Annotated in this window: 10 protein-coding genes (2 of these 10 only partly in view); 4 read left to right on the top strand and 6 right to left on the bottom strand. The window is 54.3% G+C overall.

The window, feature by feature from the left end; genetic code table 11:
* The 5 genes from JMJ04_RS31040 to JMJ04_RS31020 all read right to left on the bottom strand — a co-directional run.
* Positions 1 to 1466 carry the beginning of an amino acid adenylation domain-containing protein gene (locus tag JMJ04_RS31040; RefSeq protein ID WP_268887390.1) on the bottom strand. It extends 7171 nt beyond the left edge of the window, so the window shows 1466 of its 8637 coding nt (coding positions 1–1466); it begins with the start codon at positions 1464 to 1466; its stop codon lies off the left edge, out of view.
* A 32-nt stretch (positions 1467 to 1498) separates the two neighbouring features.
* The gene (locus tag JMJ04_RS31035; RefSeq protein WP_201374216.1) at positions 1499 to 6982 is read right to left on the bottom strand and encodes a non-ribosomal peptide synthetase; all 5484 of its coding nucleotides are present in this window, start codon (positions 6980 to 6982) and stop codon (positions 1499 to 1501) included.
* An 86-nt stretch (positions 6983 to 7068) separates the two neighbouring features.
* Complete coding sequence (locus JMJ04_RS31030; protein ID WP_201374215.1) at positions 7069 to 18069, bottom strand: non-ribosomal peptide synthetase; 11001 nt, start codon at positions 18067 to 18069, stop codon at positions 7069 to 7071.
* A gap of 88 nt (positions 18070 to 18157) precedes the next feature.
* Positions 18158 to 38956, bottom strand: coding sequence for a non-ribosomal peptide synthetase (locus JMJ04_RS31025; RefSeq protein WP_201374214.1), 20799 nt, complete (start codon positions 38954 to 38956; stop codon positions 18158 to 18160).
* Between the two features lie 30 nt (positions 38957 to 38986).
* Positions 38987 to 40036, bottom strand: coding sequence for a TauD/TfdA family dioxygenase (locus tag JMJ04_RS31020; RefSeq protein ID WP_201374213.1), 1050 nt, complete (start codon positions 40034 to 40036; stop codon positions 38987 to 38989).
* A 399-nt stretch (positions 40037 to 40435) separates the two neighbouring features.
* Between JMJ04_RS31020 and JMJ04_RS31015 the strand changes: the two genes are divergently transcribed.
* Positions 40436 to 40654 (top strand): MbtH family protein, encoded by a 219-nt coding sequence (locus JMJ04_RS31015; RefSeq protein ID WP_236038545.1) that lies wholly within the window; start codon positions 40436 to 40438, stop codon positions 40652 to 40654.
* A 62-nt stretch (positions 40655 to 40716) separates the two neighbouring features.
* On the opposite strand, the gene JMJ04_RS31010 is transcribed toward JMJ04_RS31015, so the two are convergent.
* Positions 40717 to 41916, bottom strand: a complete 1200-nt coding sequence (locus JMJ04_RS31010; RefSeq protein ID WP_201374211.1) for a cytochrome P450 — start codon at positions 41914 to 41916, stop codon at positions 40717 to 40719.
* 423 nt (positions 41917 to 42339) lie between these two features.
* On the opposite strand from JMJ04_RS31010, the gene JMJ04_RS31005 reads away from it, so the two are divergent.
* The 3 genes in view from JMJ04_RS31005 to JMJ04_RS30995 are tightly spaced (at most 11 nt apart) and all read left to right on the top strand, a layout consistent with a single transcriptional unit that may run on beyond the window.
* Positions 42340 to 47070 (top strand): MupA/Atu3671 family FMN-dependent luciferase-like monooxygenase, encoded by a 4731-nt coding sequence (locus tag JMJ04_RS31005; RefSeq protein WP_201374210.1) that lies wholly within the window; start codon positions 42340 to 42342, stop codon positions 47068 to 47070.
* An 11-nt stretch (positions 47071 to 47081) separates the two neighbouring features.
* Positions 47082 to 49004: a non-ribosomal peptide synthetase gene (locus JMJ04_RS31000; protein WP_201374209.1), complete on the top strand. Its 1923-nt coding sequence runs from the start codon at positions 47082 to 47084 to the stop codon at positions 49002 to 49004.
* Between the two features lie 4 nt (positions 49005 to 49008).
* Positions 49009 to 57671 carry the 5' portion of a non-ribosomal peptide synthetase/type I polyketide synthase gene (locus JMJ04_RS30995; protein WP_201374208.1) on the top strand. The gene runs 5218 nt beyond the window's last position, so only the first 8663 of its 13881 coding nucleotides appear in the window; it begins with the start codon at positions 49009 to 49011; the stop codon falls past the right edge of the window.

Below are 57671 nucleotides of genomic sequence, written 5' to 3'. Positions count from 1 at the left end.
AAGGTTTGCCTTGGCGGGCGGGGATAGTCAGTCGGCAAATCCAGAGGAGATAGATCTTGGAGCTGCCGCTTCCAATAGGCTAGATGTCGTTCAAGTACCTCGCCTTGAAGCCAGGAGCGCTGCCAGGCTGCATAGTCCGCGTATTGAAGCGTCAATTCACTTAATGGCGATGGCTGACCTTTCTGAAAGGCCATATAAAGCGTCGTGATTTCTCGCTGTAAAAGCCCCATAGACCAGCCATCAGCAATAATATGATGCATAGTCAGCAAGAGTACATGTTCGTGAGTGTGCAGGCAGAGCAGTGAGACGCGCAACAGGGGGCCCCGAGCCAGGTCAAATGGAGTGGAGTCCTCTGCGAGGATCGCCTGTTGCACTCGGCTTTCCTGTTCTTCATGACTCAGATCACGCCAATCCTCATACTGAATGGCAAAATCCTCCCAGGCATTGATGACCTGGACAGCTTGCCCATTTTTTTCTTTGAAAGTGGTACGCAACGCCTCGTGCCGTCGCACTACTTCGCGCAAACTTTTTTCTAACACAGCCTTATTCAACGGGCCATGCAGACGTGTCGCGGTGGGAATATTGTAGGCAGCACTCCCCGGCTCAATCTGATCCAGTAGCCAGAGTCGCTGCTGTGTGAATGAGAGGGGGAGATCCTGCTTGCGCTCTACTACAACCAGTGACGGGCGTTCTCCCGGATTAGCTCCTTCTAAAGCCTCGCGCACTCTGATAGCCAATCCCTCTATCGTTGGTGCCTCGAACAATGCGCCTACTCCCACCTCTACACCGAAGACACTGCGCACCCGTGCCATTACCTGAGTTGCCAGCAGAGAATGTCCACCTAATTCAAAGAAGGACTCCTGCCTACCAATCCTCTTTCTCTTCAGAACGCTGGCCCAGATCTCCACCATCACTTCTTCTATTACTCCAGAGGGCGCGCCTTCTACTACCTTAACCTCTTCTTCGATTTCTACCTGGACCAGAGCTACACGGTCAATTTTGCCGTTGGCCGTCCGTGGCAGGGCTGGCAGCCAGACAAAGCGACCTGGCACCATATATCCTGGCAGTTTCTCGGACAGGTAGGCTCGTATCTCCGCCTCTGCCTCTTCCATCTGTTCAACTACCACATACGCAATCAGTAGCCCATCCTCAACCAGTATTATGCACTCGCTCACACAAGGGTGCTGTGCCAGAACCGTCTCGATCTCTCCCAGTTCGATGCGATAACCTCGCACCTTCACTTGCTGATCCACCCTCCCTACATACTCCAGACTCCCGTCTTCCCGATAACGACCCAGGTCTCCTGTCCGATAGACACGCCCTCCCACCTCTCCACTCCACGCATCTGGGACAAACCGCTCCGCCGTCAGACTCGCTCTCCCCAGGTACCCTCGTGCTACTCCCGCTCCTCCCAGATAGATCTCTCCCACCACTCCGATCGGCACTGGCTCTCCTTCTCCATCCACCACATACACCTTCACCCCTGCTATCGGATGTCCTATCCCCGGCAGTCTCCCCTTGCCTCCCCTTCAGTCACGACCTCACTTGTTGTCGCTATCACGGTTCCTTCTGTTGGCCCATAAAAGTTATGGAGCCGATATGCTGTCCCCTCGGGCGCATATCTCCGCAACTGCTCTCCTCCCGCGCCCAGGTGTCGCAACACTCCCATCGACGGTTCATTGAGAGCCAGCAGCCCTTCCGTCAGGGGCGTGGGCGCGTTACACATCGTGATCTCGTGTTCACGAAGCCACTCCTGCAACCGTTCAGACTCCAACCGGGTCTCCTCGTCCACGATCCAGATACTGGCTCCCCTGACCAGCGTTGGCCATACATCCTGTGCCACCGGGTCAAAGCCCTGGCTAAATAGCTGGGTGACCCGGTCGGCTGTGGTAACCTGGTAACATTGGGTATACCAGGCTACCAGGTTCCCCAGATTGGCATGCGTCACCCCCACTCCCTTGGGGGCTCCCGTCGAGCCCGAGGTATAGATCACGTAGGCCAACTGCTCTGGCTGGATCGTGATCTCTCCCCGCTCCAAAGGAGCAGGCTCCTCGTGCTCAGCGAGCGCATCCTCAAGGCAGACAAGAGAGGTTTGTAGCCCTTGCGCCTGCTCCTGCTGCGCGCTTCCCGTAATGACCAGATGCGCTCCCGCATCCTTGAGTTGGTAGCGCAAGCGCTCTAACGGCTGCCCCGGCTCCAGCGGCAGATACGCCCCTCCCGCCAGCCACACCCCTAGCAGGCTTACTACCAGGTCCACCGAGCGTTCCATGTATACGCCTACCACCTGCTCTGCTCCCACTCCCAACTGCTTCAGATGCGCCGCGAGCCGTCGAGCCTGGCGCAACAGCTCCTGGTAGTTCAATGCTCGCGTTGCCTCCCACACCGCCAACGCCTGGGGCGTGGCGAGTGCCTGGCGTACGAGCAGTTGCGGTACCATCTCCACCGGAACAGGCCGGCTGGCCTGGTTCCAGGTATACAGGGCTTGCTCACGTTCCTGGGCACTGAGCAGGGGTAGGTGCTCGATTTGCTCCTCTGGCGTACGAACCATGGCTTCGAGGATGCGCTGCCAGTGGAAAAGCAATCGTTCGATGCTTGTCTCGGCAAAGAGGTCCGTGCGATATTCTAGAACGCAGGTTAATTCCTGTTCCCACTCCTGCACAGTAAGTGCCAGGTCAAACTTCACCTGCCGATGTTTAACCTCAACGTCGTCTATTACGATGTCCTGAAGCGCTCCTGCCTGCTGACGCACGTGCTGGACCATAAACATAACCTGAAAGAACGCATGCCGACTGCGATCACGTTCGGGCTGCAAACGCTCCACCAGGTATTCAAAGGGCAGGTCCTGGTGGGCATAGGCTCCCAGGCTCACCTCGCGCACCCGCCGCACCACTTCGCGCACCGTGGGCGATCCCGAGAGGTCCGTGCGCAACACCAGCGTATTGACAAAGAAGCCGATCAAGTCCTCCACCTCTGCCTGGGTACGATTCGCGATCGGCGTGCCCACCACGATATCGTCCTGCCCGCTGTAGCGTCCCAGCAGAATCTGGAAACCAGCAAGCAAGAGCATGAACAGCGTCACCCCTTCCTGCTGGCTCAGCGCTCGTAAGCCCTGGCTCAGTTCTTCCGAGAGGCGTAGAGTTTGTACCGTTCCACGGGTGGTTTGTTCTGGTGGACGTGGAAAATCGGTGGGAAGGGCGAGAGGAGTGATGTCTGCGAGCTGGTTGCGCCAGTAGTCCTCCTGTTGCTGGAGAATGGCACCTTGCAGCCATTGACGTTGCCAGACCGCATAGTCCGCATATTGCACAGAGAGTTCAGATAAGGGTGTTGGCTCTCCCTGTGCGAAGGCAGCATAAAGGGTAAGCAATTCTCGAACCAGAATGTTACTGGACCAACCATCCGAAATGATATGATGCAGCGTTAACAGCAAAACATATTCATGCTTGCCCAGATGCAGCAGTGTTACACGCAGCAACGGTCCTCCCCCAAGATCAAAGGGGCGTTGTGCTTCCTCATTTGCCTGTCGTAGCACCTCTTGCTCACGCTGCTCTGGGTTCTGCTGTTCCAGATGGATGTGTCGCACGACTGGCCCGTTCGGTGGATGGATTCGCTGCACAGGCTGTCCCTCGTGCAGGGGAAAAGTCGTACGGAGAGACTCGTGACGGCGTACCAGTTCGTGAAAACTGGCTTCCAGGACGTCTACTTGCAATGGGCCGTGCAGCCGTAGCGCGTGGGGCAAGTTATAGGCTGCGGACTGCGGATCCAATTGCGCCAGGAACCAGAGCCGTTGCTGCGCAAACGAGAGTTGCACCTCCTCTCCACGCTCCTGTGGGACCAGTGGTGCTACTTGTAGTTCCTGTTCACCTCGTAAGGCTTGCGCGACACGTGTAGCCAGACCGACAATTGTCGGTTCCTCAAAGAATTGACGAATAGAGATACTGGCATCAAAAGCCTGGCGTACACGCGAAATAACCTGGGTTGCCAGCAGAGAATGTCCATCAAGATAAAAGAAGTTATCATAAATACTTATGGACTGGATGCCAAGTACTTCTCGCCAGATTTGCACCAGGAGTTCTTCTATCGGCGTGCGCGCTATTACTATGACTCGCTCTTCTTCATCTTCTGGTTCTGGTAAATTATACAGGTCAATTTTTCCGTTTGTCGTTAGTGGCCAGGCTAGCAAACGCACAAACGCTGCTGGTACCATATATTCTGGCAGGTATGCGTTCACCCATTCCCGTAACTCTTGCCGTTCCGGTAACGGCTGCTGGCTCCGGACATAGCCTATCAGACGCCCTTCACGCATTTGGACAATTGCATCAAGAACACGTTCATGTTTCCGCAGAGTGGCTTCAATCTCACCTGGCTCTACTCGATATCCCCGTATTTTCACCTGACGATCTGCACGCCCTATAAATTCAAGCTCTCCATGCTCCCCATACCTGGCGAGGTCGCCTGTACGATACATGCGTGCTCCAGGTTCCTGCGCATAAGGATCAGGAACAAAGCGCTCTGCTGTTTCTCTGGCACGCCCTAGATATCCTCTTGCCAGGCCATCTCCCGCTATGCACAGTTCCCCTATGACACCGACTGGTGCTACTTGCTGCCATGCATCGACAATCGAAATCGCATTGCCCCCAAGCGGCCTGCCTAGAGGTACGCCCTGCCCTGTTTTCTCGATCTCGTGTGCGCTTCCCAAGGCCTGCAAAAGGACACCCACCGTCGTCTCAGTTGGACCATAGTGGTTCCACACCATACATTGCGCACCCATTTGTTGTATCTCTGCCAAAAGATCCCATGTGAGCACCTCTCCACCTAGCAGCAAATGCCGATTTGGCAGGAGTGCTTGCTTCTCTGGACTATCAGCCAGGAGAGCCTGGAGATGCGATGGTACTATTTTGAGCACATCGATAGCATAGTGTTGCATATAGGTTGTTAAATCTGTGCTCTGCGTTAGCGTTTCATACCGCAAGATATGGAGACAGCCACCACTAGTCAATGCGCCATAGATTACGGTATTGCCTAGATCCGCAGCCAGGGTAGAGACCAACGCATACTGCCATCCATCCTGTGGTTGCAATACTTCTCTCAGTGCAGCTACATAGTGTCGCAGCCCACCTCGCCTCACTTCCACGCCTTTAGGCTTTCCCGTAGAACCTGAAGTATAAAGCACATAGGCCAGGGTTTGCTCGTCGTCTGCCTCTTCTAGATTGCTTTCCAGTTCACCATCCAACCAGGAGCACTCATCCAGATACTTGACCTGCCAGGGTCCTGTTGGCAATTGTGTTGACACCGTCTCCTGTGTCAACACAATTGGAGCAGTTAGTTCTTCAAGCACTCCATGCAACCGTTCCTGTGGCCAAGCTGGATCTAGTGGCACATATGCGCCTCCAGATTTGAGCACCCCCAATACACCAATAAGCATGGCCTCGCCACGTTCCAGGTAGAGCCCTACCAGAGCATCAGTACGTACACCTGCGCGTCGCAGCCAGTGAGCCAATTGATTAGCACGCATATTGAGTTGTTGGTAGCTCATCTGAACTTCGCCACAGCGCAAAGCAGGCTGATCAGGGTGTCTAGCAACATGGCTCTCAAAACACTGAAGGATTGAACGCGTGTCTGCTGGTGGCGTACCGCGAAAGCGCTGCAACAGTTCCTGCTGCTCCTCATCCTCTACAAGAGGCCACCCGGCCAGCATGCGCTGGGGTTGAGCCAGGGCCAGGTGTAATATATGAAGAAATGAACGGATCAGACGCTGAACCTGCGATTGCGTAAAGGTTTGTGGATCATAGACAAGCGCGCAGGAAAAAGCCTCTGCGTGCTGAATTATCCTCAGATGGAGCAGAGAATGATCAAAGAGATGATAGCTACGCAGAAGTTGCCAGTGAAACACCTCTTCTGATGTTGGGGCAGGCCATGCATCAAAGGAGAAGCCTAGAGGTAAGATATGTTCATTCGATTGATTAAGTAGAGACCACGAAAAATAATCTTGATGTTCCTGAACGGCTTCCAGCGAGCGCTGACACTGTTGCGCAAGATAGGCAAAGGTACGCTGAGGATGGAATGTAGAACATAGGGGAACGACACGACTATAGGCCCCCAGGGCATCAGAGAGGTCTTCGTAAGCACGTCCATTACTGAGATATCCAAGCACAATCTGCGGATTATTCGTAAAGCGCCATTGCAGAAGTTGCCAGCAGGCAAGCAACAACGCCTCACACGAGAGATTATGTTCGCGTGCGCCCGTCAGGAGATGGACGCTGAGGCCAGCATCTAGCGTGAAGCTTTGCTCCTGTGGATGGATGGATGTAGGAGGCGCTGTCACGTCAGTATCCTGGGAAGAATATGGCAAGGATACACAAGAAAAATCAGCAGTGGCAAATCGTTTCCAGAAAAGCATATGCTCTTCTGCGTCCTCTTGTTGCAGCAATTCCCGTTGCCAGGCAGCAACGTCAACATACTGCAAAGGTTCGTCATCAAGTTCTTGCTGCTGAATGAGCGCCTTATAGGTTCGTAGCAAGAGCGTCGTTAGAAGACGAAGCGAGACAGCATCGGCACACAGAGCTGGCAGAGAAAGCAGCAAAACATGGCGGGTTGTATGTAGACGCACCAGAGAGACGCGCAGCAAAGAACTCTGGGAGAAGTCAAAAGGAGCCTCTCGCTCTTGCATGAAAAGGCGATCCAGTGCTTCCTGTTGCGCTTGCTCCCCTAACTCCTCCAATGCATACTCCTTGTAGGTAGCTTCCGCCTGTTCGGCAATCACCTGGATGGGCATGTCCACGCCCGGAATCTGGCGAAAAGCTGTGCGCAGTATCTCGTGTCGAGCAACAATCTCGCGCAGTGCTCTTTGCATTACACCTGAATTGAAAGAACCTCCTAGCAGAATAGAGCACTGCACGCGGAAAATTTGCGGCTCTGGCTGTAAAGACCACAAGCGCGTTTGCTGAAGTGAAAGGCGTGATCCTTTTAAATCTGCCATCTGCATCTCGTAACTGACTCCTTTATCTACTCTGTGTCTATCCTCAAACCGGCAGAAACCTGTCGTATAACGCTCATACTTGCCCTGAGTTTTCAGGATTGCTCAAAGTCTGAAAGGCTGGCCCTTTCTCCTCTCGAACGTTTTATTCCTTGCCTGATCGATACTTTGCGTTGCTGCTCCCGCTGCCTCTTCTGTTCTTTCTCTTCCTCGCTAAGCAGATCCAGTTCATCGATAGAGACATCTGGATGAGCGAGGACATTGCGCAACAACATTTCATATTGCCGGGCTAGAGCGGCAATTGTTGACTGATCAAAGAGCTCAACGCTATAGTTGATGGCGCCAGTGAAACCATCCGCGCTCTCGTTGAGAAAAAGCGCCAGGTCGAACTTGGCCCCAAGCGCCACCGGTGCTCCAAAGGTGTTTACCGTCAACTCTGGCAAATCAATAGTCGTTTCCTTATCAGCAGGGATATTTTGTAAAACAAATAAAACATTTACCAGGGGGGTCATGCCTCCGCCACGCTCCAGGTGTAGCTTTTCCACCAGTAGATCAAAAGGAACGTCTTGATGGGCATAGGCGTTTAATACCACTTCACGGACCTGGAGCAACACCTCGCGGAACAAAGCCTGGCTCACAATGCGTGTGCGTAAAACCAGGAGATTAACAAAGAACCCTAGCAGGTGCTCAGTCTCTTCATAGGTCCGGTTCGCAATATCAGTGCCCACAACAAGATCCTGAATGTCTGTCACACGGTAGAGCAGCACCTGGAAGGCTGCTAGCAGGACCATAAACAGGGTAACGTTCTGGTTCTGACTATACTGATTGAGTTGCTGGGAAAGCTCTGCCGATATACGGAAACCATAGCTAGCCGCCTGATAGCTTTGCTGTGCTGAGCGTGGACGGTCAGTCGGCAAGACAAGCGCGCGTGCACCCTGGAGTTGCTGTTGCCAATACTCCAGGTGTGTTATGAATGGCTCACTTTGTACATACTGGCGCTGCCACCAGGCAAAGTCAGCGTATTGTATTGTCAGGGGCGGTAAAGAGTACTTTTTCTGCTGTACTTTTGCACTATAAATCGTGATGATCTCGCGCGTCAGAATATTGCTCGACCAGCCATCAAAGACAATATGGTGCATCGTTAGGAGTAATATGTACTCATGCTCCTCCAGACGTAGCAACCGGGCGCGGAATAATGGCCCCTGGTTAAGATTGAAGGGGAGTGCAGCCTCCTTGGAAGCCAGGCGAGTTGCCTCAGCCTCTCTCTCATCCGCAGGTATATGGCAAAGGTCATCAAGCTGCAGAGCACAGGTAGATATCGCATGTATCAGTTGTGTGGGACGCTGATGCTCATCAATGTCGAAAGTCGTTCGCAGGATCTCATGTCTACCGATAATTTCCTGCAAGGTATATTCTAGAGCAGCAATTTCTAATGTTCCCGTCAAACGGACAGCTAGCGGGATAGTATATGCATTATTCGAGGAGTCCATCTGATCCAGTATCCAGAGTCGCTGCTGCGCAAATGAGAGAGGTAGTGGTTGATCTCTCCCAATAGGAACCAGAGCTAGATGTGTGTCCTTACTTCCTCCTTCCAATAACGCTCTAATCTGTCTTCCCTGTCCAGTAATTGTAGGCTCTTCAAATAGGCCACGAAGAGGAAGCTCGATCCCAAAGACGCTACGTACACGCGCAATTGCCTGAGTAGCCAGTAACGAATGTCCCCCTAGTGCGAAAAAAGATTCCTGCCTTCCAATCTTCCTTCTCCCCAGTAACGCAGTCCAAATCGCTGCTACTGCCTCCTCCTCCATCCCTTGCGGTTGTTCCACCTCCACAAGTTCCTCTTCCTCGGGTCTTGGCAACGCCTGTACATCGATTTTTCCGCTGACTGTCAATGGTAGTGTGTGTAAGCGTACAAAAAATGTGGGCACCATATACTCAGGCAAACGCTGCTTGATGAACTGGCGTAGCGCTGCACTATCAGGAAGTTGCTCACCAGCCAGATAAGCAACCAGTTGCTTCTCTCCAGGCACATCCTCGCGGACAATCACAGTACACTCTTGCACCCCTTGACATTGGTAAAGTACAGTGACAATCTCAGCTAGTTCGATACGATAGCCACGAAGTTTCACTTGCTGATCCACACGCCCAACATATTCCAGAACGCCATCAGGAAGATAGCGTACCAGGTCGCCACTACGATAGAGCCGTGCTCCAGGCTGAGAAGCAAAAGGATCAGGAAGATAGCGCTCAGCAGTGAGATCCGCATGCTTCAGGTAACCGCGAGCAACCCCTGCGCCTCCGATAAAGAGCTCGCCAACCACACCAATCGGGACAAGCTGGAGATGTTGATCTAGAATATACACATGGGTATTGGCAATGGGACGTCCAATGGGGAGTTTGCCATTCTGCAATGCTGGCTCATTTGCTTCAGGAGTGAGTAAATAGAGAAGCGAAGTAACTGTAGTCTCGGTTGGTCCATAGGTATTCATCCAAAGGACTCTTTCTTTAGTCAAAGTCCGCCAGAGTTGATAGCGCTCAAAGAGCGCCTGTTCGCCACCAACGATCACCAGTCGTAAACACATTGGTAGTGGCAATGGATTCTGAGCAAGGTTAATCGCCCATTGATGCCAATATGCAGTAGGCAGATTCAACACACTGATCCGTATACGTTCTATCCATTGATGCCACTCCTCTACTGTGATAGCGAGATCGGGTGGGCGAAGAACTAAGGCTGCACCACTCAACCAGGTTGGATAAAGTTCTTCAACTGCTGCGTCAAAGGCCAGATTTGCAAACTGCGCGACCCTATCAGTGCTCTTCAGATTGCATTGACGAATAATCTCATAACAATGGTTAACAACTGAACGATGCTCAACCGATACTCCCTTTGGCTTGCCAGTTGATCCCGAGGTATAAATCATATAAGCCATATTCTCTGGATACACCAGCACATCGAGGTTAGTGGATGGCTGCATTGACAGTAAAGAGCGTTCCCTGTCTATGCGCAGAAGCGGAGACACGGCATCGGGTAGGTTGTTCAGTAAATCTGAGCGAGTAATTATTATCGTAGGATTGGCATCCTGAAGTATCCATCCCAACCGCTCGCGAGGAGAGGCAATGTCCAGGGGAACATAAGCGCCACCCGCTTTCAGTACCCCTAGCACACATACTATCAAATCCACTGAACGCTCCAGATAGAGCGCAACCAGTGCCTCGCGCTCAACATTATGTGCTTGCAGATAATGCGCAACTTGGTTAGCGCGTGCGTTGAGCTCCTGGAATGTTAAATACTCACTCTCGCTAATTAGGGCAAGAGAGTCAGGTGTCAGGCTAGCTTGAGTTTCAAATAACCGATGTAAACACATATCTAATGGAAGAGGTACGTCCGTTTGATTCCACTCAATAAGTTGAAGCTGTCTCTCCGCTGCGCTTAAAATATCTATCGCTCCCACGCGAATCTCGGGATTGGTCACAATCCCGGTGAGAAGACGTTGAAATGCTTGTGCCATCCGCTCTATAGTTTCGTGGTCAAATAGATCGGCATTGTACTCTAAATTGCCATCGATGTATCTGTCTCTCGCTACCATAGTCAGCGAGAGATCAAACTTTACCTCCCGTTGCTCTAGCTCTATCGCTTCGGCCTCAATCCCTACCAGCGGCTTGGGCAGCTTCCCCTCTTGCTGCAGAGAGAACATCACCTGGAACAATGGATGCCGACTACCATCTCTCTCCGGATGCAGGATTTCTACCAGGTATTCAAATGGCAGATCCTGATGCATATACGCACCTAATGCGCTTTCACGTACCCGTGCCAACACATCCAGGAAATTCGGTTGCCCAGATAGACGTGTGCGTAACACCAACGTGTTAACAAAAAAGCCGATTAGACCTTCAACTTCTCTCTGCGTCCGATTAGCAATCGGCGTGCCCACCACAATATCCTCCTGCCCGCTGTAGCGCCCCAGCAGAATCTGGAAACCAGCGAGCAAGAGCATAAACAAGGTTACCCCTTCCTGTTGGCTCAGCTGCCGCAAGCCCTGGCTCAACTCTTCCGAGAGGTGCAATGTATGCACCGCTCCACGAGTAGTTTGCTCCGGGGGATGAGGAAAGTCGGTGGGGAGAGCAAGAGGCGTGATGCCAGCGAGTTGGTTACGCCAGTAGTCCTCCTGTCGCTGGAGGGTGGCGCCTTGCAGCCATTGGCGTTGCCAGATCGCGTAGTCCGCATATTGCACAGGAAGGTCTGCTAAGGGGATTAACGCTCCTTGCGTGCTGTATCTCGCATACATGGTTGCCATTTCACGAATCAACACTTCCATGGACCAGGCGTCAGCGATGATATGATGCAACGTCAGCAGCAGGATATGCTCGTATTTACCCAAGTGCAGCAGTGTGACGCGTAGCAGTGGTCCCTCAATCAAATCGAAGGGGCGCCGTGCCTCCTCATTCGCCAACCGCAGGACCTCCTGTCCTCGCTGCTCTGGGTTCTGCTGCTCCAGGTAGATATGGTGCACAATTGGCCCGCTTAGGGAATGAATTCGCTGCACCGGCTGTCCCTCGCTCAGGGCAAAGGTCGTGCGGAGAGACTCATGACGACGGAGTAGTTCGAGAAAGCTGGCTTCCAATGCCTCAATGTGCAAGGGGCCACGTAACCGTAGCGCGTGGGGCATATTATAGGCTGCGGACTGGGGGTCCAGTTGCGCCAGAAACCAGAGCCGTTGTTGCGCGAACGAAAGTGGCACCTCATCCCCACGCTCTTGTGGCACAAGCGTAAATGTAGACAACTCTTCACGGTTTCGTAGCATCCGCTCAACATACGTAGCCAGTCCTGCTATGGTTGGCTCCTCAAAGAGCTTGCGCAAGGGAATCTCAACCCCAAAAATAGCGCGTAGCCGCGCGATTACCCGTGTCGCCAGCAACGAATGTCCTCCCAACGCAAAGAAAGATTCCTGGCGCCCAATGTTCGTTCTTTCTAGCAAAGCGACCCAGATCTCTGCTATAGCTTCCTCCACAATCCCTCGTGGTAGTTCTTCTACGCTTACACTGCTCTCATCTTCTTCCGCTGGCTTTGGCAGCGCGTCCCGGTCAATTTTGCCATTGGGCGTCCTTGGCAAATCGGTTAATACAACAAAGCGGCCAGGCACCATATATCCCGGCAATTTCTTGGCCAGATGTGCTTGTAGGTCTCCAGACTTGACTTCCAAGTCTGGAGAATTGAGCACAACATACCCAACCAGGTGCAAATCCCCCGTCTTTCCCACTAGCGTCATCACAATGCACTCTTTTACGCTAGTGTGCTGTGCCAGAACTGTCTCAATCTCTCCCAGTTCGATGCGATGGCCTCGCACCTTCACCTGCTGATCCACCCTCCCCACATACTCCAGACTTCCGTCCTCCCGATAACGTCCCAGGTCTCCTGTGCGGTAGACACGCCCTCCTGCCGCTCCACTCCAGGCATCTGGGACAAACCGCTCCGCCGTCAGACTCGCTCTCCCCAGGTACCCTCGTGCTATACCTGCCCCTCCCAGATAGATCTCCCCCACCACTCCGATCGGCACGGGCTCGCCCTCTCCATCCACTACATAAGCCTCGGTTCCCCCTATCGCGCGCCCAATCCCGGGCAGCCTTCCCTTTGCCTCCTCCTCTGTCTCCACCTCCCTCGTGGTCGCAATCACGGTTCCTTCTGTTGGCCCATAAAAGTTATGGAGCCGATATGCTGCCCCCTCGGGCGCATATCTCCGCAACTGCTCTCCTCCCGCTCCCAGGTGTCGTAAGGCTCCGATGGGCATCTCATTCAGCGCCAGCAATCCTTCCAACAGGGGCGTGGCCGTATTGCACATCGTGATCTCGTGTTCACAAAGCCACTCCTGCAGTCGTTCAGACTCCAACCGGGTCTCCTCGTCCACGATCCATACACTGGCTCCGCTGACCAGCGTTGGCCACAAGTCCAGCGCCATCGGGTCAAAGCCCTGGCTAAACAACTGAGTGACCCGGTCGGCTGTGGTAACCTGGTAACATCGGATATACCATGCCACCAGGTTCCCCAGGTTGGCATGCGTCACTCCCACCCCTTTGGGAACTCCCGTCGAGCCTGAGGTATAGATCACGTAGGCCAGTTGCTCTGGATGGATCGTGATCTCTCCAATCTCTAGATTGACAGACTCTTCCTGCTCAGCAAGCACATCTTCAAGGCAGACGAGAGAGGCTTGTAGCTCACGCGCCTGCTCCTGCCGCGCGCTCCTCGTCACGACCAGGCACGCTCCCGCATCCTTGAGTTGGTAGCACAGCCGCTCTAACGGCTGCCCCGGCTCCAGCGGCAGATACGCCCCTCCCGCCATCCACACGCCTAGCAGGCTGACCACCAGGTCCACCGAGCGCTCTATGTACACGCCCACTACCTGCTCTGTTCCCACTCCCAACCGCCGCAGTTGCGCCGCGAGTCGGCGGGCCTGGCGCAACAACTCCTGGTAGCTCAATGCTCGCGTGGCCTCCTGCACCGCCAGCGCCTGGGGTGTAGCGAGGGCCTGGCGCACGAGTAGTTGAGGTACCATCTCCACCGGAACAGGCTGTCGGGTCTGGTTCCAGGTATGCAGGGCTTGCTCACGCTCCTGGGCACTGAGCAAAGGCAGGCGCTCAATCCGCTCCTCTGGCGTTTGAACCATGGCTTCGAGCACACGCTGCCAATGCTGCAGCATTCGTTCAATGCTCAACTCGGTAAACAGGTCCGTACAATACTCCAGTTGAACGCGCATATCTCGCGCTCCTGCTTCGACCGTGAGCGCCAGGTCAAACTTTACCTGCTGTACCTCCAGCGCAAGTTCTTCTACCTCTACCTGCCGTAGCCCCTCAGATGGCTGGCTCTCCTGCTGCAGGGTGAAAAGCACCTGAAAAAGTGGGTGCCGACTGCGATCACGTTCGGGCTGCAAACGCTCCACCAGGTATTCAAAGGGCAAGTCCTGGTGGGCATAGGCTCCCAGGCTCACCTCGCGCACCCGCCGCACCACTTCGCGCACTGTGGGCGATCCCGACAGATCCGTACGCAACACCAGCGTATTGACAAAGAAGCCAATCAAGTCCTCTACCTCGGCCTGCGTCCGATTAGCAATCGGCGTGCCCACCACAATATCCTCCTGCCCGCTGTAGCGCCCCAACAAGATCTGGAAGCTAGCTAGCAAGAGCATGAACAGCGTCACCCCTTCCTGCTGGCTCAGTGCCCGCAAGGCCTGGCTCAGCTCTTCCGAGAGGTGCAGGGTATGTGCTGCCCCACACATGGTTTGCTCCGGGGGACGTGGAGAATCGGTGGGGAGGGCAAGCGGGGTAATGCCAGCGAGCTGGTCGCGCCAGTAGTCCTCCTGTTGCTGGAGGGTGGCACCTTGCAACCATTGGCGTTGCCAGACCGCATAGTCCGCATATTGCAGCACCAACGCTGGTAAAGATACAGCATCTCCCTGCGTGAAGGCATTATAGAGATAACTGACCTCGCGTAATAATATATTTCTGGACCAGCCATCAGAGACAATATGATGCATGGTCCAAAGCAGAATATGCTCGTTTGCCGCAAGGATAAGGAGGTGCGCACGGAAGAGTGGTCCTGTGGATAGATCGAAATCCCACTCGACCTCCTGTAACATCCACTGTCGTACCCGGCTGTCTCGCTCGGCTGGCGTGAGTGCACTGAGGTCAATCACAGGCAAGGCAAAAACATGCTCTGTTGCGTGAATATGCTGTGTGGGTAATTCTCCCTGTATAGAAAAGGTTGTTCGTAGAATTTCATGGCGTTGCACGACGGAGCGCAGGCTATATTCTAGCGCGTCCCTCTGCAAAGGACCACGCATATGCACAGCTAGAGGAATGTTATATGCGCTCCCGCCTGGCGTCATCTGATCGATGATCCATAGGCGTTGCTGTGCAAATGAGAGGGGTAACGCTTGCTCACGCAGTACTGGCACAAGGGCAGGGTGGTTCACGTTCATGCTCTGATGCGTTATTTTTTCCACAAGTTGCGCCAGGCCTGCGACAGTAGGAGCTTCAAAGATCGCACGCAGCGGAAGCTCGATCTGCAATCTTGAGCGAATACGCGAAATAACCTGGGTCGCTAAGAGCGAGTGCCCACCAAGTTCAACGAAGTTGTCATGCACGCTCCTGACAGAGATTCCAAGCACCTCTTGCCAGATTTGAACCAGCAATTCTTCAATCGGCGTGCGCGCCGCGACAACGGCTCGCACCTCTATTTCTTCCTCATCAGGCAGCCCTTGCACGTCAATTTTCCCGTTTTCAGTTAACGGCCAGGTACGCAATCTTACCAGGATAGCTGGCACCATATATTCGGGCAAGCGTTCGCGCAGCCACTCACGTATCGTTTTGACGTTCTCCAGTGGTTGCCTGCCTATTACATATCCCGCTAAATTTTCTCCCCGCTTGATGACCAGCGCCTCTCGCACTTGTTCATGCTCTTGTAAAACTGCTTCTATCTCCCCTGGCTCTACCCGGTAGCCGCGTATTTTTATCTGTCTATCTTTGCGGCCAATAAATTCGATCTCGCCTCTCGCCCCGTATCTGGCCAGATCTCCGGTTCGATATACACGTTCGCCACCCACGTTTCCATAGGGATCAGGCACAAATTTCTCCGCAGTCTGCCCCAATTGTTTCAGGTATCCTCTGGCCAGACCCATACCTCCCACACATAACTCCCCAATCACACCTACTGGCACAATGCGTTGATACTCGTCCGCTATATAGACTCTATTCGCCCCAATCACTTCACTAAAAGCCGTTTTTTCTGCGCTTGAGCTCGCTTCAAACACATCTACTTTGCGCAAAAGTACGCCTATGGTCGTCTCTGTTGGCCCGTAATGGTTCCAGATATCGCATTCGCCAGTGATCTGGATGAATTGATGTAGTAAATCCTCACTTAGCGCCTCACCGCCAAGGATCAGGTGGCGCCGGGGGAAAAGACATGTGCGCGAATCTGTATCCTGCAATAAGGTTCGTAAATGGGAAGGCACAATCTTCAACACATCAATCATGTGCTCTTGCATATACTGGGCAAGTAATGCACTCTGGGTCACAGTCTCATAGGGCAATACATGCAGGCAACCGCCACTACTCAAGGCGGTATAGATCACTGTATTCCCCAGGTCTGCCGCCAGGGTTGAAACCGTTGCGTATTGCCAGCCTTCCACCACATTCAAGGTCTTGCGTAGAGCCGCGGCGTAGTGATTCAAACTAGCACGTCGTACTGCCACGCCCTTTGGAGCTCCGGTCGATCCAGAAGTATAGAGCACATAGGCCAGTCCCTCTTCTTCTTCCATCAACCTTAGATCCTGCTCCTCTTCATCCTTTAGTGTGGACCATTCGTCCAACTCTATGGTTAGACCTGACCCTGGCGGAATACGCTCATGAAGGCTGCGTTGCGTTAATATAACAGGAGCGTTTACTTCTGCGAGTACCCGTCGCAGGCGCTCTCCAGGCAGGGCGGCATCGATTGGTACGTATGCGCCACCTGCTTTGAAGATTCCCAATACGCCAATAAGCATCGCCGCCCCGCGCTCAAGATACAGTCCTACCGGTACATCGCACCTTATGCCAGCCTTTCGTAACCAGTGAGCCAGTTGATTGGCCTGCCGATTCAACTGGCCATAACTCAACCGAGTCTCACCAGCACATAGCGCCGGTCGCTCAGGATAAGTAGCCGCGTAATGCTCAAAACGAGCCAGTAGCGAAAGATCTTCTACTGGTATCCCACCTGAAAACCGCTCCAGCAACTCCTGCTGCTTTGCTTCGCTCATAACAGGCAAATATGCAACGCGCTGTTGAGGCTGGGTAACTATGGCTTGTAAGAGGCAGAGTAACCCGTGGCTTAGGCTCACGATCTGCTCCTGGGAGAACATGCATGGATCATAAGCGAGATGTACGCGCAACTGCTGTCCCATTTGATCAACAGCCAGGTGCAGCAGGAAGCGTTCCAGACAACTCCACTGGCGCATAATACTCCAATGGAGTGAACCCGCCTCCCACGATTGAGGCCATTCTTCATAGGCAAAGCTCAAAGGCAGGAAAGGCATAGCCGGGCGCTCTCCGGATGGTAGCCAGCTAAAGTAATACTGGTTTTCCAACGCAGCTGCGACATCGGTTCTGACCTGGTGTAAAAGTTGCGCAAAAGTCTGATCCATTGGGGCAATATCAGGCAGGGGAACGACACGGCTATACAGGCCCAAAGCCTGGTCCAGATCGTCGAAATAGCGTCCATCACAGAGATAACCCATCACAATTGGTGAGCCAGCGCAGAAGCGTGAAAGGAGAATCTGCCAGCACAGCAACAAGACTTCTCGGCACGATACCTGGTGGAGGTGCGCCAGTTCATGCAGACGGTTGATCAGCTCATCTCCCAGGTCTATCGTGACCTCTTGAGGCGCAAATTTTTCGCCAATGCCCTGTGGGTCAAAATGTCCATGGCGTACAAATGGAACCGATAAATTGGCTGGATGCAGGTGTTCACGCCTCCAAAAGGCTATGTTTTCTTGCGCATCCTCATCTTGTAATAGTTCTTGTTGCCAGGCTGCTGCATCTGCATACTGTAAAGGATCCTCAGTGATTTCTTGTCGCTGGAGCAAGGCTGCATAGTTTTGAGAGAGCTGATCAATCAAAATACGTAATGTAGCAACATCCGCGCAGAGAGCGGGCAGAGAAACGAGCAAGATATGTTCATGAACATGCAAGTGTAACAAATAAACACGTAAAAGAGGCCCCTGAGTCAGGTCGAAAGTATAGGCCTGTTCTTCAATCGAGATGCGAGAGATGATTTCTTGTTGTTGGACTGAATCGACGCTCTCTAATGACTGTTCTTCATAGGTAAATAGCGCTTGTTCTGCAATCACCTGGACAGGCAGATCGATTTCTGGCAAACGCTGAAACACGGTATGCAAAATTTCATGCTGCTCTACAAGCCGCTGAAGCGCCTGCTTGAGTAATGATGAATCGCAAGCTCCCTTCAGCAGGACGGAGCACTGGACGCGATATGTTTGTGGTTCTGCTTGCAAAGACCACAAGCGCGCTTGCTGAAGTGAAAGACGTGATCCTTTGAGACCTGCTGCTCGCATCTCCTTGTTTTCCTCCTTTATCTCGAACTGTTTTACAGGTATTCATCATATACAGAAGCATAAAGTGGGCTTAAGTCTTTTCCCTGCATCATGGTTCTTGCTTGTCATCTGGGTCTGGTATATTAAGCAGTTCCCTTTTGGCAGAGCGTATACCACGTTTCCGCTCAATCTTCTTGCTTATTTTCTGTGACTGCTCTGCCTCTGTATGCATCTCTAGTGCATGGACAGGCGTGTCGATCTGGCGCACAATGCTCTGCAAAAGTACCTCAAAGCGCTGCATCCAGGTAGCAATAGTGCCCTCGTCAAAGAGATCTTTGCGGAAAACAACTGTTCCCTGGAGTCCAGTAGAACTCTCATGCATAAATACAGCCAGGTCGAATTTGGCGGGAGTCGAGCCAGAAGCCTCAAAGGAGCTGAAAGTGAGTCCAGGCAGTTCAACATTGAATGTCGGAGTGTTTTGTAGAACGAAGAGCACCTGGACTAAGGGCATATGCTGGAGAGACGCTCCTGGTTCCAGGGCATCAACCAGGTACTCAAAAGGAGCATCCTGGTGAGTATAGGCATCTAGAACAGTCCTCTGCACGCGATGCAAGAGTTCTTGAAAACTTGGGCGATTATGAAAACTCGTGCGTAAAGCAAGCAGATTCACAAAAAAACCAATGAGTTTCTCTGTCTCAATATGGGTACGATTGGCAATGTCTGTACCCACTATAATGTCTTCCTGCTGCGTATGGCGATAGAGCAAGGTCTGGAAAGCCGCTAGTAAGGTCATAAATAGTGTGACGCCCTCACGTCGGCTAAGAAGAAGGAGCTCATGTGATAACTTGTTAGACAGGTAAAAATCGTAGCTAGCACCATCATTGCCAGATGTTGGCTGGCGAGGCCTGTCTGTTGGTAGCTGCAGTGTGGGTGCCCCGAGCAACTGCTTTGTCCAATAGTTCAGATGCGACTCTAACACATTCGCCCGCAGCCATTGGCGTTGCCAGGCCGCAAAATCAGCGTATTGAAGCGCTAGTTCCGGCAAAGGTGAGGGATCGTTATGCACAAAAGCGGTATAGAGCGTGGTAAGTTCGCGCACAAGAATACCTAACGACCAACCATCCGCAACAATATGGTGGAGCGTAATCAGCAAGAGATATTCACTATCGCCTAGCTGGAGGAGCCTGGCACGCAGCAGTGGTGCTTGACGTAGATCAAAGGCTGTTTCCGCTTCCATGCGCACCAGGCTCCTTGCCTCTATTGCCTTGCTTGTCGCAGACAAAGCGCGTAGATCTTCCTGTTTGAGCTGGAACTGACATGGGACAATGCATTGTACTGCATGCCCATCTCTCTCCACGAACGCCGTCCTCAACACCTCGTGTCTTGTGATCACTTCGTTCAAGCTCTGCTCAAGGGCCGCGATGTTGAGTACGCCATGAATATTGATGGCAAGCGGCAGGTTATAGGTGGGATCACCTGGATGTAGCTGGTCTATGAACCACAGCCGCTGCTGGGCAAATGAAAGTGGTAGATCCTGCTCACGAGAAGCAGGCAGGAAGGGTGGCAAAATCACATTATCTTGCGCACGCATCTGGCGTTCAATGCGCTCAGCCAGTTGAGCAAGCACAGGCGTCTCAAATAACACACGCAGCGGTAATTCAAGTTGCAGAGATGCAGAGATTCGTGTGACAACTTGCGTAGCGAGAAGCGAATGTCCACCAATCTCAAAGAAGTGAGCTTGCGTATCAATATTTGGCAGCCTTAGCACATCACGCCAGATATCCAGCAGAATCTCTTCAATCGGGGTACGTGCCAGGGTAAGCTGATGCCCTTCAGTAACCTCTATTTCAGTTACAGCAGCAAGAGCCCGGCGATCAACTTTACCGCTGGGTGTCAACGGCAAGACCTCCAGGAATCGCAGGTGCTGAGGCACCATATAGGCAGGTAGACGCTGCCGTAGATAGGCCCGCACGTCCTCAATCACCAGGGGATCTCCGCTCTCCCGCTCCACCATATATCCCACCAGCCAGCGCTCTCCCTCATCGCCCTCCTGGGGCACCACCACAGCCTCCCGCACCCGTGGGTGCCCTCCCAACACCGCCTCGATCTCTCCTGGCTCGATGCGATACCCTCGGATCTTGACCTGTCCATCGGCTCGTCCCACATATTCCAGCTCCCCTGTCACCCGGTACCGCGCCAGGTCCCCCGTCCGATAGAGCCGTCCGCCCACTGCTCCACTTACCCCATCTGGTACAAAGCGTTCCGCCGTCTGCCCCGCTCGTCTCCAGTAGCCCCGTGCCAACACGTCTCCTCCGATGTAAAGCTCACCTACCGTGCCCACCGGAGCCAGTTGTCCTGTCTCGGTCAAGACATAGAGGTGCGCCTGGCCAATGGCTCGTCCAATGGGTGGACGGGACTCCCAGTGCTGCGCCGCCCCTGGTAGCACCCAGGCGCTGACCACGTGCGTCTCCACTGGCCCATACTGGTTCACCAACCTGGCTTGAGGGAGTTGGCGGAACAGAGCTCGCACCGCCTCAGTAATCTGCAACTGCTCGCCTGCGGTGATCACTTCGCGCAGGTACTCAGGCAAAGGGGCTCCCTGCGCCACGGCTTCTGCCAGGTGCTGCAAGGCCACCACCGGCAGGAACAGCCGCTCGACGCGCTGCTCCAGCAGCCAGCGAGCCATCTGCTGCCCCTCCAGGCGCTGCTCCTCCTCCACCAAGACCAGGGTGCCTCCACTGGCCCAGGTGGCAAAGAGCTCCTGGCAGGCCACGTCAAAGCTCAGCGCGCTAAACTGACCGGTACGCCTCCCCTCCTGAGGGCGCGCTGGCCTCAACTGAGCTGAATGGCGCACCTGCCAGTGGATGAGCGAACACAGACTGCGGTGGGACATACTGACACCCTTGGGCTGGCCTGTGGAGCCAGAAGTATAGATCAGGTACGCTGGCTGCTCGGGCTGCACTTCAACGGCTGGGCGCCGCGTGGGCTGGCTGGCAAGCCGTTCCGCCTGCTCCTCCAGCACCAGTACCCGCGCGCTTCCGGCAGGTACCTGAGCACGTACCCGCTGCTGGGCGAGTACCAGGGGCGCACCCGCATCCTCCAGCATGAAGGCCAGGCGACTGGCCGGGTAGGCCGGGTCGAGCGGCACATACATGCCCCCGGCTTTGAGCACCGCCAGCACCCCAACCACAAAGGCGCTTCCTCGCTCCAGCAACAGCCCCACCGGAACCTCGGGTCCGACCCCCTCCTGCCGCAAGAGCCAGGCCAGCTGATTGGCCTGCTCCTCCAGTTCCGCATAGCTCATAGGCGTGTTGCCATGTACCACTGCCAGCTCTTTTGGAGTGCACTCCACCTGCCGCTCAAAGAGATGTACCAGCGTCTGGGCATCCTCCCAGATGGAGGGCACTTCCTCGCCATCTGCCTGGCTCCAGCGTTGCAGTAACTGCTGCTCCTGGAGGTTCAAGAGGGGCAGTGATCCCAGAGGGACCCCGGGCTGGGCCAATACCTGGGCCAACACCGCTTCCCAGCGCTGGGCCAGCCTGTGGATGCTACGCGGAGTAAAGAGGTCCGTGCTGTACTCGATCCACCCCTCAAGTGCCCCCCCGCGCTCCAGCAGAGAGAGAGTCAGATCGAATTTCGTCGTCTTGGTCTCGACTGCCTGCGGCACGATCCGCAGCCCTTCAATGGTTTGCGGTGCCTCCTCTTCGTGCTGGACCACCAGCAAGACCTGGAAGAGGGGCGAGCGACTGAGATCCCGCTCGGGATGCAGGACATCGACCAGGTGCTCAAAGGGCAGATCCTGGTGCGCATAGGCCTCCAGGCACCGCTCACGCACCTGCTGAACGATCTCCTGGAAGCTGGCCTGCGGGCGCACCTGTTCCCGGATCACCAGGGTATTCAGGAAGAAGCCCAGCACTCCCGCGATGGCTTCTGACCCTCGATTGGTGATGGGGGTCCCCACCGCGATGTCCTCCTGCCCACTCATACGCGAGAGCAACACCAGCAGCCCACTCAGTAGCGTCATAAAGAGTGTGACTCCCTGCTGACGCGTGAAGGTCTCGACCTGGGCGTGTACCTGGGGCGAGAAATGCAGCGGCACCCGGGCTCCCTGGCCGCTGAGCACCGCCGGGCGAGGGAAATCGGTCGGCACGTTCAGGGGAGTCAGCCCCTGCAAGGTCTTTGTCCAGTAGGCCAACTGCTGCTGCACACGAGCTCCCTGCAACCACTGACGCTGCCAGAAGGCATAATCGGCGTACTGGATGGACAGGGGAGGCAACACAAGGGGCTGTCCCTGCACGCCGGCGCGATAGGCCTGCAGCAGTTCGCGCACAAAGACCTGGTGCGACCAGGCATCCGAGATGATGTGATGCTGCGTCAGCACCAGCAGCGCGCTCTGCTCGGTGAGCTGGATCACCAGAACGCGCAGCAGCGGCCCCTGCTCCAGTTCAAAAGGCGTCAGCGCCTCACGATCAAATATCTGAGCTACCAGGGCTTCACGGGCTTCCGGCTCGACCTGCCGTAGATCTTCGAGAGGGAGCATGAAGGGAGCTGGCGGATCGATCACCTGCACCGGTTGGCCCTCCACCTGGGAGAAGCGAGTGCGCAGGCTCTCATGGCGTGCAATGAGCTGCTGGAAGCTCTCTTGCAGAACCTCGATATTGAGTGGTCCCTCAATACGCAACGCCAGCGGCATATTGTAGGCCGTATTGGCCGGTTCGAGTTGCTGAAGGAACCAGAGACGTTGCTGAGAGAAGGAGAGAGGGAGCGCCTGCGCACGCGAGATGGGCTGCAGAAGTGGCTCTTCCTCCTCCTCAGAAACAGGGCTACTCTGTCGCAAACGCGTCAGCAGGGCAGCCTGTTGCGCGATGGTGGGATGCTCGAAGAGCAGGCGTAGGGAAATATCCACGTGGGTTAGGCCAGCCAGTGCCGCACGCAGGCGCACCACGAGCAGAGAATGACCGCCCTGGGCAAAGAAATGACTCTGCCGTCCCAGGTGCTGGCGTCCAAGCACCTGCTGCCAGAGCTCCAGCAGGAGAGCTTCTTCCGGCGTACGCGGCGCGCCTCCCTCAGCCGTCTCCTCCCAGGCCTCTTCTTCGGGAAGCTGCTGTTGGAGCGCTCGCCGATTAATCTTGCCATTGGCTGTTAGCGGTAATGTTTGTAGTGCCACAAAACGGCCTGGTACCATATATCCTGGCAATTTTCCCTGCAAATATGTTCGGAGTTCCTCTACAAATTTTTGCTCCTGCTCTTTCATTGCAGGTTGGCGTTCCACAACATACGCCAACAATTGTTTCTCACCCGCATCTCTCGCTACTGCGATAACTACACATGCTTCCACGCGAGAGTGCTGTCCTAAAATGGCCTCAATCTCCCCCAACTCTATGCGGTAGCCGCGCACTTTCACCTGGCTATCAGCGCGTCCCAGGAACTCGATAGAACCATCGGCAAGGTAGCGCGCCAGGTCGCCCGTGCGATAGAGCCGCGCTCCTGCCTTCAGGCTAAACGGATCAGGAACAAAGCTCTCCGCTGTTCGGGCCGCATCGGCAAGGTAGCCTCTCCCCACACCGGCACCACCGGCGTAAAGTTCTCCGGTGACGCCCACTGGCACCGGCATCCCCCAGCGGTCTAACACATATAGGCGTGTGTTAGGTAAAGCACTACCTATCGGCACACTATCTGCAGTCCCTGGCTGTAACAATTCCGCAGTCACGATCTGATGAGTAACGTCATCGGAGCACTCGGTCGGGCCATACGCATTGAGCAATGGTACCTGCGGATAACGCGCGGACCATTGACGAGCAAGCTCAACTGGCAAGGCCTCTCCCGTCACCACCAGCCAGCGCAACGATTCCGTCCAGCTCGTCTCTTCTTCCTGCTCCAACAAAGCTCGCAGGAATGAGGGCACTACCTCTACGATACTTAACCGCTCCTGACGCACCAGAGCACAGAACTGCTGGGGATCACGCCGCTGCTCCTCGGAGAGCAGCACCACCTGCCCCCCTACCAGCAGCGCTGTGAGCAACTGCCAGATGGAGATATCAAAGCTCTGGGCCGCCGTTTGTCCCAGGCGATCCTGCGCGCTCAACTTCAAGGCTTCTATCTTGGCAAACAGGTGGTTGAGCATCCCACGCTGGCTGATCATCGCTCCCTTGGGCACACCCGTCGAGCCCGACGTGTAGAGTACATACGCCAGTTGCTCTGGACTGTACCCCTCCTCATGATATGTGTCCAGGACTTCTACTTCAGTCGTTGGCAAGGCATCTACATATAACAGGGTCATATCCGCTGCTAGAACCTCTAACAGTTCCTCTCCTGCAGCGGACGTGGTCAACAATACGACTGGCCGCGCCTGCTGAAGCATCCCTCGCACCCGTTCCAGCGGTAGCCCTGGCTCCAATGGCAAATATGCTGCTCCCACTTGTAAGATCGCCAGCACGCTCACTAACCAATCCAAGCTCCGCTCCAGCCGCACGCCCACCACTCGCTCCGCTCCCGCTCCCTGCTGACACAACTGCCACGCCAACCGCTGTACCCGCCGATCCAGTTCTCCATAGCTCACTCGCTCCTCACCACACACCGCCGCCAACACCTCTCCTCGCTGCTGTACCTGCTCCCGCCAGTGTTGGGCAAACGAGGCCTCCAACGCGTATTCCCTCTGGGTCTCGTTCCAACGAGCCTGCTCCTGCCACTCCGCTGGCGTGAGGAACGCTGACACCCGCAACGCCGATTGCTCCACCTGGCTCACCAGGGCCTCCAACAACGCCTGCCAGCGCTGCAGCAATCGCTTGATCGTCTCTTCGGTAAACAGGTGAGTATTGTACCTGGCCACACACAGGATGCCTTCCTCTTGAGGATTGAGCATCAGCATCAGGTCATGCAGCGACGTCTCATGCTCGGTCGGCAACACCTCCACACTCAGCTCAGTAGCCAGCTGCTCAACTGGAGGCGTGTTCTGGAGCACCAGCAAGACCTGGAAGAGGGGAGAGCGACTCAAGTCTCGCTCCGGCTGCAGCTCCTCAACCAGCTTCTCAAAGGGTAATTCCTGGTGCGCATAGGCTCCCAGGCTTACCTCGCGCACCCGCGCCAACACCTCGCGCCAGTTGGGGTCTCCCGAGAGGTCCGTACGCAGCACTAGCGCATTGACGAAGAATCCAATCAGGGACTCGCAGGCCGCCTGGCTCCGATTGGCAATCAGGGTACCCACCGCGATATCTTCCTGCCCACTCAGCTTCGCCAACCCCACCTGCAGGGTGGCGAGCAAGCTCATAAAGAGGGTCACGCCTTCCTCCCGGCTCACCTGGCGCACCCGCGCCACCAGGGACTCGGGGAGCAGCCAGTGAGACTGCGCTCCCTGGTTGCCCAGCACCGCCGGTCGTGGATGGTCGGTGGGTAACTGCAGCGGTGCCAGGTTGGCCAGCTGCGCTTTCCAGTAGGCCAGGTGGGCTTGCATCCCTGCGCTCTGCAACCACTCCTGTTGCCACAAGGCGTAGTCAGCATACTGCAGCGGAAGAGCGGGAGCTTGCTGCTGCTCCCCCTGCAAAAGCGCCACATACGCCTGTGTTAGCTCGCGTAAGAGTACCGTGTTGGACCAGGCATCCGTCACCAGGTGATGCAGTGTGATGACTAGAATATGCTCCTCGTCGGCGACACGTAGCAGCAGGACACGCAGCAACGGTCCCTCCTCCAGGGAGAAGGGCTGCTGCCAGGCACTCTGCACACGACGAGCGACCTGCTCCTCGCGTTCAGCCTCTGGCAGGGCTGAGAGGTCATCTTGCTCCCACTGGGGAGGCAGGCTGGCGTGGATGCGCTGGTAGGGCACCCCCTCCTGCTGGTAGATGGTCGTACGCAGACTCTCATGCCGTTCTACCAGGCCAAGCAAGCTCTCCCACAAGGCCCCAACCTGCAGGGGACCGCGCAGACGCGTGGCGGCGGGCACATGGTAGGCTGGGCTACCCGGTTCCAGGTGCTCGAGGAACCAGAGACGTTGTTGCGAGGAGGAGAGTGGCAAGTGCTCCGGGCGGGCACGAGCCACCAGCGGGAGGTCTTGCGCACCAGAAGAGGAGGTGCCCAGTGCCTGCTCGACCTGGCGGGCAAAGCTGGCCAGGGTGGGGGCAGCAAAGAGGGTACGCAGTGGCAGGTCCACGGGGAAGGTGGCGCGCACGCGCCCCATTAACTGAGTAGCCAGCAACGAATGGCCACCCAGGTCAAAGAAGTTGTCGTCGCGCTCCACCCGCGGCAAGCGCAAAACACTGGACCACAGCGTGGCCAGCATCTCTTCAATGGGCGTCTGAGTTGAGCTATCGAAAGCGACTGTCACTAAGGTCGGTGGTTCAAGGGTAGCAAGAGCTCTGCGATCAACTTTCCCGCTGGGCGTCAATGGTAGAGCCTCCAAGAGCCGCACATGTTGGGGCACCATATAGGCCGGCAGACGCTCTCGCAGGTAAGACCGCACGTCCTCAATCACCAGGGGATCTCCGCTCTCTCGCGCCACGACATATCCCACCAGCCAGCGCTCTCCCTCATCGCCCTCCTGGAGCACTACCACCGCCTCTTGTACCTGTGAATGCGCTCCTAATGCCGCCTCGATTTCTCCTAGCTCGATGCGATACCCCCGGATCTTGACCTGCCCATCGGCTCGTCCCACATACTCTAGCTCTCCTGTCACCCGGTAACGCGCCAGGTCCCCTGTCCGATAGAGCCGTCCGCCCACTGCTCCACTTACCCCATCTGGCACAAAGCGTTCCGCCGTCTGTCCCGCTCGTCCCCAGTAGCCCCGTGCCAGCACCTCTCCCCCGATGTAAAGCTCACCTACTGTGCCCACCGGAGCCAGTTGTCCTGTCTCCTCGGTCAAGACGTAGAGGTGCGCCTGTCCAATGGCTCGTCCAATGGGTGGACGGGACTCCCAGTACTGTGCCTCCCCAGGTAGCACCCAGGCACTGACCACGTGCGTCTCCACCGGCCCATACTGGTTCACCAACCTGGCCTGAGGCAGTTGGCGGAACAAGGCACGCACCGCCTCAGTAATCTGCAACTGCTCGCCTGCGGTGATCACTTCCCGTAGAGACTCAGGCAAGGAGGCTCCCTGCATCACGGCCTCTGCCAGGTGCTGCAGCGCCACCACCGGCAAGAAGAGCCGCTCGACGCGCTGCTCCAGCAGCCAGCGGGCCATCTGCTGCCCCTCCAGGCGCTGCTCCTCCTCCACCAAGACCAGGGTGCCCCCACTCGCCCAGGTGGCAAAGAGCTCCTGGCAGGCTACATCAAAGCTCAGCGCGCTAAACTGGCCGGTACGCCTCCCCTCCTGAGAACGCTCTGGCGCCAGGAGGGCCGAGTGATGCTGCTGCCAGTGGATGAGCGAACACAGGCTGCGATGCGGCATGCTAATGCCCTTAGGCTGGCCTGTGGAGCCAGAAGTATAGATCAGGTACGCTGGCTGCTCGGGCTGCACTTCAACGGCTGGACGCTGGGTGGGCTGGCTGGCAAGCCGTTCCGCCTGCTCCTCCAGCACCAGTACACGCGCGCTTCCGGCAGGTACCTGAGCACGTACTCGCTCCTGGGCGAGCACCAGGGGCACACCTGCATCCTCCAACATGAAGGCCAGGCGACTGGCAGGATAGGCTGGGTCGAGCGGCACATACATGCCCCCGGCTTTGAGCACAGCCAGCACCCCAACCACAAAGGCACTCCCTCGCTCCAGCAACAGCCCCACCGGAACCTCGGGCCCGACCCCCTCCTGCCGCAAGAGCCAGGCCAACTGATTGGCCTGCTGCTCCAGCTCTTCATAGCTCATGTGCTCATTGTCGTGCACCACCGCCAACTCTTTTGGAGTCCGCTCCACCTGCTGCTCAAAGAGATGTACCAGTGTCAGAGCTTCTAGCTCGGCACTGGCGACAGAAGCTTCACGCTCAGCCTGGCTCCAGCGCTGTAGGTACTGCTGCTCCTGTGGGCTCAGGAGAGACAGAGCACTCAGGGGCACCTCGGGCTGGGCCAATACCTGGGCCAACACCGCTTCCCAGCGCTGGGCCAGCCTGTGGATGCTACGCGGAGTAAAGAGGTCCGTGCTGTACTCGATCCACCCCTCAAGTGCCCCCCCGCGCTCCAGCAGAGAGAGAGTCAGATCGAATTTCGTCGTCTTGGTCTCGACTGCCTGCGGCACGATCCGCAGCCCTTCAATGGTTTGCGGTGCCTCCTCTTCGTGCTGGACCACCAGCAAGACCTGGAAGAGGGGCGAGCGACTGAGATCACGTACGGGATGCAGGACATCGACCAGGTGCTCAAAGGGCAGGTCCTGGTGCGCATAGGCCTCCAGGCACCGCTCACGCACCTGCTGAACGATCTCCTGGAAGCTGGCCTGCGGGCGCACCTGTTCCCGGATCACCAGCGTGTTGAGGAAGAAGCCCAGCACGCCCGCGATGGCTTCCGAACCTCGATTGGTGATGGGGGTCCCCACCGCGATATCCTCCTGCCCACTCATACGCGAGAGCAACACCAGCAGCCCACTCAGTAGCGTCATAAAGAGTGTGACTCCCTGCTGACGCGTGAAGGTCTCGACCTGGGCGTGTACCTGGGGCGAGAAATGCAGCGGCACCCGGGCTCCCTGGCCGCTGAGCACCGCCGGGCGAGGGAAATCGGTCGGCACGTTCAGGGGAGTCAGACCCTGCAAGGTCTTTGTCCAGTAGGCCAACTGCTGCTGCACACGAGCTCCCTGCAACCACTGACGCTGCCAGAAGGCATAATCGGCGTACTGGATGGACAGGGGAGGCAACACAAGGGGCTGTCCCTGCACGCCGGCGCGATAGGCCTGCAGCAGTTCGCGCACAAAGACCTGGTGCGACCAGGCATCCGAGATGATGTGATGCTGCGTCAGCACCAGCAGCGCGCTCTGCTCGGTGAGCTGGATCACCAGAACGCGCAGCAGCGGCCCCTGCTCCAGTTCAAAAGGCGTCAGCGCCTCACGATCAAATATCTGAGCTACCAGGGCTTCACGGGCTTCCGGCTCGACCTGCCGTAGATCTTCGAGAGGGAGCATGAAGGGAGCTGGCGGATCGATCACCTGCACCGGTTGGCCCTCCACCTGGGAGAAGCGAGTGCGCAGGCTCTCATGGCGTGCAATGAGCTGCTGGAAGCTCTCTTGCAGAACCTCGATATTGAGTGGTCCCTCAATACGCAACGCCAGCGGCATATTGTAGGCCGTATTGGCCGGTTCGAGTTGCTGAAGGAACCAGAGACGTTGCTGAGAGAAGGAGAGAGGGAGCGCCTGCGCACGCGAGATGGGCTGCAGAAGTGGCTCTTCCTCCTCCTCAGAAACAGGGCTACTCTGTCGCAAACGCGTCAGCAGGGCAGCCTGTTGCGCGATGGTGGGATGCTCGAAGAGCAGGCGTAGGGGGATATCGATATTGGTCAGGGTGATCAGCGCTGCACGCAGGCGCACCACGAGCAGAGAATGACCGCCCTGGGCGAAGAAGTGACTCTGCCGTCCCAGGTGCTGGCGTCCAAGCACCTGCTGCCAGAGTTCCAGCAGGAGAACCTCTTCTGGAGTGCGTGGGGCGCCTCCCTCAGCCGTCTCCTCCCAGGTCTCTTCTTCAGGAAGCTGCTGTTGGAGCCCTCGCCGATCAATCTTGCCATTGGCCGTCAATGGTAATCGCTCTTGCCAGAAAATGCGTGTCGGTACCATATACTCTGGCAAGATTTGCCGCAAAGCATGCTGGATTTGCTCTTGCGAATGAGAATGAACATACGCAGGACTGGCTTCCACCCAGGCTACCAGTTGGCTTCGCTCCGGTTCTCCAATCACCTGTACTACCGCCTGAGCGATTCCTTCCTGCTGGCTTAACACAGCCTCGATTTCCCCTAATTCGATGCGGTAGCCGCGCACTTTCACCTGACTATCAGCGCGTCCCAGGAACTCAATGGAGCCATCGGCCAGGTAGCGTGCCAGGTCGCCCGTGCGGTAGAGCCGTGCTCCCCCCTCCTGGCTAAACGGATCAGGAACAAAGCTTTCCGCCGTTCGCCCGGCTTCCCCTATATACCCTCGACCCACACCTACTCCGCCTACATAAAGTTCTCCAGTAACGCCCACTGGCGCTGGCATCCCCCAGTAATCTAACACATATATCTGGGTATTACTTAAGGCTCGGCCAATAGGGATGCTGGTTATATCTATAGCCCTGGCGTATACTTCGGCTTTGCCCACAACATGGTGGGTAACGTCATCGGAGCACTCGGTCGGGCCATACGCATTGAGCAATGGTACCTGCGGATAACGCGCGGACCATTGACGAGCAAGCTCAACTGGCAAGGCCTCTCCCGTCACCACCAGCCAGCGCAACGATTCCGTCCAGCTCGTCTCTTCTTCCTGCTCCAACAAAGCTCGCAGGAATGAGGGCACTACCTCTACGATACTTAACCGCTCCTGACGCACCAGAGCACAGAACTGCTGGGGATCACGCCGCTGCTCCTCGGAGAGCAGCACCACCTGCCCCCCTACCAGCAGCGCTGTGAGCAACTGCCAGATGGAGATATCAAAGCTCTGGGCCGCCGTTTGCCCCAGGCGATCCTGCTCGCTCAGCTCTAGCGCCTCTATCTTGGCAAACAGGTGGTTGAGCATCCCACGCTGGCTGATCATCGCTCCCTTGGGTACGCCCGTCGAGCCCGACGTGTAGAGTACATACGCCAGTTGCTCTGGACAATACGCCTCTACATGATATGTGTCCAGGACTTCTACTTCAGTCGTTGGCAAGGCATCTACATATAACAGGGTCATATCCGCTGCTAGAACCTCTAACAGTTCCTCTCCTGCAGCGGACGTTGTCAACAATACGACTGGCCGCGCCTGCTGAAGCATCCCTCGCACCCGTTCCAGAGGCAACCCTGGCTCTAACGGCAGATATGCCGCTCCCACCTGCAAGATGGCCAGCACGCTCACCAACCAGTCCAAGCTCCGCTCCAGCCGCACGCCCACCACTCGCTCCGCTTCCGCTTCCTGCTCACGCAACTGCCACGCCAGCCGCTGTACCCGCCGATCCAGTTCCCCGTAGCTCACTCGCTCCTCACCACACACCGCCGCCAACACCTCTCCTCGCCGCTGTACCTGCTCCCGCCAGTGCTGGACAAACGAGGCCTCCACTGCATACTCTCGCTCCGTCTCGTTCCAGCCTGTCTGCTCCTGCCACTCCGCTGGCGTGAGGAATGCTGACACCCGCAACGCCGATTGCTCCACCTGGCTCACCAGGGCCTCCAACAACGCCTGCCAGCGCTGCAGCAATCGCTTGATCGTCTCTTCGGTAAACAGGTGAGTATTGTACCTGACCACACACAGGATGCCTTCCTCTTGAGGATTGAGCATCAGCATCAGATCATGCAGCGATGTCTCGTGCTCGGTCGGCAGCACCTCCACACTTAGCTCAGTAGCCAGCTGCTCGGCTGGAGGCGTGTTCTGGAGCACCAGCAAGACCTGGAAGAGGGGAGAGCGACTCAAGTCTCGCTCCGGTTGCAGCTCCTCAACCAGCTTCTCAAAGGGCACCTCCTGGTGCGCATAGGCTCCCAGGCTTACCTCGCGCACCCGCGCCAACACCTCGCGCCAGCTGGGGTCTCCCGAGAGATCCGTACGTAACACCAGCGCATTGACGAAGAATCCAATCAGGGACTCGCAGGCCGCCTGGCTCCGATTGGCAATCAGGGTACCCACCGCGATATCCTCCTGCCCACTCAGCTTCGCCAACCCCACCTGCAGGGTTGCCAGCAGGCTCATAAAGAGGGTCACGCCCTCCTCCCGGCTCACCTGGCGCACCCGTGCCACCAGGGACTCGGGGAGCAGCCAGTGAGACTGCGCCCCCTGGTTGCCCAGCACCGCCGGTCGTGGCTGGTCGGTGGGTAACTGCAGCGGTGCCAGGTTGGCCAGCTGCGCTTTCCAGTAGGCCAGGTGGGCTTGCATCCCTGCGCTCTGCAACCACTCCTGTTGCCACAAGGCGTAGTCAGCATACTGCAGCGGAAGAGCGGGAGCTTGCTGCTGCTCCCCCTGCAAAAGCGCCACATACGCCTGTGTTAGCTCGCGTAAGAGTACCGTGTTGGACCAGGCATCCGTCACCAGGTGATGCAGTGTGATGACTAGAATATGCTCCTCGTCGGCGACACGTAGCAGCAGGACACGCAGCAACGGTCCCTCCTCCAGGGAGAAGGGCTGCTGCCAGGCACTCTGCACACGACGAGCGACCTGCTCCTCGCGTTCAGCCTCTGGCAGGGCTGAGAGGTCATCTTGCTCCCACTGGGGAGGCAGGCTGGCATGGATGCGTTGGTAGGGCACCCCATCCTGCTGATAGAAGGTCGTGCGCAGACTCTCATGCCGTTCTACCAGGCCAAGCAAGCTCTCCCACAAGGCCCCAACCTGCAGGGGACCGCGCAGACGCGTGGCGGCGGGCACATGGTAGGCTGGGCTACCCGGTTCCAGGTGCTCGAGGAACCAGAGACGTTGTTGCGAGGAGGAGAGTGGCAAGTGCTCCGGGCGGGCACGAGCCACCAGCGGGAGGTCTTGCGCACCAGAAGAGGAGGTGCCCAGTGCCTGCTCGACCTGGCGGGCAAAGCTGGCCAGGGTGGGGGCAGCAAAGAGGGTACGCAGTGGCAGGTCCACGGGGAAGGTGGCGCGCACGCGCCCCATCAGCTGAGTAGCCAACAACGAATGGCCGCCCAGGTCAAAGAAGTTGTCATCGCGCCCGACGGCTGGCAGATGCAAGACGCTGGCCCACAGCGTGGCCAGCACCTCTTCAATGGGCGTCTGAGCCAAGCTATCGAGGGCGGCTGTTGCCGGGGTCGCAGGCTTAAGGGTGGCGAGAGTCCGGCGATCGACCTTCCCGTTGGGTGTCAGCGGAAAGGCTGGTATCACCCCGATCCGCTGCGGTACCATGTAAGCAGGCACACGCTCCCGTAAACGTCTCCTGAGTTCCTGCTCCTCGATCCGCTGTCCCCCCCTGCCTACGACATATCCCACCAGTTCCCCTTCCTGCACCACCACCACTCCTCCTTCTACCTCCTCCTGCTCCTCCAACACTCCCTCGATCTCTCCCAACTCGATGCGATACCCTCGCACCTTCACCTGCTGGTCCTTTCTCCCCACATACTCCAGCCTCCCGTTGTCTGCCCACCTCACCTCATCGCCCGTCCTATATAGCCGCTTGCCTGCCTCGCCCCCAAAGGGATCGGGGACAAACCGCTCCGCCGTCTGTCTCGCATCTCCCCAGTATCCCTGCCCCACACTCGCTCCCCCGATATAGAGCTCCCCAATCACTCCCTGCGGCACTGGTCGACCTGCTTCATCCAGGACATATACCTGCGTATTCCCTATCGGTGTCCCGATTCGTATCCACTCCTCTTCCCCCTCGATCCGCTCGCATGTCGACCAGATCGTCGTCTCGGTCGGACCGTACAGGTTCCATATCGCGAGTCCTTTCCCTTTGAGGGCTCGCGCTAACTCTCTGGGCAACGCCTCCCCTCCACACAGGATCATCATCCCTTCCCGTCCCAGCCACCCCGCCTCCACCAGTAGCCGCCAGGTGGCCGGAGTGGCTTGCATCACTGTGGCCTCGCTTCGCTGGAGCACCTGCTGTAATGCCTCAGATTCGCTAGCCTCCCCTCGGCTCGCGATCCAGACCTGGGCCCCACAGGTTAATGGCTGCAACAACTCCAGCCCGGCAATATCAAAGGAGATCGAGGTCACCGCCAGCATGCGGTCCTGCTCTCCCAGGTCCAGGCGGTGCTGAAGACTGGCTAGACTATTGCGTAAGGCACCATGGCTAATGGCCACCCCTTTGGGTTGGCCCGTCGACCCTGAGGTATAGATCACATACGCTACCGACTCCGCATTGATCTCCTCAAATGTAGCGTCCAATGCGCCAATATGCTCGGCAGCCAGTTCTCCTCGCTCAAGCGACACTATCATAACCTCTGGTCCCCAGGCTGTGGGCAACCCTGGCTCCGATGAGCTGAGCACTACACGAGCGCCACTCTGGCGCACCATATATTCCAGCCGCTCCCGGGGATAGTCGGGATCCAATGGAACATAGGCGGCTCCTAAGCGCAAGATAGCCAGCAAGCCCACGACCAGGTCTACCGAGCGTGGGAGGCAGATACCAACACGGTCACCAACTCGCACTCCAGCGGCACGTAACTGGGCAGCGACCCAGCCACTACAGCGGTCGAGTTGCTCATAGGTGAGTTGGCGTTGCCCATCGGTGAGTGCCAGGCGAAGAGGCGTCTGCCGGGCCTGCTGGACAATGCGTTGAGGAACCAGAGCAATGCCCTCTAGCGAGAGCGTGGTCGCATTCCAATCGCGCAGGAGCTGTTGGGCCTGGGCCTCTTCCAGCAACGACAGAGAGCGAAATGGCTGGTCAGGCTGCTCCACCAGAGCAATTAGTAAGCGCTGCCAATGCCCCAGCAGCCTTTGAATACTTGCCTTTGTAAACAGGTCCGTATTGTATTCTGCCACACACTGTAATCCCTGCTGATTCTCTATCAATGTCAGGGTCAGGTCAAACTTTGAGGTTGTATTCTCACGATCATAAGGCTCAAGCAAGACACCCTTCAGACTCACCTCAGGCATAGGCATATTTTGCAGAATGAACATGACCTGGAAGAGTGGTGAACGGCTGAGATCACGCTCCGGCTGCAGTTCCTCGACTAACTTCTCAAAGGGCATGTCCTGGTGAGCGTATGCTTCCAGGGAAACCTTGCGCACACGCTGCAGCAGTTCACGTAGGGTTGGGTTATCGGAGAGGTCAGTGCGTAAGATCAGGGTATTAATGAAGGGGCCAATCAAATTCTCAACGCCTGCATGGTGGCGATTAGCAATGGGCGTTCCAACGGCGATATCATTCTGGCCAGAATAGCGTGCCAGTAGCGCTTGAAAGGCAGTCAACAACGTCATAAATAACGTTGTACCTTCGCTCTGGCTTACCAGTTTTATTTTCTCAACAAGTTCATCCTCAAGACGGATACTTAATTCCGCACCATGGAAGCTCTGGAGCGCCGGGCGCGGATAATCTGTTGGTAAGGCTAATGGTGAGAGCCCAGCTAGCTGATATGACCAGTAACTTAATTGTCGCTCCATCACCTCGCCCTGAAACCACTGCCGTTGCCAGGTTGCGTAGTCTGCATATTGTAGAGGCAATGCAGCAAGTTGCGCGGATGTCTCGTTTCCGTATGCTGCATAAAATGTACGCAGCTCTTGAAGTAAAATACCGTTTGACCATCCATCTGAGACAATATGGTGCATAGTGAGTAATAATATGTATTCATCTTCGGCCAGATGAAGCAGAAGTGTGCGCAGAAGTGGCCCCTGTGAAAGATCGAAGGGGCGCTGTGCCTCCTCCCGCATCAAACCTTGTGCCTCGGTTACACGTTGTTGTGGTGGCAACAATTGTAGTGATTTATACTCAAGTTTGTACGCATACCATGGATGAATATGTTGTAGAGGCTGCTCATCTTCAACAGTAAAAGTCGTCCGTAAAATTTCATGTCGACGTACAATCTCGCCCAGGCTATATTCCAGTGCCTCAGTGGAAAACGGGCCATTGATGTGTAAAGCAAAAGGCACATTATATGCACTACTGAGAGGATCCATCTGGTAGAGAAACCAGAGGCGCTGCTGCGAAAAGGAGAGTGGTAAACCTTGATCATGAGGGACCGGAGTCAATGGAGATATATGTTGGCGCAAATCATTATTTAACTCGGCCTCAACGCGTTCCGCCAGACTGGCGATGGTCGCGCTTTCAAAAAGGCTGACAATGGGTAAATTTACCTGAAGGGTTGTTTTTAGCTTGGAGATGACCTGCGTGACAAGTAGTGAGTGTCCTCCAAGGACAAAAAAGTTGTCGAAGACGCCGACTTGCGCAAGCTGAAGTACATCCTGCCAGATAGCCACCAAAATTTCTTCAATAGGGTTACGTGGAGCGACATAAGGAGTGCGATTGTTGTTCGTCCCCTGTTCCGGGGCAGGTAAGGCCTGATAATCGATTTTTCCATTCGTTGTAAGTGGCAACAACGCAACCTGCATAACGGCTGCCGGTAGCATATATTCTGGCAGGGTTTTCTGCAAAAAGCTACGCACATCATCAGTTGCAAGCGAGTCATTTGTCTCGCCGACACCAGAGGCTATAATAGTAATATATGCTATAAGGCGTTTTTCGGCCAGTTCATCCTCACGTAGCACGACGACGGCCTCATGAATCAGAGGATGTCGGCGCAATGCGACCTCAATCTCTCCCAGCTCGATGCGATATCCCCTGAGCTTCACCTGTCTATCCGCGCGCCCCAGAAACTCAACCTTATTATCGGGGCGATAGCGTGCCAGATCGCCTGTTCTATAAGCCTGGACATCTTGCCAGAAAGGATGAGGCTGGAAACGTTCCCGGCTCAGATCTGGTTGATGTAAGTAGCCTGCAGCCAGGCCCGCTCCGCTAATCAGCACTTCTCCAACAACCCCCACAGGAACTATTTGCTGATATTTATCAACTATGGCTACCTGCATATTGGAAATGGGAGACCCAATGGGGATAGCTGCTTGCTCATCATAAACTGATAATAGCCCTTCGCCTTCAAGGAATGTACCCAATTCATTGACAAGAGCACCGATTGTCGTCTCTGTCGGACCATAATGATTAATAATAGAGCAGCGGGCACCACGCTGTCGTATTGTTTGAAGTAACGCATAGGTGAACGTTTCGCCACCCAATACCAGGTGTCTGCGTGGGAAGATATCTCGCTCACTGCTACTAGCAAGTAAGGCCTGTAAGTGCGAGGGAACAATTTTCAGAACATCAATGGGATGCGTTTCGAGATAGCCAGCAAAGGCCTCACCAGAGGTCAGAGTTTCATAAGTAAGAATATGGAGACAACCGCCAGATGCCAGCGCGCTAAAAATAACTGTGTTTCCGAGGTCCGCAGCCAGGGTCGAAACCGTGGCAAATTGCTGACCGTGGGTAGGCGCAATGCGCCCGCACATATCGCAAGTATAGTTGACGACACCGCGCTGGCGAATCTGTACACCTTTGGGTGTACCTGTTGAGCCTGAGGTATAAATAATATAAGCCAGATCGTCTGCATTTACGGTAGGCACCGGATTTGTTTGCTCTTCGTCAGCCCACATAGCGGCATCACGATCCAAACAAATAACCTCACCAGCAAATATCGGCAAGCGCGCCAGTAGATGTTCCTGGGTTAACAACACAGGAGCCTGTGTATCCTCGAACTGATAGGCCAGACGACTTCCAGGAAGATCATGGTCAAGAGGGACATAGGCCCCTCCTGCTTTTAAAATAGCCAGCATGCCTACTAACATATCAACGCTACGCTCAAGACATAGGCAGACCAGGACATTACGACCAACCCCATGACGCTGCAACCAGAAAGCCAGGCGGTTGGCCTGAAGGTTTAATTGCTCATAAGTCAGGCGCTGGTCTCCACAAATAACTGCCAGGGCGCCAGGATTCTGCTCTACCTGTAGTTCAAAAAGCTGCTGAAGCGTCTGGGTGGAAAAATCACGCCTGGGTCCAGAAAAGACCTGGAGGAGGCGCTCCTGCTCCTCCTGCTTGATCAGGGGCAAACGACTAATAGCAGTGTATGGCCGTTCAAGCGCCGCCTGGAGTAATACAAGGAAGGTTTCAGCGACACGTTGTACCTGCTCTACGTGCATACGCGTCGCGTCATAATGAAGCTCTAATGAAAGTGTATCGGCAACCTGCTGCACAGCAAGCTTGAGGACAAATCGTTCAATACAACTGAAGTATCGCTGCAAGGTAAAACGGACATCACCTACTATCGCAGTGATCCCGTCTACAAATTCAAAGCTTAAAGGGAAAAAGTCGCTGCCCGGTTCGATCTTCTGCTTCTGGCGTATATAATCCCAGCTAAAGTATGTCTGCCCATCCCTGGCCAGGTCAAGCTCCCCCTGTAGCTGCGGGAGAAGTTGAGCGAAGGTATGTTCCTCATTAAGATGGCTACTCAGAGGTATAACTCGGGCATACAGTCCCAACGCATCCACCAGATCTTCATAATGGCGACCATCACAGGTCACACCAAGAGGTAGATCCTCTTCCCCAGTTAAACGCCAGAGCAGAATCTGCCAGCTTGCAAGAAGCAAAACTTGGGGAGAAATTTCTACTTGCTGAGCATATTTCAGAAGCGCTGGCGCTAAGGTCTGAGGAATTTGTATAGCCAACCGTTGTGGGAGAAACGCCGTTGAATCTTGTTGTACTACAGAAGGAGACATATGGTCAAACGGTAGGCGCAAAGACAATAGGCGTGTGAGATCCGTCTGGGCCCACAAGCTTTGCCTTAAATGGGCATCTTCCTCTTCCAGAATCCCATTCTGCCACGCAGAGACATCCGCGTACTGAAGGATCTCATCATCAAGCGCGGGTTGTTCGTTCTGTGTACGAGCGGTATAGGTCAGAGCCAGTTCAGCAAGAAAACGCTCCAACGTGGAAGTATCTGCGCAGAGAGCAGGCAGGCTAAGCACAAGCATGGCCTGTTGCGCCGCACACGTCAGCAGCGAAACATACACAACCGGACCATGGGATAGATCTGCCTGGCCAGTTCTGTGTGCGACCAGCATTTCCTCGATGGCACGTTGTTGAGACGAGATATCGAGGTGCTGGAGACCATTTTCGACGAAGACCAGCTCAGCAGTAGCATTTACCACCTGTATGGGAGCATCCATACCAGGTAAACGACGGAAACCAGTGCGCAAGATCTCGTGGCGGGCAATCACATCTTCACAGGCGAGACGGAGAAGCTCGCTCTGAATCGGCCCATCTAGAGACACAACACACTGTGTCCAGTATGTCTGTGCATTCTGTTGCAACTCCCATATATGGGTTTGTTGGATTGAGAGGCGAGACCCCCGTAACCCTGTTTCTTGCATGCATCCTTCCCCTACCAGAGCGTAATTTACCTATTGTATTTCGTTGTCCGCTACGATTTCGGCCATAGCTACAAGAATTTTGCGTGTGCCTTCAAATGGATCACGGGAATGTGAAACCATCATATTGTCGAGCATGATGACATCGCCTGGTTGCCATTGAAAACGTACGGCCTGCTTCTCATACAGGTCACTAATTTCTTGCACTACCGAATCTTCAATGGGTGAGCCATCACCGTAGTACACATTGCGCGGTAACTCTTCCTGGCGGAACATCGACATCATCGCCTCACGTACCTCAGGATCGAGACAGGAGACATGATGTAATTGAATCTGGTTGAAAAATAACATCTCCCCAGTATGAGGATGTTTGACAACCGCACGGCCAAGCTGGCGTGTCGTGAGGTGGCTCTCGCTTTTCCACTCAAAGTCAATCCCAGCTTTACGGCAATACGCCTCTACAGCCTCCTTATTGGAGGTCTGGAAAAACTGTTGCCAACTGACATCCAGGCCATCAATAAAGTTGCGCACATAAAGCAGCTTTTTCTCGGTAAACCGCTTGATCAGCCCGGCATCTAGACTCTGGTAGATTCTGCGGCAATCCAGAATGGGAGTAGCGCCTCCTTTTTCCGCCGCTTTGACACAGTAAAACCAGATTTTCATCGGCCAGCGGTGCATATGGGAGCTTTCATTGTGGAAAAGGATCGACTTGTTGGCAGGATAAGGCGTTGAGCTATAGACTTTCTGGCCGGCATCTTCTCTTGGGAGGTCCCCATATTCATCAAAGAGTTCATCGCTAACAGCGCGCGCAAAGGCTTCAAATTTTGCGGGCGCGTCGATATGAAAATCGCGGAACAGAATAGCACCATGTTTAGCCAATTCGGTGCGCAGAAGTTCATTATTGCTAGCGGCCCACTGTGCGAGATTTACCCCTTCTACCGAGGGTTGCATGACAAGCGGCAGAGTCAACTCTGGCTGCAGATAGCTGCTTTTCACCAGGCTCATTGTAGATAGATCAATCTCTTCACGCCTGGCGCGGATGCCCGATCTGAGGCTAGATTTCAGGTTCGCACGTTTCTCCACAGAGGTTTCCTTTCTTTGACACTGCTTTTAAATGCTTTCATAAGCCCTCAAACACTTTGCAATACAGTTTACCTGGTAAGGGAGCCCTCTAACATGACAAAAAGATATCAATGATAAGACATCTAGTGAAATGTCCTTTAAGCACATATGTGCCCTCCTTCCCTACCTGCGGAACTATAAAATGCAAAAGTCAATAACAAACAGATGATAGATATACGACAAAAGATACAGGCATAGAGAATCTTGCGGAGACAGAAATGTTCTCTATGTATCCTAAAAATGTCATTCTCAGTGTGAGGGTCCTAATGTTATATTTATGGTATGTTTGGAATAGACAGTTAGATAATTTATGTGGTCGTCTGCTGTCATATTTAGAAGATCACAAGGAGAATGACAAATATGCCGAACGATGAGCGGGAAGATACAACAATCTATAAAGTGGTCCTGAATCACGAAGAACAGTACTCTATCTGGCCTGTCGACCGCGAGAACGCTCTGGGATGGCGGGATGCTGGTAAAAGCGGCACTAAGCAGGAATGCCTGGCATATATCGAAGAAGTATGGACTGATATGAGGCCACTCAGTCTACGCAAAAAGATGGAAGAGGCCTCGAAATAAAAAGCGCAAAGGGAAGAACAGGCAGGCGAATGACTTATTCGCCTGCCTGTTCTTCCCTTTGCCTAAAAGAGTACAGGCAGTCGTTTTACACCATGAAAAGAAAGGTTTTCATGCCATGTAAGCTCCTCGTCGGCTAAACGGAGGTCTGGTAGACGCCTCAGGAGCGTTTCAAAGAGAACGTGCATTTCTAAACGAGCGATAGGAGCACCTATACAATAATGGATATTTTGTCCAAAAGCCAGATGACGATTGTCCTGCCTGCTGATGTCGAAGGTGTCAGGAGCATTGAAAACGGCTGGATCACGATTGGCAGCTCCTAACATCAACATGACACTTTGTCCTTTGTAGATCTTTTTTCCACCAATTTCTGTTGTCTGCCTGGCAAAGCGAGCAGTAAACTGCACAGGGCTATCGTAACGTAGACACTCTTCAATTGTGCTAGTTAACAGAGCAGGGTTATCTCGTAGTTTCTGAAGCTCATCCATATTATGCAGGAGAGCCAGTAACCCGTTGCCAATCGCGTTTGTCGTTGTCTCGTGTCCTCCCGTAAACAAGCCAACACAGTTCATGAGCAGTTCTTCCTCGGTTAGAGAGCCGTCCCGCCCATAATGTTGTAGCAATGCGTCCACAAGATCATCTTTAGGGTTCGCTTTATGTTCAGCCACAACGCCGCGAAAGTAGTGTGTAAAGTCTTTAATGCTTTGAAAGAGCCGCTGGCAGAGTTCGAGAGTTGGAGGATTACCTAAAAAGTCCGCGAGGTCATCAGACCAGCGCTTGAACTGCTGACGCTCATGAACTGGAACGCCCAGCATATCTGCGATTACCTGCATTGGTAAGGGAAAGGCAATATCCGCAATAATATCCAGTTTGCCCTGTTCTATCACTTGATCGATCTGTGCATTCACAATGCTCTGAATATGCTCTCTCCATCTCTCTACCATTCGAGCAGACATCGCCTTATTGATGAGCGAACGCATGTGGGAATGCTTGGGAGGATCAGCATAGAACATCAGATTAGAGATAGAAGAAAAGAGGGGGCGCAGTTCTGACCAGGGAGGCTCCTGCAAAATAGCCCCTTGCATCATTCGCTCGGAAGATAGGGCCCTATTTGCAAGCGCAGCTGTTACATCTGCATAGGACGTAACGACCCAACATCCTAGATGGCTATCGAGATGAACTGGATGATGGGAGCGCAGCTTATGATAAAGTGGATAAGGGTCAGCAAAAATGCCAGGGCCATAGAGGTCATATTCGATGGGCATAGAAATCTCCCGTCCTTTACTCTGTTTTCGCGCTTTTTGCCTGGCCTACTCTCTATCCGCCATGTTATCGCGCAGCAATGGATAAGAGTAGCAGAGGGTATAACGTTCAGGTAGGTGGAAACCAACGACAACACGTTCTGCTTCATTACTATAGCAGACCAGGTGATTGCTATAGAATGACAAAAAAAAGACATCTCTATATGATCTGAGAGTTTTTCCGTTGGCTGCCCTTTCTTCTCCAGACAGGTGTTTGTTTAGCGGTTGATATGAAGATGTTATGTTCCTTTGCCCCCTTCCCTGAGTATTCTGTCTTTTGAGTGTCTGTCTCTAGACGGAATCACAGCCGTTGCATGCAAAACACACGTGCCTTGCTGTTCTAAACGGCTCCACGGCAGAAGCCACTGGTAGGAAAGAAGGCAAAAAGTGAAAAAAGAATTATACGATGAGCGAATCGGGCATTGTACTACACATGTCGAGCTTCTGCGCACAAGGGCACGTATCGATCCTGAAAAACGTGCTTACACATTTCTCGCGAATGGCGAGATAGAGACCGAGTCTCTGACTTATGCCCAACTCGATCAGCAAGCCCAAAGGATTGCGGCCCTACTCCAGCAGCACCAGATCAATGGACAGCCAGTGCTTCTGCTCTATCAACCCGGACTGGAGTACCTGGCAGCTTTTTTTGGCTGCCTGTACGCTGGTGCTATCGCGGTCCCAGCGTATCCACCAAGGCTTAATCACAACCTGGAACGACTAGAAGCAATCGTCGCGGATGCGAAACCAGTTCTGGCCCTTTCCTCACGCACACTGATAACAACAGCGCTGAGCAAGCAGTTCTCTACGTTCTCGCACCTCGGACAACTTCACATAGAAACGACGGATACTCTGCCAGGGGAACTAGCCGGGCTGTGGCGAGAACCGGTATTAGATGCAGAAACACTTGCGTTTTTACAATACAGCTCTGGCTCAACTGGCAAACCGAAGGGAGTGATGGTGAGTCATCGCAACCTTCTTTTTAACCATAAAATGCTGCAAACGGCGTTGCAGCATCCAGTACGTGCCCCATTTGTGAGCTGGCTTCCGCTCTTTCATGATATGGGCTTAATTGGCAAGGCATTGGAAGCTATCTATTGTGACGCTCCCTGTATTTTTATGTCCCCTTTTTCCTTCCTCCAAAAACCTTTACGCTGGCTACAGGCTATCTCAGACTACCGGGCTTATAGCTCTTTCGCGCCAAACTTCGCATATGATCTATGTGCACAGCAAATCACACCTGAACAGTGCGAAGGGCTGGATCTTAGTCACTGGCAAAACGCGGCTAACGCAGCTGAGCCAATTCGTAGTGAAACCCTGGAGCGTTTTGTCAGGGCATTTGCCCCTTATGGCTTTCGTCGCGAGGCTTTTTTCCCCGGCTACGGCCTGGCAGAAGCAACGCTCATTGTAACAGCGAGTGACTCAGGCCAGTTACCAATTGTACAAACAGTCCAGGGCGATGCACTCGAACAGCAGCAGGTTGTGCCAGCTTCCGACGCAGCGCCACGTGCCAGAAACATTGTTAGCTGTGGGCATACCTGGCTGGAACAGAAAATCATCATAGTTGATCCTGAGACACGGCTCGCATGTCCACCCACACAGATAGGCGAAATTTGGGTTGCTGGTCCAAGCGTGGCTCATGGATACTGGAAGAATCCACAAGCCACAGAGGAGATCTTCCAGGCCCGGTTGGCCGACACAGGAGAGGGACCCTTTCTACGCACTGGAGATCTCGGCTATTTGACGCAGGGAGAACTCTTTGTCACTGGTCGTCTAAAAGACCTCATTATTGCCTATGGCCGTAATTTTTATCCTCAGGATATAGAGGTGGTAGCGGAACAAAGTCATTCGGCACTACGGCAAAACAGTAACGCCGCGTTCGCACTCGACGTAGCAGGGGAAGAGCGCGTCATTCTTGTTCAGGAGATCGAGCGCCAGTACAGACACCATGACCCCAGCGAAATCTTCGCAGCGATACGTAAGGCAGTACTCGAACAACACGAACTCCATCTGCATGGCATTGTCTTGCTTAGACCTGGAAGTATTCCCAAAACTTCGAGTGGAAAAATACAGCGTAGAGCCTGCCGTGAATTCTTACTGGCTCATAAGCTGCCAATTCTATTCGCAGATGTTCCTCCGCAGGTTGCGGCACTGATTGAGCCACACAACACAGGCACACAGGAGCACATTTCCACAGCAATAGAGGCGCAACCTTCAACGAGTTTCTCTGATAAGACAAAGCAGGAGCAGAAACCTTTGAATGTCGCGGCTCCCATTCAAGAGGCCTCGGCATCCAGAGAGGCAAATGCCAGGCAGATGCAATTCAGTTTACTCTATTTTGCCAGCAATGAGGCCGCGCTATCTGAAAATAAATATCAGCTTTTTCTGGAAGGTGCCAGGTTTGCCGATCAGCATCAGTTCACGGCTGTATGGATACCTGAACGACACTTTCATCCCTTTGGGGGACTTTATCCGAATCCTTCTGTGCTGGCTGCAGCTCTGGCTGTGGCTACCAACAATATACGCCTGCGAGCCGGAAGTGTTGTTCTGCCCATGCATCATCCCGCCCGCGTCGCAGAGGAGTGGTCGGTTATTGATAATCTTTCCTCTGGCCGTGTGGATATCGCGTTTGCAACTGGCTGGAACCCCAACGATTTCGTGCTAGCTCCGGAGAATTATGCGGCGCGCAAAGACAAGTTGTTCTCAGATCTGGAAATATTTCAGAAGCTCTGGCGCGGCGAGGCGATAACCTGGACCAATGGGGTGGGCAAAGAAACATCAATCAAAATTTATCCACAACCCCTACAAGCCGAACTTACTCCCTGGATCACCTGTACAGGCAATCCGGAACGCTTCGTTGAGGCGGGCGCACTAGGAGCCAATATATTGACCGGGCTCCTTTTTCAGAGTGTGGAAGAGTTGGCGGAAAAAATTCGTCTATATCGTGAAGCGCGAGCAAAGCATGGACACGACCCAGAACAAGGTCATGTCACACTTATGCTACATACCTTTGTGGCAGAAGAATTGGAAGAGGTACGCGCCAGGGTTCGCCAACCCTTTACTGAGTATCTTGAATCGTCAGTGGATCTGTGGCGCCATGGCAGCGAAAAACTGGATAATCTAACTTCACAGGAACGTGAAAAAGTGCTGTCCTATGCCTTTGAGCGTTACTTTCACACACATGCGCTCTTTGGAACTCCACAAAGCTGTGAAAAAATGGTTGAGCGCCTCAGTGAGATTGGGGTGGACGAAATAGCCTCGCTGATCGATTTTGGGATGGATTTTGACAGTGTTATGGACGGCTTACACTGGCTCAATGTATTGCGCAAACGGTATCAGAAGCGCATACTGCCTCAGCAGGCACCACTAAGTAGAGAGTCTAAAGCTCCAGCTTCTGTCCAGGAAATTCCTGAGCCTCCTTTACCAGAAATGAAACCCTCTAACCTCTCATTTCAGGAGCAACAGCCAGAAATACTGCACTCGTACCTACGACGACAAATAGCCCAGGTTTTGGAGCGACCGGAGCAGGCTCTGGGGAGCACTATTGACCTGCGCGGTCTGGGCCTGGATTCACTCAAAGTTATGAGCGTGGTCAACAACTGCCAGCGTGATCTGCAGATCACTATAGACGCTGGCTTATTCTACCAGTACACATCTCTCGATGAACTGGTCAGACACCTCACTTCAGACGACCAGCAGGATCGTCAACACCAGAACAACGGGGAACAAGCGACCAAATCTCACCTTCCCACGGTACGGCGCCAGGAAAGGCAGATCTACTTCCCTCAATCTTTTGCCCAACAACGTCTATGGTTTCTCAGCCAACTCCAACCAGACAATATCGCGTATAACGTTCCCACCGCCATCCGTATTAATGGCAAACTGGATGTACATGCTCTACAGCGTAGCCTGGAAGAAATTATACGGCGCCATGAAATTTTGCGCACCACCTTTGGTGTTCACCAGGGACAACCTGTCCAGATTATTGGTGCCCCCACATCGTTTCCATTAGCTCTTATCGACATAAGCGCATCAGCCTCTCAGCAACTCCAGGAAGACATTCAGCAATGGGCACACCAGGAATTTCAGCGCCCCTTTGATCTGACACATGGCCCGCTCATACGAGCTACTCTGCTGCAAATCGGGGCGGCAGACGCGTTACTTCTCCTTACCTACCACCATATCATCATGGATGGCTGGTCAAAAGGTATTTTGTTGCAAGAGTTGAAAACGCTATATAGCGCTTTCGTTGCAGGCCAGCCCTCCCCCCTGGCGGACCTCTCGATTCAATACGCGGATTTTGCTGTGTGGCAAACGGAATGGCTACACACATCCAATACGCAAGCGACAACAGAATATAGGCTCATCTCCCTGGGAGAGCATGAGCAGACACCGCTTTCCAAACAATTGCGATACTGGAAACAACAACTGGCCGGGCCGTTGCCAGTACTAGAGCTCCCTACAGATCGCTCACGTCCACCCATTCAAACCTCCCATGGCGCACATTTACCCATCAATATTCCTGAAAAACTCATGCATGATCTGCAAGCATTAAGTCAACGAGAAGGCGTCACACTCTTTATGACGCTGCTTGCCTCTTTTCAGCTGCTACTAGCCCGCTACAGTGGACAAGAAGATATCCTGACGGGTAGTCCCATCGCAGGTCGCACGCGAGCAGAAACAGAAGCGTTAATCGGCTTTTTTGTCAATGCGCTGGTATTGCGCACGAACTTTTCGGGCAATCCTACTTTTCAAGAGGTGCTTCACCGTGTGCGCGAGGTCTGCCTGTCAGCCTACGCGCACCAGGATGTTCCCTTTGAACAGGTGGTAGAGGCAGTTTACCCGGTCCGCGATTTGAGCCGATCGCCTCTCTTTCAAGTAATGTTTGGTCTGCATGAAGCCGCCTGGTGGCTCGAAGCCGATGTAGCTGGCCTCCAATTGCGCCAGGTAGAGATTGAAAGCAATATATCTGTCTTTGACATAACCTGGTCGATGACGACCGGGGATTTGGGATTATCGAGTACAATACGGACCTCTTTGAGGAAAGCACAATCGCTCGAATGGTGGAGCATTGGTACGAACTCTTGCGCTCTATTGTTGCGCGGTCAGACCAACATATAGCGGATATTCCTTTGCTCACGGCAACAGAGCGAGAACGCATTCTATATCACTGGAATGAAACGCACAGATTTTCCATTCGCCCACGTGGCCTGCACCAGCTTTTTGAGGAACAGGCACGTCTCACCCCTAATGCAATCGCGCTCAAAACCTCCTCGGTAAATCTGACATATAAGGAAGTGGAAGAGCGAGCCAATCAGCTGGCTCATGCACTCTGCCATATGCATCTGCCTGCTGGTGGACATGTTGGGGTCTGCATGAGCAAAGTACCAGAAACGATTATTGGTTTGCTCGCTATCCTCAAAGCTGGCGGCGTGTATGTGCCACTGGATCCCCACTACCCGCAGGAACGGCTGGCATTTATGGCAGCAGATGCTCAACTTTCGGCCCTCCTCACCCAGCAAAAGGTGCGTCATGCTCTGCCTGCGCTTGAGGTTCCAATCCTCTACCTGGAATCAGACTGGTTCCAGAAGAGTAAAGAGAGTACAAAACCACTAGCATGGGAGGTTGAAGTAGAGCAGCTCGCGTATATCATCTATACCTCTGGTTCAACTGGTCGTCCCAAAGGGGTCCAGGTCTCGCACCAGGGTATATGTAATATGGTAGAAGTGCAAAAACGCACTTTCGAGCTACAGGCAGGAGATCGCGTTTTGCAATTCTCTTCGCTGAGCTTTGACGCCTCCATCTGGGAAATATGTATGTCGATTTGCACAGGGGCCACGCTCTGCCTGGGAGAGGAAGACGTAGTCCCGGCGGGTCACGCGCTTGAAGCAACCCTCTCAAGCATGGCGATAACAGTCGTCACGTTGCCCCCTTCTCTCCTGGCCTCACTCTCTCCTGTAGCCCTCCCGCAACTCCGCACAATTATCGTTGCTGGCGAAGCCTGTTCCGCTGAACTGGTAACGTCCTGGTCGAATGGTCGGCGCCTCTTCAATGCCTATGGGCCGACGGAGGCAACTGTCTGTGCCACCATTGAGCGCTGTACCGACGATACACGTCAGCCAGCAATCGGACGCCCAATCGACAACACACAGACATACATTCTTGATTCCACCTTAACCCCCGTCCCAATTGGGGTCGCGGGCGAACTGTATATCAGCGGCATTGGTCTGGCTTACGCATATCTCAATCGGCAAGGACTCACAGCCGAGCGTTTTATTCCACATCCATTTAGCAGGCAGGAAGGTGCGCGGCTCTATAGAACGGGCGACCGGGGACGATACAGAGTTGATGGCACTATTGAGTTCCTGGGGCGCATCGACAGCCAGGTCAAAATCCGCGGCTATCGCATTGAACCTGGCGAAATTGAGGCTGTGCTCTTAGAGCATCCTACCGTTCAGACTTGCGCTGTAGTCGTGCAAAAGAGTGCAGCGGGTGAACAACAACTTGTGGCCTATATTACTACCAGAGCGCAACACGTCTTTTCTAGCGAAGAACTGCGCGCATATCTACAGCGATGCCTCCCCGAATATATGCTACCGACCCTACTAGTGCCACTAGAAACGATGCCATTAACCCCTAACGGCAAGGTTGATCGTAAGGGGTTACCCGATGCACAGACGATACGCCAGCAAACAGTAGCATCACTGGTACAACCAATCACTTCTACCGAGAGAGTGGTTGCTTCTATCTGGCAAGACTGTTTGCATCTCGAAAAAGTAGGCCTGCATGAGAATTTCTTTGAACTAGGAGGCCATTCATTGCTTGTGGTTCAGGTTATTCAGAGAACCCAGGAGCACTTTCAACGTGAGGTAGCTCTAACCGATCTATTTGAGTACCCCACGGTGAGTGCGTTCGCCAAATTCCTGGACCAGGCTGTCCAGCCCGCCGATCTCAACCACAAACCAGCCACTATTCTCTCGGCACCTCAGGAAGAAGCCTTACGCTCTGGCCAGAATCGTCTGAGAAGTCGCCGAATGTTGCAAGAGAAAGAGTAAGTGCATGACACATGAAGAATACACCGGACTGGAGATCGCGATTATTGGCCTGGCAGGACGTTTCCCCGGAGCCAACAATGTTGAGGAATACTGGCGAAATCTACGCGAAGGGCTTGAGAGCATCTCTTCTTTCTCAACGGAAGAGCTCCTGGCCGCTGGTGTAAGTCCGGGCGAATTAGCAGATCCCTCCTATGTAAGGAGGGGCGGAGTCATCGAGGACATTGATATGTTCGATGCCTCCTTCTTTGGTTATAGCCCCCGCGAAGCAGAGCTACTTGATCCTCAGCAACGCCTTTTTTTAGAATGCGCTGAAGAGGCTCTGGAAAATGCAGGTTATGACGCTCGCAGGTCGAATGAAACCATAGGGGTCTACGCAGGCGTGGGACTGAATACCTATTTCCTGCGTAACCTCTATCACTGGCAGGACTGGTCGAATATTAGCGACATCTACCAGACTATTACAGCCAGCGACAAGGATTTTCTCGCCAGCCGCGTTGCCTATAAGCTCAATCTACAGGGGCCTGCGCTCGTGCTTCAGACCGCCTGCTCTACCTCGCTTGTAGCCGTACATATCGCGGCACAGGGGTTGCTAAGTGGTGAATGCAATATGGCCCTGGCTGGCGGCGTGACCATTCGCGTACCTCATAAAACGGGCTATCAGTATCAGAAAGGAAGCATTCTCGCACCTGATGGACATTGCCGGGCCTTTGATGCCAGAGCACAGGGAACCGTAGCGAGTAATGGAGTTGGCATTGTCGTTTTAAAAAGACTGGAAGATGCGCTGGCGGACCGTGATCATATTTATGCGGTCATTAAAGGTTCTGCGATTAACAACGATGGTGCAGTAAAGGTTGGCTATACCGCACCCGGTGTACAAGGGCAGGCGCGTGTTATTCGCGCGGCACACCTTGTAGCAGGGGTAGATGTTGAAAGCATTGGCTATATTGAAACCCACGGCACGGGAACAGCACTTGGGGATCCAATCGAAATCGCCGCACTGACCGAAGTCTTTCGCGCACGGACGAGTAAGCAAAACTTTTGCGCACTCGGCTCGGTCAAAACCAATATTGGGCACCTGGACGCCGCGGCAGGAGTTGCGGGCCTGATTAAAACAATTTATTCGCTACAGGAGCGTATGCTCCTGCCTTCACTCCATTTTCAGACGCCGAATCCTGCCCTTCACCTGGGGCAGAGCCCCTTTTATATCAACAATACGTTACGTCCATGGGAGAGCTCAGGCGCTGTCAGGCGTGCGGGCATCAGCGCCTTTGGGATCGGAGGTACAAACGCACATGTTCTGCTGGAAGAAGCGCCCCAATCCTCCAATACGCCACGCACATGCCGACCTCAGCAATTACTTGTGCTCTCCGCCAGAACAGCGCAGGCACTAAAACAGGCCAGCAGTAATCTCGCCCTACATTTGCGCCAGCACCCCACCCTCGAACTGGCCGATGTGGCCTATACATTGCAGGCTGGCCGTCCCCTTTTCAATTACCGTCAGGCACTTGTTTGCCGTGATCTGGAGGACGCAGCTAGCGCGCTAGAAACAGATGATGCCCTCCGCTTAATGACCACGCACAACGAAAGCAGCGAGGCACCCGTAGCCCTGATGTTTCCAGGCCAGGGAGCCCAATACATCGAAATGGGACGCGACCTCTACCAGACCGAACCAGTCTTTCGCGCTGAACTAGACCGCTGCGCTGACTTACTTAGACCACACCTGGGATGTGATCTGCGTACCATCTTTTACCCATCGACGGATGAGCAACGTACCACGGCTACCCGGCTCTTAACCCAAACCTGGCTCACACAGCCCGCTCTCTTCGCATTCGAATATGCCCTGGCACAGCAATGGATAGCCTGGGGCATCCATCCTGTTGCCATGATCGGACACAGTATTGGCGAGTATGTCGCCGCCTGCCTGGCAGGTGTCTTTACGCTTGAAGATGCATTACGTCTTGTAACTGCCAGAGGGCACCTGATGCAGAGTATGCCTGAAGGAGCCATGCTGGCCCTCTCTCAACCAGAGCAAGAGGTACAGGCGCTTTTAACTGGTCGCCTCTCTCTCGCGGCAGTGAATACGCATACCCAGTGCGTGGTAGCAGGGCCAATCGCAGAGATTGAAACCCTGGAGCAGCAATTGAGTGTTCAGGGTAGTGCCAGCCAACGCCTTCGCACCTCGCATGCGTTTCACTCGGAAATGATGGAACCCATCCTGGACGAGTTTGCAACCCTGGTCGCCTCTATCAAACTCTCTGCACCACAAATCCCTTATATTTCGAATATCACAGGCACCTGGATTACCGCTGAGCAGGCCACCAATCCTTTCTATTGGAGCCAGCATATACGCCAGCCAGTGCAGTTCGCCGATGGGATTACAACACTCTTACACGAACCTGGGTTGGTGCTCCTGGAAGTAGGACCTGGCAGGACACTCAGCACCTTTGCCCAGGCCCAAGATATATTCCAGGCTGAGCACGGTTCGCATACCATCATTTCCTCTTTGAGGCGTCCATCGAAGGCACAAGAGGGCGATACGTCCCTCTTAAGCAGCCTGGGGCGCTTATGGCTGGCTGGGGTTGCTATTGAATGGGACAAACTGCATGCTGACGAAGAACCTCGACGCGTTCCTCTGCCCACCTACCCCTTTGAACGTCAGCGCTACTGGATTGACCCACCTCAATTAACGGGTATGTCGCAACCTTCCCTACTAGCCTCTAGTCATACAAACAAGACAGGAGAAACACGCGAAGAACAGGCAACCTCGACGCTCTATCCTCGGCCTGATCTGCCCACACGCTACGTTGCCCCGCGTAATCAGCAAGAAGCAGCTCTGGCTGCGTTATGGCAGCAACTTCTGGGCGTTGCACAGATTGGTATCTACGACTCTTTCTTTGAATTAGGGGGTCACTCTCTCCTCGCGACACAACTCGTTTCGCGCCTGCGCTCTGATTTACAGATGGATCTGCCCCTGCGCGCAATTTTTGAAGCGACCACCATCGCCGAACTCACCCAGCGTATTGCGGAACACAGCTCTCCCAAAGGAGACGAGCCCGCACTCTTTCAGCCTATTCCTCTTGTCGCGCGTAGCGAGAAACTCCCCCTGTCATTTGCCCAGAAACGGCTCTGGTTTATGCAACAAATGGAGCCGGGGGCAAGCTTTCTTAACATACCACTAGGGGTGCGCATACAAGGTCCCCTTCAGCTCAAAACCCTGGAGCAAGCCCTACAAGAGCTTATCGATCGCCATGAAATACTACGCACCACGTTTGTAGCGAAAGGGAACGAGCCAGAACAAATTATAGCTCCTATGCTACATGTGCCAATTACCCACATTGACCTGCAAACAACAATGGCGAATGACCAGGAGCACGCGCTCCACCGCTTAGCGACTGGACAGGCGCAGCAACCATTTGACCTGGAACAAGGTCCTTTGTTGCGCGTATCCGTGTTTCAGCTCGCTCAAGATACATCTGTACTACTTGTCACAACGCATCATATCATCTCCGATGGTTGGTCCTTTGGCATCTTTGTGCAAGAACTTCTGTCGTTGTATACAGCCCTCCGCGCTGGTCTGACCTCCTCGCTCGCACCTCTGGCTATCCAATACGTGGATTTCGCGGCCTGGCAGCGTGAGTGGCTTCAAGGAGCAGAGATTGCCGAACAACTGGTATACTGGCAGCGACAGCTCGTAGGCCCCTTGCCTGCACTAGACCTCCCCACTGACCATCCTCGCCCAGCAATACAAACCTATCGCGGAGCCCATTTCCCTTTCCAGCTACCGGATACGTTGACTGCGCAGTTGAACACACTCAGCCAGCAAGAACACGCCACCATGTTTATGTTGTTGCTAGCCGCGTTCCAGGTCGTCTGTGCTCGTTATAGCGGGCAGGAAGACATTTTAATCGGCACCCCCATTGCCAACCGCAGGCGAACCGAACTCGAAGGACTGATCGGCTGCTTTATCAATACCCTGGTTATACGCACACAGCTCTCTAGCAAGTGGTCATTTCGCGAACTGCTCCAGAGTGTGCGCGAAAAAACGCTGGAAGCGTATGCTCACCAGGATATACCATTCGAACAATTAGTAGAAACACTGCAACCTGAACGGGATTTGAGCCGCTCACCCATTTTTCAGGTCATGTTCATGCTACAAAATGTTCCCTTGCCCACAACAGAAGGCGCCGATCTGCGTTTGAGTGCGCTCGATATTGACAATGGAGCTACCCAATTCGATCTCACTCTGATTGTCAATGAGACAGATAAGCAGCTCACCGGTCTGATCGAGTACAACGTCGATCTTTTTGAGCCTACAACCATTGAGCGGATGATCGCACACTGGCAACATCTCCTGGACGCCATTGTCGACGATTGTACCCAGCGTATCATAGATCTCCCGCTGCTCACAGCAGAGGAACAAAGGACGCTCAATGCCTGGAACGCTACCCAGGTACACTGGGATGCTCCAGGCAACGTTGCGCACCTGTTTACCAGGCAGGTCACATGTACCCCGGAAGCACCCGCACTAACATGGAAGGACCACGTCTGGACATATAGTGAGTTGAACAAAGCAGCCAATTGCGTCGCGCATGCTTTACTTAAGCAAGGCGTCGAGCCCGGCCAACTCGTCGGTGTCTGCCTGGAACGTTCGGCGGAACTCATTGTCGCGATCCTCGGCGTACTAAAAGTCGGTGCAGCTTATATACCACTAGACCCTACTTATCCTCAAGAACGCCTCTCTTTTATGTTGACCGATAGCCGAGCAGGTATCCTTCTCACACAAGAAACACTCACACAACGTTTCGCAAGCTCAGAAGCGCTCTCAATTATCACCTTACCCTTGCCCGCCACTGCCATAGATCAGGTAGATGATCCAGCCATAGACATAGCGAGTGATGCACTCGCGTATATGATCTACACCTCTGGCTCTACAGGCAAGCCCAAAGGGGTCATGATTCCTCAAAAAGCGCTGCTCAATTGTTTCCTGAGCATGGCCAGGGAACCGGGTATGAGCGCAAACGATAGCATACTGGCTGTTACCTCATTCTCCTTTGATATTGCCGCACTGGAATTGCTTCTGCCCTTAATGGTCGGAGCATCTCTGACCATTGCCAGCCAGGAAGAGGCGGCTGATGCCCTGGCGCTACGCCAGCTTCTTGCGTCCTCACGCGCGACATTTATGCAGGCAACGCCTGCAACCTGGCGTATGCTCTTGCATACTGGCTGGTCGGGAGACCCTCAGCTCAAAATACTTTGTGGGGGAGAGCCTCTGCCCCAAACGCTAGCACAGCAGTTGTGCTCTCACAGCCAGAGCGTCTGGAACATGTATGGCCCGACCGAAACGACGATCTGGTCTACGACGCAACAACTCCACGAGACAGATGCATCTATCAGTATAGGCCATCCAATAGCTAACACCCAGATATATATCCTCGATACGAGAGGCCAGGAAGTACCTCTTGGGGTCACAGGCGAGCTTTTTATTGGCGGTTCCGGTCTCGCGCATGGCTACTGGCAGCGCCCAGCACTGACAGCGGAGCGTTTCGTGCCTGATCCCTTTAGTACACAACCCGGCGCACGACTCTATCGTACTGGGGACCTGGTTCGCAGGACATCTGAAAATGCTCTGGTTTACCTGAGTCGTCTGGATTTCCAGGTTAAGGTACGGGGGCATAGAATCGAACTGGGCGAAATCGAGACAAAACTGGCGCAACATACGGCGGTAGGTGAGTGCCTGGTAATGGTCTCTGAAAAAGGTGAAGGAGATACCAGGCTGGTCGCCTATGTGATCCTGGAGAGTGGCTCTTTGTTCGATAAAAATGACCTGCGGCATCACCTGGCGCAACAGCTACCAGAGTATATGCTGCCAGCTCATTTTATTGCCCTGGAGCAATGGCCGTTAACTCCCAACGGAAAAATTGACCGCCAGGCGCTCCTCACCTTCAAGCCTACTGACGCAGAAACACTGCCTACCTCTGCACCAAGGAATGCAATTGAAGAGATTCTTGTCGAGGTCTGGGGCAAGATCTTGCAACACGATATTCCTGGCATTGACGCGAATTTCTTTGAGCTGGGAGGTCACTCGCTACTGGCAACGCAACTGCTAGCACACATTCGCACCCTTTTCTCGCTAGAGCTGCCGCTACGTAGCATCTTTGAAGCGCCTACCGTAAGAGCATTTGCCTCGTTCATACAGCGCGCCCAGCGAGAGGAGCAGGACTATCAGCTCCCACCCCTGGTATCAACTCCAGGTGAGCAAGCAGTTGTTCCATCTTTCGCCCAGCAACGTCTCTGGTTCCTTGAGCAACTAGAGCCAGATACGGCAACCTATCATATCCCTGTCGCGTTGAGAATGCAGGGACCCATAAATACAAAATACCTGGAGCAAAGCCTGGAAGCTATCGTGCAACGTCACGATAGCCTGCGGACAGCCTTCATCACCCACAATGGTCAACTTGAGTCGTTTATCAACCCAACGCACTCCGTTCCTCTGGCGCTATCTACACAGCATTCGGCGATAACAATACAGGAATTACAAGCTCTCGTCAGTGACGAATTACATCAACCCTTTGACTTGAGTTGTCCCCCGCTTTTGAAGGCGACGCTTTTCCGCCTGGCTCCAGAGGATCACATTCTGCTCATCACCATGCACCACATCGCCTCAGATGGGCCATCTTGCACTATCCTGGTACAGGAACTTCTGCAATATTACAACGCGCTGACGCGAGAAGAACCTCCTGTCTTGCCAGATCTCTCCATTCAATATGCCGATTTCGCCCATTGGCAACGCCAATGGCTGTCCGGGGCAATACTTGAGACGCAGCTCCAGTATTGGAAACAACAACTGGCCGCTATTGTCCCGCTCGAACTACCAACCGATCGTCCACGCCCAGCAATCCAGACGTTCAAGGGGGCCGACATCACCTTTACGCTTCCGCAAGGGCTAGCAGTGGATCTACAGGCCTTGAGCAAACGCGAAGGGGTGACACTATTCATGACTTTACTCGCCGCCTTCCAGCTCTTACTCTATTTTTATAGCGGGCAGGAGGACATTGCGGTTGGAACACCCATTAGCAATCGCAACCAACCGGAGTTAGAGGGTTTGATTGGTCTGTTTGTCAACACGCTGGTTTTACGTACTAACCTGGCTCAAAATCCCAGTTTCTCTACATTACTGGCAACCGTACGCGAAATCTGCCTGGAGGCCTATGCGCACCAGGATCTTTCCTTTGAGCAAATTGTTGATGCGCTGCAACCAGAACGTGATCTGAGTCGCTCACCACTCTTCCAGGTCATGTTTGTGTTACAACATACATCAACCAGAGATATACAGACACAACTTGAGCCGCTTCAGCTCAGTCTTTTCCCACTCAACAGTCATACATCCAAGAATGACCTCACCCTTGAAATAACAGTAGATGGTCCAGAGCTACATGGACGTCTGGAATATGCTACCGACCTCTTCGATAGCTCAACAATGGAGCGCCTGATAACGCACTGGCAAATGATTCTCGCACGAAGTGTAGCCAATCCCGCAGAACATATAGCAGATTTCCCACTTCTGACCCCTGCCGAATACCAACTCTGTATAGAGCAGTGGAATGCTACGCAACGCTCGTACCTGGCAACGCACTGCCTACATCAGCTTGTAGAAGAGCAAGTCGAACGTACGCCCCAGAACCTGGCGGTAATCTTTGAACGTGAACAGCTCAGCTACGACGAACTTAACCGGCAGGCCAACCAGCTCGCACGCTATCTCCAAACAGTCGGTGTCGGACCAGATGTACCGGTTGGCGTATGCCTCGAGCGTTCGTTAGAACTTGTTATCAGCCTGCTGGCCATTCTCAAGGCAGGAGGCGCTTACGTACCTTTTGATCCTTCATATCCGGTTGAACGACTCACTTTTATGTTGGAGGACGCTGGAGTGCCAGTGCTTCTCACAGCATCACACTTGCGTCAAAACCTACCGGTTGGCTCAACGAGCATCATCTGTCTTGACCATTTGCAGGCGCAACTGGCATCTTTCGCTACGGATAATCTGACCAGTTCGGTTCAGCCAGAGAATCTGGCCTATATGATCTATACCTCCGGCTCTACAGGCCAGCCCAAGGGGGCAATGAATACCCATGCAGGTATTTGTAATCGTCTGCTCTGGATGCAGGATACCTATCACCTGTCAGAGTCAGACCGGGTTTTACAGAAAACGCCGTTTAGCTTTGACGTTTCCGTGTGGGAATTTTTCTGGCCGATGCTCACAGGTGCCAGTCTGGTCCTCGCCCGTCCCGATGGACACCGCGATCCTGCCTACCTGGTACAACTTATACGCGAAGCACAAATTACAACCCTCCACTTCGTGCCATCCATGCTCCAAATCTTTTTAGAGGAGCCTGGCATCGAGTCCTGCCAGGATCTGCGAAGAGTTATCTGCAGTGGCGAGGCTCTTTCCGGTGAGACCCAAAGACGCTTTTTCTTGCGCCTTTCCGCGGAACTACATAATCTCTATGGGCCTACCGAGGCTGCCGTCGATGTCACCGCCTGGCAATGCGATCCAGAGAACCAGAGGCCTGGTGTACCCATTGGTCGCCCTATTGCCAATATCCAAATATACCTGCTGAATGCTCACCTCCAACCTGTTCCCCCTGGCGTTATTGGTGAACTCTATATCGG

The organism is Ktedonobacter robiniae, assembly GCF_016587375.1.
GTDB lineage: Bacteria > Chloroflexota > Ktedonobacteria > Ktedonobacterales > Ktedonobacteraceae > Ktedonobacter > Ktedonobacter robiniae.
Note: the sequence above shows the minus strand (reverse complement) of the source record. Positions and strands in the feature narration are given on the sequence as shown.

Bases quoted from the DNA above. Each gene is read 5' to 3' on its own strand.
- JMJ04_RS31035 (WP_201374216.1), bottom strand. From the start codon at position 6,982: ATGCAGATGGCAGATTTAAAAGGATCACGCCTTTCACTTCAGCAAACG.
- JMJ04_RS31030 (WP_201374215.1), bottom strand. From the start codon at position 18,069: ATGCGAGCAGCAGGTCTCAAAGGATCACGTCTTTCACTTCAGCAAGCG.
- JMJ04_RS31025 (WP_201374214.1), bottom strand. From the start codon at position 38,956: ATGCAAGAAACAGGGTTACGGGGGTCTCGCCTCTCAATCCAACAAACC.
- JMJ04_RS31015 (WP_236038545.1), top strand. From the start codon at position 40,436: ATGCCGAACGATGAGCGGGAAGATACAACAATCTATAAAGTGGTCCTG.
- JMJ04_RS31010 (WP_201374211.1), bottom strand. From the start codon at position 41,916: ATGCCCATCGAATATGACCTCTATGGCCCTGGCATTTTTGCTGACCCT.